The organism is Xenorhabdus sp. TS4, from assembly GCF_014467265.1.
GTDB lineage: Bacteria > Pseudomonadota > Gammaproteobacteria > Enterobacterales > Enterobacteriaceae > Xenorhabdus > Xenorhabdus ehlersii.
Genome location: NZ_NKHQ01000079.1, coordinates 1 through 57,671 on the forward strand (window position 1 = coordinate 1; position 57,671 = coordinate 57,671).

Here is a 57,671-nt window from a genome sequence, read left to right on the forward strand (position 1 = left end):
CGAATTGCTAGAAAACTTCTTTCTCACACGTTGGGTATTTTTGCCAATTTTAAACAAGGTAAAAGTCAACGCGACTGGCTTCAACAAGCCAACGTTATAAGATGTTAAAGTCGAGCATCGCGTTAAAATTATATATCCTTTATAGGATTAATTTTATTTAGGGGGAGCAGCATGAAATTAAAACTCCGTTGCATTGCGGTAGTATTATTGTTGTCAGGATGTGCAAGCCAACAAGTATATCAATCAGACAGTAATAGACAAACAACAGTAAAACGTATGCTTGACGGCAATAAGGCTGCTTTTGGTACCCGTAAATTGACAAATAGGTTTAAATCCACCCCATTTGATGGCTTGATTACGCAATCCGCAAAACGTTATGGTGTTGATGAAACGCTCATCAAAGCGATTATTCAGGTGGAATCAGGTTTTCGTCCAGAGGTTGTTAGTAAATCGAATGCAGTTGGGCTAATGCAGATTAAGGCGTCTACGGCTGGGCGAGATGCTTACAGAGTGAAAGGGAAATCAGGACAACCAACTATGCGTGAATTGAAAGATCCTGAAACTAACATCGACCTTGGTACTGCCTACATCAGCATTTTGAAAAAACAGCATCTGGAAGGTATCTCTAATCCAGAAACACTGTACTATGCAACGATAGTTGCTTATGTAAATGGTGCAGGGGCATTATTGCGAACGTTTGATGCAAACCGAGTTTTGGCAATTAATAAAATTAATCGAATGACTCCGAATGAGTTCTATCAATATGTTCAAAATAATCATCCTGCACCACAGGCTTCGCGTTATTTATGGAAAGTTAAAAATGCTTATCGTGCTTTAGGTGTAACTTATTAATTGCAATCGGTGAAATTTAATTAGGATCAAATAAACTTGATAGCCTGAGTTTTTTATCGGGCAAAACAGTTTTTTGTAAACTATAGATATTACAAATTTGCGATAAACATTTTACAAGCAGTATTGATTATTAATCTTTAATTAAAAGCATCCCTGATAATATATAGTTAAAATTATTTTTCTAATAAAATGGCCTATTCAATAAAAAATAATTATTAGCTGATAACAAAAAGTAATTTGAATTAATTTAATGGAAGGGGCATTTTATATGGAAACTTATATTTGCTTTTTTATCTAATATTAATAATGTTAATCTTAAACTATTCATCTTTAAAACTAATACATGCTATGACTATAAATGACAATAATATAAAATCACATGAAATTTATTTAAAGATATTAATGTTTGGCTTAAACTTTTGAATAAAAAAGTAAGGTAATGATTTTCATGAGTTTTATTGTCAATAAATAAAAAGTCAAGTGATTATGTCCTGAAATTATATATAAAAAACACTCAATTAAGGAGTAATTCATGAAAAGTTTAGAAGATATAATTCTCTCTCCACCTACATTTCCACAGGCACATGGAACCGATACCATTAACATACACGATTTGCGTATAATGAATACTGAATATATATTAATGGAAGTGCCAAGATATGATGATGCTAAGACTGGAGATGAAATAGATGGATATCTTTATTTAAGTAATGATAATAGTGTGGTTATAAAAAACAGACCATACTCTGTTAGCCCAAGTACATTACATACATCCCCATATACATTACTGTTTCCTGTGGATGAAATTTCTAAATATGGTGACTATCAAGCTAAGTATAAGATAATAAGTCATGGTAATGAACGCGAATCACCAACGGTGAATATAAAATTTATATTCTTTGATTCATCTAGATTATCTGATTATATTCCTAGTGTTCCAGAAGCTACAGGCAAACAAGGCACCTTGCTGACAAAAGATGATTATTATCGGTTAGATCAGTTGAAAGTTATTGTGCCAGTTTATGAGGGGATGGCTCCTGGGCATACTGTCAGGGTTTTATGGAAAGGACGTCGTAGTGATATTACATACGTATCACCTATTCAGACAGTGAATAATGTAATACCGATGACATTCTATATTCCTCGTATGGAGTTTATTGACACTATTGGTGATACTGCTACGTTGCATTTTTCAGTAACAAGAACACCTGGTGATGTTGTTGAGTACTCAGGAGATTTACAGCTTGAGATTGAAGGGCAAACACTTAATTTACCTGCACCCAATCTTGAATACAATGATGATTCTATTCAAGTCATAATACGTTATCCTGATATGAGATTAAATCAAACAGTAAACATCCGGTTGGTAGGTCAGACAATGTGGCAAACTAATTATCAAATACTTGATAATGTAGAACGGATAGCAATAGATATCCCTTATGATTGGGCACAAGAAAATAGCGGAAAACTGGTTCTGATTGACTACGCTGTAGGTGATATATATGGAAGCAGAGATAGTTTCTCCCATATATTAAGACGAGTCTTATAACATATTCATCGAAATATAAAATAGTTATTCTAATCTCTAACAAACCTCGTTTAACTTAACGAGGTTTGTTATTGTCTAGGTAAATATTTAACTCAAATCACCAGTGTCCAGATTGATTGTATTATTTAAAATAGTTATCGCGTGATAACTATTTTAAATAACACAAAAATAAAATATGCGACTAATATCATATTAGGAGTAGATTCGAGTCATTTTATGGGTAAGTATGAGTGTAACTAAAAATCTGAGTTAATATCATAACTTATAAGGTATTTGTATATGTTATCATATATTGGCAAAGGCACTGTCTTATTCTTTTTTCTTTATACATTAGTAGTACCCTATACGATAACGAGCTCCTTTGCAGATAGTCATCTAACATCTGAAAAAATATACACGCAAAAAACAGATGACAAAGATAATATAAGTGTTCGAGTTAATGAATCAAGTAAAAAAAATTTGAATTCAAATATCCATAAAAAAAATAGAGTTAAAAAAAATGATCACACTGCTGATTCTAATACACCAGGTGTTATTGCTAAAAACATCCAGATGGCAGGCAATATCCTGTCATCTTCACCTTCAGAACTGGCAGAGCAAGCCAAATCTTACGCGATAGGGCAGTTTAATAACACAGTATCTTCTGGCGCACAAAAATGGTTATCACAGTTTGGTACTGCCAGAATTAATTTTGGGCTGGATAAAAAGGGAACACTAAAAAACAATTCATTCGATCTGTTACTGCCGCTTTATGATAATAAAGCAGATTGGTTGTTCTTTTCCCAACTGGGTTATCGTAACAAAGATAGCCGGAATACCATGAATGTAGGATTAGGTGGGCGTTATTTTTCTCAAAACTGGATGTATGGACTGAATACTTTTTATGATTACGACCTGACGGGTAAAAATCAGCGTCTTGGTCTGGGCGGAGAAATAGGGGGAGACTACATTAAACTTTCCGCTAATACCTATTATCGTTTAACTAACTGGAAAGACTCACGGAATTTTGTCGGTTATTATGAACGCCCAGCCAACGGTTATGACATTAGTGGGGAGTTTTTCTTACCTGCTTACCCTCATCTGGGTGCCAAACTGACCTATGAGCAGTATTTTGGCGATAACGTAACTTTATTCAATCGTGATACGAAACAGAAAAACCCTAACTTGGCTAAATTGGGGCTGACTTACACCCCGGTTCCGCTATTTACTCTGGGTATGGATTATAAACAAGGGGGAAGCGGGCACAGCGAAACACAGTTTTTGGCGAATTTTAACTATAAACTGGGTGTTCCCCTGAGCGTGCAGTTATCGCCAGAAAATGTAGCGGCGGCGAGGACATTAGCGGGCAGCCGTTATGACCTGATAGAAAGAAATAATCATATTGTGCTTGAGCACCAGAAAAAGCCGATTGCGCAATTGTCGTTACCGGAAACCATCATTGGGTACAGTCAGGAGCAACACGATATTACAGTCAAGTTATCTTCTAATGACTTTGTTAAGCAGATTCATTGGACAACGAACAAAGATTTTGAACAGCACGGCGGGAAACTTTCTTCCCGCGTTGGCCACACCATAAAAATTACCCTGCCAAAATATTTATCCGGCGATAACCAAAATAACAATTATCCCATCTACGCTCTGGCTGAATTGGAAAATGATCAAAAATCAGCGCCTGTTGCGATGCGCGTGATTGTCAGGCCCTTTATGCTGAAAAAACAGGAAGGGGCCAACCATACTCCAACAGGGCCATTGCCAGCAACAGGGGATAAAAAAGACGGATATACGTTCAACCCTGTGATTACCTTTGATACGGTCAATGGTGCCCCTATAAAAAATACCATTATTAACCACGTTCTGTGGATAACTGATCCTAAAATCAGCCCGGATACGGGGTTGCAGTGGATTGATTGGGAATCCTCAGACTCTGCGGCACTTGATGAAAATGGACATTTCAAACACAAGCCGATTTTAATTAGTACCCGACCCCATAAAGATGTCAAAGTGTATCTGCAACTGGATAGCCAGCCTCCACAATTAGTAGGTGAGGTTAGTTTTGATGAAAACCCGGCTAGTTTCCACATTGATAATGTTAAGGTTTCACCGCCAGTACCGTCACGGATAGCCAATGATTCCCAGGCTTACACCTATAGCGCTGTGGTATTAGATAGTGATAACAATCCGGTGAGAAACCAAAAAATCGCCAATGTGAAGTGGAGCATTAAGCAGGGTAAAAATGATGTCAGTTCTAATCCAAATCTCACGTTTACGACCAGCGGGGATACAACAGGTACTCAGGGGGAATTAATTGCCTACCTGAAAAGTACGAAGGCAATACAAGATGTGCTGGTTTCACTTTCCATTGAAGGCCAAAATCCTGTTCCTGCACAACGCCCGGTTACCTTTACTGCGGATACGTCGAAGTATCGTATTAAAATGGTGAGTGTTGAGCAGCCAGGGACAGGCTCTTTGGTTGCGAACGGCAAGGATACTTATACCTATAAGGCTGCCATCATTGATGATCAGAATAATCTAGTGCCGAACCAGAAAATTACCGGCGTGACGTGGCGCGTTACGACAAAGGATGGTCATGATTTGAGTTCCGATCAGAATCTCAAGTTGACGAATGACGGGGATACCACGGGTAATCAGGGAGAATTAATTGCCTACCTGAAAAGTACGAAGGCAATACAAGATGTGCTGGTTTCACTTTCCATTGAAGGCCAAAATCCTGTTCCTGCACAACGCCCGGTTACCTTTACTGCGGATACGTCGAAGTATCGTATTAAAATGGTGAGTGTTGAGCAGCCAGGGACAGGCTCTTTGGTTGCGAACGGCAAGGATACTTATACCTATAAGGCTGCCATCATTGATGATCAGAATAATCTAGTGCCGAACCAGAAAATTACCGGCGTGACGTGGCGCGTTACGACAAAGGATGGTCATGATTTGAGTTCCGATCAGAATCTCAAGTTGACGAATGACGGGGATACCACGGGTAATCAGGGAGAATTAATTGCCTACCTGAAAAGTACGAAGGCAATACAAGATGTGCTGGTTTCACTTTCCATTGAAGGCCAAAATCCTGTTCCTGCGCAACGCCCTGTAACCTTTACTGAGGATACTCAGGATTATCAGGTTAAGGGGGATATTCAGGTCAGTCCGTCAGAGGCATTAACGGCAGATGGTGCCCAAAAATATACCTATACGGCGGCTATCGTAGGTATTGATGGAAAACCTGTTCAAGGAGGAGAAATCATTCATAATGCGACGTGGAAGATAGAGCATCCAGCTAACCCTAACGCTTATGGACTCATACTCGATCAATCAGATATGACAATAGATGGCAAGGGGCAATTAACGGCAACCTTAACCAGTATTAAAGCAGTCAATGGTGTTATCGTTTCACTCACGGTGGGAAAACAAAAGCCGATTCAGGCAAAGCCGCCAGTAGATTTCAAACCGGAACAAGTGTCAATAGCAGTGACACCACCAAGCCCAATATTGGTGGGTAAAAATTATACCCTGACCGTTAACGTTAAAGATGCGACGGGTAATAATTCGGAGCCTAATAAAAAAGTTAACTGGACCCTAAAAACGCCCAATCAGACAGGGGTAACACTGAATCCAACAATCAGTACAACTCAGGGGGATGGGAGTGCTTCCACAACATTGACCAGTACGCAGGCTCAAACAGTGACGGTAGAGGCTTCTGTCGAAGGCGTTGAAACAGTGAAGTCAGTGGGTGTGGAATTCAAATGGCCAACCATTCAGAAACCAACAGTTGCCGAAAAAACGGGAACAGTTCCTGCGGATGGAGACAAAAATCCGCAACATGCTTATCACTATACTGCGCATGTGTTTGGTGCTGATGGCACAACACCTTATACAGAGCAAGATATTAAGTTTAAGTGGCGGTTAAAATCTGAGAAGGGTGGTGCTCCGAAAAATACCGAGTTATCAGAACCAGGGGAAGTTACCGTTCAACCTGATGGTACATTAAAAGTTCAACTGCGGAGCAGTCAGAAAAACCCGGTAGTGACAGGTGCAATTGTGTGTCTTGTTGCTGTTAATGAAAAGTCTGCTGAGATCCCTGCAACAGAACAATGTGCTGAACCTGTGGATTTTGAAGCGGAAAATTTAAAGATAGTCAGCCTTGATGTTACGTTTAATCCTAATCAGCCCATAAAGGGGGGGAGTGGTGGACATTATACCTATACGGCGAAAGTGGTTAAGGCTGACGGTACAGCGCTATCTGATGGATATAAGGTAGGTGCTAGATGGGTTCTGGATCCAGCCCCTGAAACCTATAAAGGTCAGGATGAATGGAAAATTGAAAGTGACAATATAGTAAGCAATGGTCAAATTACGGCAACCCTAAGTAGCCAGGTTGGTATTGGCGATATTAATAATGGTCAAGTCACTGACGGCCTGACTGTAAAATTAGAAGTACCGGCAGGAAGGGAGAAAACGACTTTCAGTGCAGCAAATCAACAAGTTGCTTTTGACGTAGTATCGCAACCCGCTGGAGTTGCTGTCTATACCAAAGAAGCTGATAATGTAACAATTAAGAAGAGTAAAATATTTGAAGATCAACTCAGACCTAGTAATGTATTTGGAAATATGTATGCACAATTGTATGACTTGTCGATAAAGGAAAAGATTCTGGATAAAGGAGGAGAAATAATTTCTACCGAAGGCTTTGGTAGTGGTATTAATGACATTGGGTCCATAGATCTGACTACAGGAGAGATAACTCTGGGCACTTTTCATAAGGCTAAGGTGGATACATCTATAACGATTAAAAGAACTAATAAGGCTAAATATGCTTATAATTATTCTTTTTTTATTAAAAAATACATACAGCCTGACTCTAGGCACCCAGAAGTTATGAAACAGGATAGTAAGCAAGGGGATATTTCATGTCAGGATCCGATGTTACCAAATTCTCGTAATATTAATGAACGTGATGTAGGTATCAAAGAAACTGATCCTTATTCCTTACAAAATGAATTTCCAGACAGCTATTCTTGGGGGCTTCTTGATTATGTTACATCACCACCTCCAGTGACGCCAAACATCCTTGGGAAATATTCGAATAACAGTCTGAACGATAGTGGGAATTTTATCTATAATACCCAAGAAAACAAACAGGTGGTTAGTGCTAATGATTCTAAGGGTTATGTGCTTTGTGTTGGGAGTTATTTTCCTTATTAGTTTAAAAGTGCAGGAATTCGATATATTCGAAAAATATTTTCCATATTTGTGTCAGGGTATTCTCAGATAACGGTATTTTGAATTTTCTGTAAATATAGGTGACCGAAATTTGCAGTTGCGGCTTGGTTATCTTCCTTTTTAATTGTCTTTTTTTATTTTGTGCTATTAAAAATGCAATCCCTTCTTTTGTATCGGTTATAAATAATTTCATGAAGAGAAAACTTTTAATCTAAATATTTCTTGAGTAAATATGATTTAGTTATCAGGTGATAACTATTTTTCATTATCTAAATTTGGATTGATTGTTTAATCTGTTTTCGATTATTATTCTATTGTTAAGCATAAAACAATATACTTAATTAAAATCATTTGGCTGAACTAATTTTAGTTAATATTATCAGTTGTTTTAGTGCTTTATTGAAATAATAACAAAGTATAATAAATTTAATTAATGAGGTGCCAAAATGAAAATTGAAGAAGACCTTGTAGTAAAAACTCTTCCTCAGAATGATTATACTGTTACTGCAACAATACCTGACCAATCTGATATTATTTTGGGGCAAACTAGTTATATATCAATAATTGCATCAGGAGTACCAAACAAAATAAGAAACATTAAAAATGTAACAATAGAACTTGATCGGGATATAGTTAATTTAGTTAAATGGAAGACTGAGAGATCATGGTTGTCAGCAGGTAATGTTGGGTATGTAATGATCCGTTTGACGGTTGATAATAATCTAAATGAACAACAGCATAAGACGATTAGTTATACTGTTAATCTTTGGGCTGACGAGAATGGGACTCAAGCAGTATCGAATTACACACCGCAGAAATTCACATATAATGTAAAGAAAATTAATCCTAAAGTTGTTATTACATTAAATTCTGATAATGAATATATCCAACCTCCGACAGGAGATAATCCGGTAGGAACAGGAAATGAATATATTATATATTCTGGTTCTCTTGTTGATAATATAGGCGGTGTTCTTAAGAACACCCAAGTTGTAGTCGCATCTTCATTATTGGATCAAATATATTCTGACAATGCGGATAATGCTCTTGTTAATATAGGAACAGTGCCAGCTTCTGGTAGCAGCAGTATACAGATACCAACGACTAGAAATAATGATATAGACTATTTTGTTATTAATAGTGATGGCAGCGGTAATATAAAATTTAGAGTGTATCCCAAAAAAAACATATCAGCTAGGATCGATTTCAAGACGGGAATATTAGGCGTAACATCTATTAATTATGCTGCATCTGTATATATCTTTAGTAACACGAATATGAGTGATGATCCTTTTGGCCCATTATCACCAAATATATATAATGTAGATCAACTTGGAAAACTTCAAAAAATTCCAGGATCCAATGCTATGCAGGTCGGAATTGCTCCGTATGTTGGACATCAAAAGACGGATGCTTTGATATTCTTTATTAAAGGGTATGAAAAGAACGATGAACCAATTCAACTAAAACCTATATATAAACTTGAAAATATAGACAGTCTGGATGGAAACCTTTTTAATTTTACGTATGACCAGCTACCACTTAATAAGCTTATGCAGCTTTATTACCTGATAGCTCCTGCTAGCCAGGATTCGCTCTATTCTATGACATCAAATTTTATGTATGTTGGTGAGCTATCCGATGGTGATAATAATGGTGATGATGGGATTTATACACCCGTTGAGGTATACTCCAGTTATTCACCATCACCGCTTGACCTCAAAAATACACATGATAATGATCGTATGTATGACAATCGTCTGGTCACTCTAGATACGATAAATCAATATGTAAAAGAAGGCAGTACTATAACAAAAACGGATCCAATTGGTTTGTATGTCGTGATAAAAATAGCTAAAAATATGACTGAGCAGGTGAAGGGACTTCCTCCGTTAAATTCTATTTGCACTTTAACAATTAATATCGATTCTGCCACAAGACAGGAGAATAAATCCTATCCATCAGTCAAACTGACAGATAATACTAATTACTATCAAGTTGTGAAGATTCCATATTGTGATTTAACTCGGGCTCGGGGATGGGAAGATGGTATATTGGCAAAACTATCGTTTGTCTACTCAATCACATACGAAGGAGCAACAAGGAAAAGCAAAGAATGGAAAGCTACAATAGGCACGGCAAATACGGGTTATGATATAAATGATGATGGTTGCCCCTGCAACGATAAGAGCAATTAAAAAGTTAATTATTCCAATATATACTGATCAAAAATATTAATTTAATAGAGATATCTACATTATCCATTCATATAGATGATGTAGATATTATCTTTATTTAATATATAGGATGGATAATAATGAGTATAATAAATAATACAGAATTAATAGATAATACATGTGCATTTGGTGAACTCTGTGTATCTATACCGAACAGAGCTGATGTTATTATTGGACAAACTTGTTACTTGACCGTATCACTTACTGCTGATTCAAATTTAATTTCTAGTATTGATAGTATTTCAATAGAGGCCGACAAAAATTATCTAACTGTAGAGAATAGGAATAATTGGGCAGTATCAGAAAATAAAAATTTTGGCAGTGCTGTAGTTTTATTGCATATAAATAATAACCTGCCATCAGATACATTAATTAAATATACAGTTCATGCAATGTCAAGTACTGGTTATATTAATGGAATTAAATCATTAGAAATAGAGTATACGACTAAGAAAGTGGATCCGACAAGCTTTATTGCATTAACTGCTAATAATGAATACATTGAACCACCGACAAAAGATAACCCTGTTGGCACTGGTAGTTCATATGTTACATATTCTGGAATATTGTTGGATTATAATAATAATCCACTAAGAAATATACAAGTTTTGGTATCATCCGAACATCCGGGTAAAATTTTTTCTCATGATCAAAGTAAGACACTTGTGAATATAGGTACAGAACCAGAAGATGGAAAACTGTCCCAAAAAATCATGACACACAGCCAGAGTAGTTTTGACTTTTTTGCTATTAATAGTGATACTCATGGAAATATAAAATTTCGCGTTTATCCAGTACGGGATACTTCTGTCAGGATTGACTTTGATACTCAAATATTGAATGTAACTTCTGTTAATTACTCAGCATCTATATATGTTTTTAATGCTATACGTAGTTCATCATTTGGTCCAACTGCCCCAAAAATATCAGGAATACAAAATGGTAAGGTTGAAAAAATACCAGGCGCTAAAGGAATAGAGGTGCATGTATCTTCTTATCCTGGTGGTAAAGATACAGATTCTTTAATATTTTTTATGCAAGGATTTAATCAAAAAGATAAACCAATTCAACTTAAACCTATATATAGGCTTGATAACATAACCAGTCTGGATACAATTCCTTTGTACTTTACATATGACCAGTTACCACTCAATAAACCTATGAAGTTTTATTATTTGGTTGCTCCTGAAAATCAAGAATACAGCTATTCTATGACCGAAATGTTCACATATATTGGTGAACAAAATGACTCATCGAACGAAGATGTCTACGATAAAGTCAAAGTATATACCAGCCGTGCAACACTTCCCATTGATGTATATAGTGAAGAAAATGAAACTTTTGAATGGCATGGCATCATCCTGAGTATGATAAATAGTAATAAAAAACCTGGGAAAAATGCTAAGGGTGTGACAGGGTTATACGTGGTGATTATGGGAACTAATGATCAAAATAATAAAAATCTACCACAACTCGGTAGCAAGGGATATTTGAATGTCTATATCAAAACACCAACATCCAGAAATACTCATAAAAGTTATCAGTTTTCGTTATCTACTGCTGATTCGGGAAAACAAACAGGCCATGTTATAGTTAATATCCCATACTGTGACATTAACCGAGCTGGGCCTTCATTCTCCAAAGGGTTAGGGACACTTTCTTTTGATTACTATATTGAAAATAGTGATGGCTCTAAAACGTATAGCAAAAAATGGACTGCCAAAATTAATACCGTATTACCAAACCAGGCTCATGATAATAATGATGGATGTGATCCTTTATAAAAAAATGTCAACTATTGTATTTTGATATAATAAAAATACTTGAGATAAGGAAACGATATGAAAAATAATCTATCAATCGATGAAAGATCCATATCAATATATTTTGAAAAAGAATTCTTGCAAATATTGGATTATGATAGCACTCCACCTAATGGTGATTGTATTAAGGCAATTGCATTAGTCAGAAATAAAGAAGGAAAACCATTGCCGAATGTTTCCGTTGATATCCTTGAGAAAGAAAATTCTTATTTTGGACTGGTTAGTATTTATCATTCCGATAAAGAAAAACTTGTCGAAATTAAAAACATTTCTTCTGGGCAGAAATATTTTCCTATCACTTCAGATAAAAATGGAGAGTTGATTTTTTATATTTATCCTAAAAAATCAACATCAGTGATATTTCAAGTTGATTCTATGGTATTGGATATAACAGATCGTATATCTTCAAAAAACAAAGTGTATATTGTAGATAACAATAAAGAAGACTTGAATCTTCCTCCACTTGTCATAAGCGAGGATAATAGCAGTTTGTTGGTAGATCCTAATTCGAATGTCTTTAACGTTTTAATCCAAAACTATCCTGGTGCTAAGAGAAATGACACAATACTATTTTTTATTAACAAGCAATATGCGCAAAAATTATTTTTTGTTCAAGAGGTTAATAAATTAGGCAATGATAGCTATGTGATATTCCCTTATAATATGTTTAAGGTGAATGAACTTGCTAACTTTTCTTATACTGTTGTGGACAAGTTGAGAACAGTACGATCTTCATATCCACAAGGCATAATATATCCTGGAGGAGGGTATAATCAGCCAATTGATAATTTAACAAGAATATATGATAGTTGTATAGTTTACAATAGTTATGGTTATCATGATGATAAAAACATTATTTATGATACAATTCATGAAAAAGATGTAGATAATAAATGTAATAATTCACATCATGAAGCGTTATTCGTTAAGATAATTGGAACAAGTGATTATAAAGATAAAACAAAAGTTCCACTTGGTGCTGAGGTGACATTAAACTTATATGTTAATAATTATCCTAATACCATTTACCAATCTAAAGTAAAGATAATGCCAACTCAACCAGATAGTGATAATAGCAATACAGCAACATTATTGTTTGGTATTCCTTTTAGTTATGTTAGCCATATAGGAAATGGAGATATTTATCTTGATTTTCAAGTTAATTATTATGGAGATATTTCTTACGGCAAGATTTGGCAAGCCAATGTTTATACAGTACGGCCGGGAGGAGAAGTTACCGGGGATGCTTGCCCTGACGGTAAAACTTGGTCTGGTATATGCTAACTTCATCAATAAAGAATTATAAAAGAGGTGAAATATGTTGGAAAGTGATAAAGATCTGATTTTGTCAGATGATGATTTAAATTTATCTGTTAAAAATGGTGCTGACATTATTATTGGTCAAAAATTTTACCTTGACATAGAAATACCAAAAGGAAAAATGCCTCAATCCCTTAATATAGGAGTAAAGGATTCTAAGGGTTTTGAAAGTATAAAGATAATTAAAACAATGAATACCCAACAAGATAGTAAATCATATAATGTGGTTATTTCATGTGCTGTTAAAGGAAGCGATTCAATAACAGCGGGAGAAGAAATACATTTTATACTCACAGGTATTGATAAGGTAATAAAATATTATGCAAGGGATTTGGTTAAAAGTTCAATTCAATTGAAGAAAAATAAAAATATTTGTGCAACACCAAATAACAACGATATAGATGATAATGAGGAACATTATATAAGTTATGATACGACATTATTTGATACTAATGGTCAATTACTGAAAAATACTCCCGTCAATATTTACTCTGAGATTAATGAGGATATAGAAAGAAACATCATAATTACTTCTGAACCTGATGGAGTAGGTCAAAAACACCAAATTATCAAACCAACGAAATATGAGGGTAAAACTCAAATAATTATTAATAGTGATAAGGATGGAAAAGTAAATTTCCGTGTTTATCCAGTTATGGATACACCTGCTATTATGGATTTAATCAGTCAAGTTGAAGGAGTTGCTGAATATCATTCTGGTAGCATATATATGATTTCTGTTGTCCCACCCAGTAATGAGGACTCACTTAATCCACCAGATATCCCTGAACTAGAAGGAGATTCATTAGAAGGCGATGGACGTCAATTTTTTGAAGCAGAGATTGATTCCTATCCTAATGCATCCAGGACAGATAATATTCTATTTTTCAACAAAAAAAAGAAAGATGGTTCTTTTGATCCAGAAGGATTAATATTTCCAGTCCAAAAAATTTCCGATGTTTTGGGGGATATGGATTCAGAAGATTATAATTATACATTTTTGATACGAAGAGATGTTTTCCCATATGGGAAAGACTCAATGCTTTATTATATAATAGCACCAGATTTTGGTAATAGCATGTATTCAGATGTTAGAGATGTTACATATATAGGAGGTGAACTCACCACGCCTAATGATAGTGTCAAAAGAACATATAATATGCCTATGATTTTCTCAAGTTTTGCTGATATAAAGCAAGATGCTAAACTTGAACACTCTGATGAAGAAAAACCAAACCATGAGGATATTACTCAAAGAGATGTATCTAATTATGCTGTAAGTGGGTATCAATTATATGTAAAAATTTTATGTACTAATGATGAAGATGATCTCTCTTATCCTCTCTGGGGTAAAGAAATATATTTAAGAATGTATGTTGAATCAGCGAATCAGAATTTTAATAAGATATTTCCAGTTGTTGCTCCTCATACTCCAGATAAACCAGGAGGAAAATTATCGACGGTCATTGTTAAAATTGATTCACCAGAACTTAATGATGTGAAAGGATATGTGACTGGAGGGGCAGGAAATATCTACTTTGAATATTATATCATTGATTCAGTTACTCATGAAAAAACATATAGTAATTATTGGGAAAATGAAATCATGACAACTGATTAACATCCACAATTATAATTAGTCTGTTTCTATATTAAAAACATTTAGCATAATATATAGATACAGCCTTTTTATTAATTATTGCAGTTTCCAATTTACGTTAAGGAATATATTTACATGGAGGTAGTTTAAATATATTCCCACAGAGCTATTTTAACACCTACTCTGTGTGCTAGTATGTCGGGCGAGTTAGGGCAAATGTACCAGATGCATTTCGAAAATGTGACCTTAAATCTGTACACATCTTGCGGAGTGAAGCAAGGGTTTGTTTCTAACGTATTGATTAATAATAAATTTTGTTTAATACACGTGATCTTTCGTGTGGGTCACCACTGTACATAAGGATTTTAAATGCCTGTAATTACTCTTCCTGACGGTAGTCAACGTCAATTTGAGCATGCTGTTTCCGTAATGGATGTGGCTCGTGATATCGGTGCTGGTTTGGCAAAAGCGTGTATTGCTGGCCGCATTAATGGTGAATTGGTTGATGCTTGTGAATTAATCGAGGCCGATGCCAATCTTGCTATTATCACCAGCAAGAATGAAGAAGGTTTGGAAATTATCCGTCATTCATGTGCACATTTGTTGGGCCATGCAATCAAACAGTTGTGGCCTGATACGAAAATGGCTATCGGTCCTGTTATTGACAATGGTTTCTACTATGACGTTGATTTAGACCGCTCTTTGACGCAGGAAGATATCGAGCTGCTTGAAAAACGTATGCTGGAACTTGCTAAAAAAGACTACGATGTCATCAAGAAAAGGGTTGGCTGGCAGGAAGCGCGTGACACATTTGCGGCTCGTGGTGAAGAGTATAAGATCCAGATTTTGGATGAAAATATTAGTCGTGATGATCGCCCAGGTCTGTATCACCATGAAGAATACGTTGATATGTGCCGTGGGCCGCATGTTCCTAACATGCGTTTCTGTCATCACTTTAAACTGCAAAAAGTTGCAGGGGCATATTGGCGCGGTAACAGTGATAACAAAATGTTGCAGCGTATTTATGGTACTGCATGGGCTGATAAGAAACAGCTTAATGCCTATTTACAGCGTTTGGAAGAAGCTGCAAAACGTGATCACCGTAAGATTGGTAAGCAGCTTGACCTGTATCATATGCAGGAAGAGGTACCAGGCATGGCGTTTTGGCACAATGATGGTTGGACAATTTTCCGTGAATTAGAAACTTTCGTGCGCACAAAGCTCAAAGAGTACCAATACCAGGAAGTAAAAGGCCCATTCATGATGGACCGTATTCTGTGGGAAAAAACAGGGCACTGGGAAAACTATAAAGAAAATATGTTCACAACTTCATCGGAAAACCGCGAATATTGCGTAAAACCGATGAACTGCCCAGGCCATGTTCAGATTTTCAACCAAGGGTTGAAATCTTATCGTGACTTACCGTTGCGTATGGCTGAATTTGGTAGCTGTCATCGTAACGAACCATCTGGCGCTTTACATGGTTTGATGCGTGTACGCGGTTTTACTCAAGATGATGCGCATATTTTCTGTACTGGAGATCAGATCCTTCAAGAAGTCAGTAGCTGTATCAACATGATTTATGATGTGTACGGTACATTTGGCTTTGAGAAGATTGTTGTTAAATTATCAACTCGCCCGGAAAAACGTATTGGTACGGAAAAACAGTGGGATGAAGCAGAAGCGGATCTTGCTGAAGCATTAACCCGAAACGGCATTGAATTTGAATACCAGCCGGGTGAAGGGGCATTTTATGGCCCTAAAATTGAATTTACTCTATATGATTGTTTGGATCGTGCGTGGCAATGTGGTACTGTGCAACTCGATTTTTCACTGCCAGCACGCCTGAGCGCGTCATATGTAGGTGAAAATAACGAACGCAAGGTTCCTGTGATGATTCACCGTGCGGTTCTGGGATCACTGGAACGGTTTATTGGTATCCTGACAGAAGAGTATGCTGGGTTTTTCCCAACATGGTTGGCACCTCAGCAGGTTGTCGTTATGAATATTACTGATGGCCAGTCAGATTATGTACAGGAATTGGTAAAAAAACTTCAAGATGCAGGCATTCGTGCAAAAGCAGACTTGAGAAACGAGAAGATTGGTTTTAAAATCCGTGAACACACTCTGCGTCGTGTGCCTTATATGCTTGTATGTGGTGATAAAGAAGTCGAATCAGGAAAAGTATCTGTTCGTACTCGCCGCGGCAAAGATTTAGGTAGCATTGAGGTCAATGAGTTTACAGATAAACTGCTGACAGAAATACGCAGTCGTAATCTTCACCAATTGGAGGAATAAGGTATTAAAGGCGGAAAAAGAATTCAACCGGCGCGTCCAAATCGCATTAATGAAGAGATTCGCGCCTCTGAAGTTCGTTTAACTGGATTAGATGGCGAACAGATTGGTATTGTCAGTCTGAGAGAAGCTCTCGAAAAAGCTGAGGAAGCTGGTGTTGATTTAGTTGAAATCAGCCCAAATGCCGAACCGCCGGTTTGTCGTATTATGGATTACGGCAAGTTCCTCTATGAAAAGAGTAAGTCAGTCAAAGAACAGAAAAAGAAGCAAAAGGTTATTCAGGTTAAGGAAATTAAATTCCGTCCTGGTACAGATGAAGGCGACTATCAGGTCAAACTACGCAACCTGATTCGTTTTCTGGAAGATGGCGATAAAGCCAAAATCACCCTGCGTTTCCGTGGGCGTGAAATGGCACACCAGCAGATTGGTATTGAGATGCTTAACCGTATCCGTGACGATCTGAGTGAACTGGCAGTGGTCGAATCTTTCCCAACGAAGGTTGAAGGCCGCCAGATGATCATGGTGCTCGCTCCTAAGAAGAAATAGTCAGGCAAACAAGTAATGGACTCCAGTTAATTCTGGCTGGAGTCTATTCGCCTTACTAGTTCGTTGTAATTAACAATGCGAAGTGGAAATTAAAATGCCAAAGATTAAAACAGTACGCGGCGCAGCTAAACGCTTCAAAAAAACCGCAAGAGGCGGTTTCAAGCGTAAGCACGCTAACCTTCGTCACATTCTGACTAAAAAATCAACTAAGCGTAAACGTCATTTACGTCCAAAAGGCATGGTCTCCAAAGGTGATCTGGGCCTGGTTGTTGCTTGTCTGCCATACGCATAAGCAATTTTTTAGATTAGAACTCAGAGACGATAGGAGAAGTATATGGCTCGCGTAAAACGTGGTGTTATTGCCCGTGCACGTCACAAAAAAATTCTGAAACAAGCGAAAGGTTACTACGGTGCTCGTTCGCGCGTTTACCGTGTTGCTTTCCAGGCTGTTATCAAAGCTGGTCAGTACGCTTACCGTGACCGCCGTCAGCGTAAACGTCAATTCCGTCAATTGTGGATTGCACGTATCAACGCTGCTGCACGTCAGAACGGCATGTCTTACAGCCGTTTCATCAATGGCCTGAAAAAGGCTTCGATTGAAATCGACCGTAAGATTCTGGCTGACATCGCTGTATTCGACAAAGTAGCATTCGCTGCTCTGGTTGAAAAAGCGAAGGGCGCTCTGGCATAAGTCAGGTTAAAAGAGGGAGCTTGCTCCCTCTTTTACTTTTTTCCAAAAGATTAGATAATATCTGCGATCAGATAGTATTGTGATTCAGATTGCGATTGGTGAATGCAAGAAGGGTACAGGAGAAAGAACGCAAATGATAAAGTTAGCCTTTTTTCGTTTCTTTTTTTACTTTAGCACCTGAGATCAGGGGGCTTCGCGCGTAAGAAAAGAAACGAAAAATAGCGCTTGAGCCTCCAGTGTGGAGGCTTTTTTATTTTTATGGCCTCATTAGTCGATATCATGAGGACATAGTCGATAACAACTAAAGGGCCATCAGGCCAAAGGAAGAGGAAAACGATGTCACATCTTACTGAGCTGGTTGCAAAGGCAAAAACAGCCGTGGAAGAAGCCCAGGATGTTGCCGCGTTGGATTTGGTGCGAGTTGAATACCTGGGAAAAAAAGGCCATTTAACCCTCCAGATGTCATCGCTGCGTGACTTACCAGCCGAGGAACGTCCAGCGGCAGGGGCTGTTATTAATCAGGCGAAACAAGAAGTTCAAGAAGCTTTGAATGCGCGTAAGGCAAAGCTGGAAGCTGACATTCTGAATGCGCGTTTGTCAGCAGAAAAAATTGATGTTTCATTGCCTGGTCGTCGTATGGAAAATGGTGGCTTGCACCCTGTTACCCGCACGATTGAACGTATTGAAACTTTCTTTGGTGAGTTGGGCTTTTCTGTTGAATCAGGTCCGGAAATCGAAGATGACTATCATAACTTTGATGCTCTGAACATTCCTGCACACCATCCTGCGCGTGCTGATCACGATACTTTCTGGTTTGATGCGACGCGTTTGCTGCGTACCCAGACTTCTGGGGTACAGATCCGTACTATGAAAGAGCGTCAGCCCCCAATCCGTATTATTGCGCCAGGACGTGTATACCGTAATGATTACGATCAGACACATACCCCAATGTTCCATCAGGTAGAAGGGCTTATCGTTGATAAAAATATCAGCTTTACCAACCTGAAAGGTACACTGCATGACTTTTTGAATAACTTCTTTGAAGAAGATATGCAGATACGTTTCCGTCCTTCTTATTTTCCATTTACAGAACCTTCCGCAGAAGTTGATGTGATGGGCAAAAATGGGAAATGGTTAGAAGTTTTGGGTTGCGGTATGGTGCATCCTAACGTGTTACGCAATGTTGGTATTGATCCTGAAATCTATTCTGGTTTTGCTTTTGGCATGGGAATGGAGCGTCTGACCATGCTGCGTTATGGTGTTACAGATTTGCGTGCATTCTTCGAAAATGATTTACGTTTCCTCAAACAATTTAAATAAGGCGGGTATATCTCATGAAATTCAGTGAACTCTGGTTACGCGAGTGGGCAAACCCAGCCATTAATAGTGAAGCATTGTCTGATCAAATCACCATGGCTGGTTTGGAAGTTGATGGTGTCGAAAAAGTGGCAGGTCAATTCCACGGTGTATTTGTTGGTGAAGTTGTTGAATGTGGACAGCATCCAAATGCAGATAAGTTACGTGTCACAAAAGTTAATGTCGGCGGCGAACGCCTGTTGGATATTGTCTGTGGTGCACCTAATTGCCGTCAAGGGCTACGTGTCGCTGTTGCTACAGTCGGTGCTGTGCTGCCAGGTGATTTCAAAATTAAGCCAGCGAAATTGCGTGGTGAGCCGTCAGAAGGCATGCTGTGTTCATTTGCTGAACTAGGTATTGCTGACGATCAGGATGGCATTATTGAACTGCCAGCAGATGCTCCGATTGGTGTTGATCTGCGTGATTACATGAAATTGGACGATAATGCGATTGAAATCAGTATTACACCAAACCGTGCTGATTGCCTGAGCATCATGGGGGTTGCCCGTGACGTTGCGGTTATCAATAAATTGTCCATGACAGAGCCGAAAATCGAAGCGGTTAAACCAACTACAGATGCAACATTCCCTATTCGTGTTGATGCTCCTGAAGCTTGTCCGCGCTATTTGGGGCGTGTGATCAAGAATGTGAACGTCAAGGCAATCACCCCATTGTGGATGCGCGAAAAACTGCGTCGTGGTGGTGTTCGTTCCATTGATCCGGTTGTTGATATTACCAACTATGTTTTGCTCGAATTGGGTCAACCATTACACGCATTCGATTTGGAACGTTTGAGTGGTTCAATTATTGTTCGTTTGGCTGAGCAAGGTGAAAAACTCACTCTGCTAGATGGTAATGAAGCCGAACTTTCTGCTGAAACACTCATTATTTCTGATGAAAAACAACCGGTTGCCATGGCAGGGATTTTCGGTGGGGAATATTCTGGTGTTAATGCAGAAACGCAGCATATTATGCTAGAATGTGCATTCTTTGCACCACTGGCAATTACTGGTCGTGCTCGCCGTTATGGTTTGCACACCGATGCTTCTCACCGTTTTGAACGTGGTGTTGATCCACATCTTCAGCATAAAGCGATGGAATATGCCACTCAATTGTTGATCGACATTTGTGGGGGAGAAGCAGGCGAACTCGTTGATGTTACCAGCGAATCTCACTTACCAAAACCAGCAACGATTACGCTTAATCGCAATAAACTGGATCGCTTGATTGGTCATCATATTGCTGATGAACAAGTAACAGATATCCTGATGCGTTTAGGTTGTCAGGTCACTGTCCAGAATGATAGCTGGCAAGCTGTTGCGCCTAGCTGGCGTTTTGATATGCAAATCGAGGAAGATCTTGTTGAAGAGGTCGCCCGTATTTACGGTTATAACAACATCCCTGACGTACCTGTGCGTGCAGATCTGATTATGACTTCACATCGTGAAGCTGATTTGCCACTGAAACGGGTTAAAACCATGTTGGTGGACAGAGGTTATCAAGAAGCGATTACTTACAGCTTCGTTGATCCTAAGGTTCAGAAATATCTTCACCCGCAGGAAGAAGCGTTAATTTTGCCTAATCCAATTTCGGCGGATATGTCTGCAATGCGTTTGTCCTTGTTGACAGGATTATTGACTACTGTCGCCTATAACCAGAACCGTCAGCAAAACCGTGTCCGTTTATTCGAAACAGGGTTGCGTTTTGTGCCGGATGAAAATGCGGAGCATGGAATTCGTCAGGAATTAATGCTTGGTGGCGTTATTGCAGGAAACCGTTTCGAAGAGCATTGGTCGATTGAAAAACAAGCAGTTGATTTCTTTGATTTGAAGGGTGATTTAGAATCTGTTTTAGAACTGACAGGTAAACTGTCTAACATTTCCTTTAAAGCAGAAGAACATCCTGCTTTACATCCTGGACAAAGCGCTGGGATTTATCTGGAAAATAATTACATTGGTTATATCGGTGTTGTTCATCCAGAACTGGAGCGTAAACTTGACTTAAACGGCCGTACCGTGGTATTCGAGTTATTATGGACTGGTCTGGTAGACCGCGCGATCCCTGAGATGAAGGAAGTTTCTCGCTTCCCATCTAACCGCCGCGATATCGCCATCGTTGTGCCTGCAAACGTAGCCGCAGAAGATGTTCTGGCTGAATGTAAGAAAGTTGGCGTAAATCATATAGTTGGCATAAACTTATTTGACGTGTATTGTGGTAAAGGTGTCGCGGAAGGCTACAAGAGCCTTGCTATTAGCTTAATCTTGCAGGATACCATGCGTACACTGGAAGAAGAAGAAATTGCTGCGACCGTCAACAAATGCGTTGCTGCACTAGAACAGCGATTCCAAGCATCCTTGAGGGACTGAACTTATGGCGCTTACTAAAGCTGAAATGTCAGAAAATCTGTTTGAGAAACTGGATATTAGCAAGCGTGACGCTAAAGATCTGGTAGAAATGTTCTTTGAAGAAGTTCGTCGTTCTTTGGAGAATGGGGAGCAAGTGAAATTATCTGGATTTGGCAACTTTGATTTGCGAGATAAAAATCAACGTCCAGGCCGTAATCCAAAAACAGGTGAAGATATTCCGATTACGGCTCGCCGTGTTGTCACTTTTCGCCCTGGTCAAAAATTGAAAAACAGAGTGGAAAAAGCGTTACCCAAAGAATAAATACATAAAAAGGCCGCATCTTGCGGTCTTTTTCTTATCTTCTCTTTCCATTGCACTCAATGGAAAGAGCGCTTATTTTCTAAATGGCCTCACACATGCGTTCTGTTTATGAGTTGATTACCTATCAGAGAAAACGTAACCATCGAGTGATGGCGGCTTTGTCTGTTTTATTCGTTATTCTGTTTATTTTGTCATTATGTGCCGGTGAAATCTGGTTTTGGCCTGATCAATGGTTATCGGAGCCTGCCCAGTTGTTTATTTGGCAGTTGAGATTGCCCAGGGCGATTGCCGTTATGGTGGTTGGTGCGAGCTTAGCCCTGTCAGGAGCAATTATGCAGGCTCTGTTCGAAAACCCGTTGGCGGAGCCTGGATTACTTGGGATCAGTAATGGTGCTGGTGTTGTAGTGGTATGTTTAATACTTATCTTTCATGGCATTGCGCCATTGTGGTTATTAAGTATTGGAGCGGTATTTGGGGCATTTTTCATGACCGCTATTTTGCTGGGGTTTTCCAGAAAACATCAAGTGACCAATACCCGCCTGTTATTGATTGGCGTTGCTTTCGGGGTGATCTTTGGCGCCTTGATGACATGGATGGTCTATTTCAGTACCAGTTTAGATCTCCGGCAATTGATGTATTGGATGATGGGAAGTTTCAGTGGCGTTGATTGGCGTCAAAAATGGCTGATTGTTGCATTGCTTCCCGCCATCTTATGGTTAAGCAGCAAAGGTAACATTTTGAATTATCTTTCTCTTGGGGAGTTACAGGCTCGGCAACTGGGTGTGTCTCACCATAAATGGCGTAATGTATTTGTATCGGTAATCGGGTTATTAGTTGGTTTGAGTGTTGCCCTTGCGGGAGCAATCAGTTTTATCGGTTTGGTTATTCCCCATATCTTGAGATTGATTGGTTTGACTGATCATAAGGCATTACTTCCGGCCAGTGCATTGGCGGGAGGCAGTGGTTTACTGCTGGCAGATTTAGTTTCCCGTCTGTCATTATCTCACGCAGAAGTGCCGATAGGCGTTGTCACCGTAACTTTAGGCTCCCCCATTTTTATATGCCTGTTAATGCAAGATAAGGAGATGAGGGGAACAACATGATCGGTCAGCCGATTTTGGAGCTGGATAATGTTACTGTTAACAACAGATTGAGTTCATTGTCTGGGGCTGTTGCAGCAGGAAAACAAATTCATCTGGTAGGACTAAATGGCTCAGGAAAGAGCACACTACTTTCAGTGATCGCAGGAGTTTTATCCTATAGCGGCACTATTTGTTTGCATGGCCGAAACTTGCAGGATTACCGCCAACATGAGTTGGCAAAGCACCGGGCCTGGTTCTCTCAATCTTCTTCTGTTCCTATCATGCCGGTTTTTCAGTATTTAGATATGTTCCGCCCTGAATGTGCACCCCTGGCACAAAGTGAACATGTGTTGTATGAACTTTGCCAGCAAATGAAACTCCTGCCATTGCTTTCTTCATCGATTGGTCAACTTTCCGGCGGGGAGTGGCAGCGTGTCAGATTGGCGGGCACGTTTTTTCAGATATGGCCGGATCTGAATCCTGATGGGAGTTTACTCTTACTTGATGAGCCGACAAATAATCTTGATATCACTCAACAAGCCATTTTAGATAAGTTAACAAAAAGATTTTGTGCATTGGGGGGAACAGTATTATTGAGTAGCCATGATCTTAATCACACATATGAACAAGCGACAGAAGTATGGCTGCTCTCGCATGGAAAATTGTTAGCATCAGGCATACCACAGAATGTAATGACAGAACGAAATTTATCAGAAATTTTTGAGGTAAATATTGGACATATCAGAAATGCCAGCTATAAATTATGGAGGATCAGCCACGTGTAATTCCTGTAAGTGAAGTCCACCATAATCATTGTTTGCTATCTGTTTTTGGTGCTTGGTTGACCACAATTTGTTTTTCGTTGATGTTTCGTTAAAAAATCATCATCTAGAATCGATTAATTATAAAACAATTTGGGATAGACAAGGCACAAGGCGGTTATGGATAGTTTTTTGCCATTTTCTCGTCCTGCAATTGGCAGCGAAGAGATAGAAGCGATAGAGAAAGTTTTACACTCAGGTTGGATTACTACAGGGCCACAAAACCATCAGTTAGAGCAAGATTTTTCTCTCATGTTTGGATGCAAACATGCTATTGCTCTATGTTCCGCGACTGCGGGAATGCATTTGGCTTTGTTGGCTCTAGGCATAGGCCCAGGTGATGAAGTCATTACTCCTTCCCAAACTTGGGTTTCTACTATCAATATGATTTGTTTGTTGGGTGCTGAGCCTGTCATGGTGGATGTTGACCGTGATACATTGATGGTCAGCGCAGAAACAATCAAAAAAGCGATCACTCCCAAAACCAAAGCAATTATTCCCGTCCATTATGCAGGAGCGCCTTGTGACCTTGACGCTCTGCGCGCTATAGCTCAAAAAGCTAAAATTCCCCTGATTGAAGATGCAGCCCATGCTGTCGGCACCCGTTATAAAAATGAATGGGTCGGAGAGCGGGGTACTGCAATCTTTTCTTTTCACGCGATTAAAAACATGACCTGCGCCGAAGGTGGCATGTTCGTTACAGATGATGATGAACTTGCCCAACGGATCCGTTGTTTAAAATTTCATGGCTTAGCGGTGGATGCTTTTGATAGACAAATTCAGGGCAGGAAACCTCAAGCGGAAGTAATTGAGCCGGGTTTTAAATACAACCTATCGGATATTCATGCGGCGATGGCAGTTGTGCAACTAGGCAAACTGGCATCGATGAATGCACGTCGTCGGCAATTGGTGGCTCGCTATTCTGCTGCTCTTATTAATTCACCGTTGCAAATGCTGAGAGCTCCCGAATATGCGCATTTGCATTCCCATCATCTTTTCATGGTACGAGTTGACAAAAGTATCTGTGGTATTGACCGCGATACTTTTATGGCTCGACTAAAGAATAGAAATATTGGCACGGGTTTACATTTCAGAGCCGCGCATACACAAAAATATTATCGTGAGCGTTATCCACAACTCTCCCTGCCTGTATCTGAGTGGAATTCGTCAACACTTTGTTCATTACCTCTTTTTCCAGATATGAGCAATGACGATGTAGATCGTGTCGTGAATGTGATAACTGAAATTCTTTCGGAGCATAAGTAAGTGACATTTGAGAAGATCAAAAAAGTTTCAGTCGTTATTCCTGTTTACAACGAGGAAGAAAGTTTACCCCAGTTACTGGAAAGAACTCTTACAGCGTGCCAAAAATTAAAACAGAAATACGAATTAATCTTGGTCGATGATGGCAGCTATGATAGTTCTGCCGAGATCTTAACTCAGGCGGCTGAATCTCCAGAAAATCATGTGATTGCGATTTTGCTTAACCGTAATTACGGGCAACATTCAGCAATTATGGCCGGTTTCCATCAAGCTGACGGTGATCTGGTTATTACACTTGATGCTGATTTGCAAAATCCGCCAGAAGAAATTCCTCGTTTAGTTAAAACGGCGGAAGAGGGATATGACGTTGTGGGTACACGTCGTATCCATCGGCAGGATTCTTGGTTCCGTAAAATCGCTTCTAAAATAATCAATGCAATGATAACCAAGGCGACGGGGCGTTCAATGGGGGATTATGGTTGCATGTTGCGCGCCTATCGACGTCACATTATACACGCGATGCTTCAATGTCATGAACGCAGTACATTTATTCCCATCCTTGCCAATACCTTTGCACGCAGAACAATAGAAATTGACGTAGCCCATGCAGAGCGTGAGTTTGGGGATTCTAAGTACAGTTTTATGAAACTGATCAATTTGATGTATGACCTTCTGACGTGCTTAACAACTGCACCATTGCGGTTACTAAGTGTCGCGGGAAGTATCATTGCCATAACAGGTTTCTTGTTGGCGGTGTTATTGATTGTTCTACGCCTTATATTTGGCTCAATGTGGGCTGCTGAAGGGGTGTTTACCCTGTTTGCTATTCTTTTCATGTTCATTGGAGCACAGTTCGTTGCCATGGGACTATTGGGTGAATACATTGGTCGAATATATAACGATGTTCGTGCTCGCCCGCGCTATTTTATTCAAAAAGTGGTCGGAGTTAAGAAGACTAACGACAATCAGGAAGAAAGCTAATGAAAGCAGTTATTTTTGCCTATCACGATATTGGTTGTGTCGGACTTAATGCATTAGTCAAAGCTGGTTTTGAAGTTCAGGCTGTATTCACTCACACTGATGATCCAAATGAAAATCACTTTTTCTCTTCTGTTGCACGTATCGGCGCTGATTTGGGTTTACCCGTGTTTGCGCCAGAAAATGTGAATCACCCGCTTTGGGTTGAACGCATTCGTGAGATGAAACCAGATGTTATTTTCTCTTTTTACTATCGAAACATGCTTGGCCAAGAAATTCTGTCACTGGCTGAAAAAGGCTCATTTAACCTTCATGGCTCCTTGTTGCCGAAATATCGTGGCCGTGCTCCAGTTAACTGGGCAGTACTCCATGGAGAAACCGAAACCGGTGTAACATTACATAAAATGCTGGAGAAGCCGGATGCGGGAGATATTATCGCGCAACAGGTTGTACAGATTGATGAAAATGATACTTCGCTGATAATACATGGAAAAATACGCGAAGCGACAGTTGAATTATTGGATCGCATTCTGCCTCAAATAAAATCAGGTCATTATCCATCAATTCCACAGGATGAAAGCCAGGCAACTTATTTTGGCCGCCGCACCGCTGAAGATGGTGAAATAGTATGGAATAAGTCTGCCAAAGAGATTAATAACTTAGTTAGGGCAGTGACAGAACCATACCCAGGGGCATTTACTTTTCTCGGTGAACGTAAGATTACGATTTGGCGTTCACGGCCACTTAATCAGTCCCACGGAAAACGCCCGGGAATCGTAATCTCGACTGATCCATTTGTGATTGCTTGTGGTGATGGTGCGCTGGAAATTATTAGCGGCCAAGGGGAGTCAGGGCTTTATGTTCAAGGTAATCGATTAGCTCTTGAGATGGGCATTGTCGCAGGGGTTTATGTTGGTCCTAAAGCAACAGCCCAAGTCAGTCGTCGTAAGCGTGTTCTTATTTTGGGCGTCAATGGATTCATTGGTAACCATCTGACTGAACGATTGTTGAGTGATGGCAATTATGACATTTACGGGATGGATATTGGTTCTTCTGCGATTGAACGATTTATTGGTAATCCTCGCTTTCACTTTATTGAAGGTGATATCAGCATTCATACTGAATGGATTGAATATCACATCAAAAAATGTGATGTCATTCTGCCATTGGTGGCAATTGCAACTCCGATTGAATATACCCGTAATCCTTTGCGAGTCTTTGAACTGGATTTTGAAGAGAACCTTAAAATTGTTCGTTATTGTGTTAAATACAATAAACGGATTATTTTCCCATCAACATCCGAAGTTTATGGTATGTGTGATGATAAAGAATTTGATGAAGATACTTCGCGTCTGATTGTTGGACCTATTAATAAACAGCGTTGGATCTATTCAGTTTCAAAACAATTACTTGATCGAGTTATTTGGGCATATGGTACACAAGAGGGCTTGAAATTTACCTTATTCCGTCCATTTAACTGGATGGGGCCAAGGCTGGATAACCTAAATTCAGCGCGTATTGGTAGTTCAAGGGCCATTACCCAATTGATTTTGAACCTGGTGGAAGGTTCTCCAATTAAACTGGTGGATGGAGGAGAGCAAAAACGTTGTTTTACGGATATCCATGATGGTATTGAAGCATTGTTCAGGATCATCGAAAACCGGGATGGGCTATGCGATAGCCAAATAATCAACATCGGTAATCCAACAAATGAAGCGAGCATTCGCCAACTGGCCGAAATGTTATTAGATAGCTTTGAGCAACATGAGTTGCGAGGGCACTTTCCCCCATTTGCTGGATTCAAGAAGATCGAAAGCAGCAGTTATTATGGGCAAGGCTATCAGGATGTTGCACACCGTAAACCCAGTATTAAAAATGCAGAGTGTCTGTTAGGTTGGAAACCCACTATTGATATGAAGCAAACCATTGATGAAACATTGGATTTCTTTCTGCGTGGAGCAGTTGAAGAATCTAAAGGGAAAAACTAAAAAGCTAATTGGAAAACGAGGAAGAGAGTGGGAATAACGTAATGAAAAAAGTTGGTTTGAGAATTGATGTGGACACTTATCAAGGCACTAAGGAAGGTGTACCACGGTTGCTTGAAGTTTTACACAAGCACCATATTCAAGCCAGCTTTTTTTTCAGTGTTGGTCCGGACAATATGGGGCGTCATTTATGGCGCCTGTTGCGTCCGAAGTTTCTCTGGAAGATGCTGAGATCAAATGCGGTGTCTCTTTATGGCCTGGATATTTTATTGGCTGGTACAGCCTGGCCGGGAAAAAAAATCGCAAAAGATTTAGGGCATTTGATGAAGCAAACAATGGATGCAGGCCATGAAGTGGGTTTACATGCATGGGATCATCAAGGTTGGCAGGCAAAAGTAGGGTGTTGGTCGGAGAAGGAATTAACAGAACAAGTGAAGTTAGGTGTTGATGCTTTGGAAAAGGCAACAGGAAAAGCCGTTACATGCTCAGCCGTTGCGGGTTGGCGAGCTGATGAGCGTGTGCTGGCGGTTAAACAACATTTTGGTTTTGATTACAACAGTGATTGCCGCGGAACACATCCATTCAGGCCACTCTTGCCCGATGGACAAGTGGGAACTGTACAAATTCCTGTCACATTACCTACCTATGATGAAGTTGTTGGAACACAAGTCAGCGATGCAGATTTTAATCACTTTATCCTTGAAGCGATTAAAAATGATCATGGGGTTTCTGTTTATACGATCCATACCGAAGTCGAAGGTATGGCGAAATCTTCACAATTTGAGACATTGCTGGACATGCTTCATCAACAAGATATTCAGTTCTGTAAATTAAGCCATTTTTTACCAGAAAATAGGGATACGCTCCCTGTTGGGAAAATTGTTCGTTCGGATTTTCCTGGTCGTGAAGGCTGGTTAGGTTGCCAACAAGAGGTATAACACAGATGTTGAACACCCGAACGAGTAAAGCAGGAGCCGTTCTGATGGCTCTTTTTTTTGTTCTTACTTACTTATTGCCTCTGGATAGTCGTTTATTATGGCAGCCGGATGAAACTCGGTATGCTGAAATTAGCCGGGAAATGCTGCAACGTGGGGATTGGATCGTACCTTACTTCTTGGACATTCGCTATTTTGAAAAACCAGTAGCAGGATATTGGATCAACAACATTAGCCAGTGGATTTTTGGTGACAATAATTTTGCTGTCCGTTTTGGTTCCGTGCTTAGTATCCTAATCAGCGTACTTCTTCTTTATCGTTTAGCAATGATGATGTGGCAATGCCGCCAGACTGCTTTCGTTTCCAGCCTGATCTACATTTCCATGTTTATTGTTTTTTCCATTGGAACCTACAGTGTCCTTGATCCTATGTTTTCTTTATGGATTACAGCGGGGATCGTGAGCTGTTATTGGGCGCTTAAGGCGGTGGCGATCCGAGAACGAATTTTGGCATGGTCTGTTCTGGGGCTGACCTGTGGGATGGCTTTTATGACAAAAGGATTTCTGGCATTGGCGTTACCCGTGATTGCCATGCTACCCATTACGATATACCAGAAACGCTTTTGGGAAATGGTTCGTTTTGGGCCTCTTGCCGTGATTTTTGCTATTTTGATCAGCCTACCGTGGGTGATTGCAATTGCTACGCGTGAGCCGGATTACTGGCATTATTTCTTTTGGGTAGAGCATATACAGCGTTTTGCTTCTGAGAAAGCTCAGCATATTGCACCTATTTGGTATTATTTACCCATATTGATCTTAGGCGTGATCCCGTGGTTAGGATTACTACCAGGTGCTTTAATCAAAAGCTGGAAAGAGAAAAAAAGTCACCCAGAAATGTTTTTCTTGTTTTGCTGGTTTGTTGTTCCATTTGTATTTTTCAGCATCGCAAAAGGAAAACTGCCAACTTACGTTTTACCCTTTATCGGCCCCTTAGCAATGATGATGGCAAAGTATGGTGTTGATTGTGTCAAAAATGGCAACATGAACGTATTGAAAATAAACGGATTGGTGAATGTCTTCATTGGATTGCTTGCCATTTTGGTACTTTTTATTCTGGAAACCTTAAAAGATCCCCCACTTTATCAACCCGACGAATGGCTAAAATGGATTGTGGGAATTATTTCCTTTGGGGTTTGGGGTGGGATTGGTTATTTTTGTTTTATTCGCGAGGGTAAATATTGGCTATGGGCTGCCACTTGTTCAATTATGCTCAACTTATCTATAGGTAGTGCTTTGCCCGATAAGACGATAAATTCGAAACTTCCCCAGCATTTCATTCAGCAAAACGAAAAAGAGTTGGCTGACAGTAAATATATCTTGTCTCAATCTGTTGGAGTGGGGGCAGCGATTGCGTGGGAATTGAAACGCAGTGATATTTATCTGTTTGATCGTCCTGGGGAGTTAGAATATGGCCTTGCTTACCCTGATAGCCAATATCGATATATCACGGAGCAAGAATTTCCTGCGTGGCTAGCGAAAGCACGTAAAAAAGGTCAAGTCGCTATTGTTTTTCTATTACCCTCAGAAGGTGAATTGTCTGAATTACCGGAACCGGATTTTGTGCGTCGTAATCATAGATTCGTGCTTATGATTTATAAGAAACAGCCATGAGCAGCAATATAATATTATTGATTTTGGTTATCTTGCTTACTTGTGCGGGGCAATTATGCCAGAAGCAGGCAGTTATTTGTTGGCAGAAAAAAGATACCCCGCATAAAGTGGTATTGATGGTGATATGGCTATCCAGTGCTATTCTTCTGTTGGGTATAGGAATGATATTTTGGTTACGATTATTGCAATTTTTTCCACTGAGCATTGCTTACCCTATGCTTAGTATAAATTTTGTCATAGTGACTTTGATTGGGCAATTTTTGTATCAGGAAAAGGTGGGGTTAAAGCACTGGATGGGGGTTTTTGCCATTATGTTCGGGATCTTATTGATGAGCTTGAGTCAATGAAAGGTTATCTTTGGGGGATGGCGAGTGTCTTGTTGATCACTGTAGCACAATTGTTATTGAAGTGGGGAGTTGCTCATCTGCCGGAACTTTCGTTATCAATGCATTGGCTGGATATCAACTGGCTTTGGGCAAATCACAATTCTTTGCTGATGATTGTGGCAGGATTGGCGGGGGATATAATATCCATGTTATGTTGGTTTTTCACATTGAAATATCTGCCATTGAATAAAGCGTACCCTATTATTAGCTTGAGTTATGCCTTTGTTTATTTAATGGTGGCTTTATTACCTTGGTTTAGTGAAACTATCTCACTGTTAAAAACGTTGGGCGTTTTTTTCATCTTATTGGGCGTTTGGTTAATCAGTAGACTGGAAACAAAATAGTTAAAGTTTGTCGTTTCTATGTGGTAATTGAGGAAAAATGATGATTGAGGGAAATCGGATAGTAATAAGAATAAGGCATTTATGCTTGTTATTGAGTTTCTTTCTTATTGGTTGCACCAACCCTGTTTCCAAGCCTAATTCGTTTCCGCTGAAGACCGCTCTCTCTGATCCGATAATGGTCATTGCTCAGTTAAAAGATCAACTTGAGCAATGGCAGAATACGCCGTATCGCTATGGTGGCATGGATAGGCATGGTATTGACTGTTCTGGCTTTGTATACCGGACTTTTTCTGATCGTTTTAATATCCAGCTTCCCCGGACAACAAGTGAACAAACCCAAATAGGCACACGGATAAGCCAAGATGATCTGATGCCTGGTGATCTGGTTTTTTTCAAAACCGGCAGTGGAAAAAGTGGGTTGCATGTAGGTATTTACGATACTAACAATGCGTTTATTCATGCATCCACAAGTAAAGGCGTAATACGTTCTTCTCTTGATAATGTGTATTGGCGTCGTGTTTTTTGGCAAGCTCGTAGGATTTAACATCACTTCTATCTCGTTGTTCCGGCAGTGCTTTATGATATCTTAAAGCACTATTATTTTTGCTGGAGTCAAAAATGTCCTCATTACGTCTGTTGTTTTCAGATTCTCATGATCCCTGGTTTAACCTTGCTGTTGAAGAATGTATTTTTCGACAAATGCCTCCAAATCAGCGCGTTTTGTTTTTATGGCGTAATGCCGATACTGTTGTGGTGGGACGGGCGCAGAATCCATGGAAAGAGTGTAACACTCGAAAAATGGAACAAGATGGAATCAAACTGGCTCGGCGTAGCAGTGGAGGTGGCGCGGTTTTTCATGATCTGGGTAATACCTGTTTTACTTTTATGGCAGGTAAACCAGAATATAACAAAATGGTTTCCACACAAATCATCCTGGAAGGTTTGAAAAAAGCAGGAATTCATGCAACCGCTTCTGGTCGCAATGATTTGGTTCTATCTTCCCCGGAAGGGGAACGTAAAATTTCTGGCTCCGCATATAAGGAAACAAAAGACAGAGGTTTTCATCACGGAACGTTGTTGATTAATACAGACCTAAATCGGCTTGCTGATTATCTTAATCCGGATCCTAAAAAGTTACAGACGAAGGGTATCACTTCAGTTCGTTCCAGGGTTATGAATTTGGCTGAGTTATTGCCTGATATCACGCATGAAAGAGTTTGTCAGGGGATTATTGATGCATTTTTTGCATATTTCGGTGAGACAGTCAAAACGGAAGTGATTTCCCCTCAGGTTTTGCCTGATTTACCCGGTTTTAGTGATATTTTTGCTAAACAAAGTAGTTGGGAATGGAATTTTGGTCAGGCTCCTGCATTTAGCCATGTATTGGATACTCGATTCCGTTGGGGAGGAATTGAATTACATGTTGATGTTGAACATGGTGTGATTAGCCGTTGTCAAGTGTTCACTGACAGTTTGGAACCCGCTCCGCTTGAATTATTGTCTGAAAAATTGATTGGAGTACTGTATCAACCAAAAGCGGTTGGGCAAGTGATCCTGCAAATTAGTGAGCAATATTCCCCTCTGGACAGCGAATTGCAGCAATTATACCACTGGTTGGTTAATGAACTGAAGTAATTGAATAACGTTCGATAAAATGTAAAAAATGGCCAACGACAAGGAGATTGACCATAAAGGGTAATACTTAATACCAATATAATTTTGAAGTATAGGCAGACTATTTTTTATTTCGTACTTATTCTTTGCAGTATTTATACTTCGGGATATATTCCTCACAATACAAAAATGTTTTGAACTCAGGCAGATGTCCATTTTCCCGGAATTTAGCGGGCGTAGTATTAAAATGTTTTTTAAATATTCGGGTAAATGTAGCTTGGGAGCTAAAGCCGTATTGAAGAGCAATGTCAAGAATGGGCAAATTACCTTCACGCAAAGATCTGGCTGCTTCATGGAGGCGACGGAGACGCACATATTGACCTAATGTACAGCCTTTCAACTCCTTAAAAATTCGTTGTAAGTGCCATTTTGAATAACCACTTTTATGGGCTATAGCATCTATTTTGATACCTTCAGTTTGTTGAAGTTGGCTTTCTAACCATCTTACAATATCGTTGATAACATTTTCTAACATGTTTACCTTCCACATGGGTGGGGTTTTGCTAAAAATATACTGATAAATAATTAGTTATTATTATGTGAGCCATTTTAAGAATTTCTTTTTTATCGTATACGCAAAATGTGCGGTTTCAGGTTACTAACTGTTACCTATGATTTATTTTTTTCTCTTATAAAATAAACCAGCGCACCAGATGTTCATCAGATTTTAGTGTAAGTGGTATTATGCCCCGCGTTATTAATTATAAACGAGGATATAATGCAATCGGATATTATCTATTTAATCAGAAAACTGGTTTTTTTTATTTTTTACGCATTAGTGATAGCGGGAGTCACTGGTTTACTCTTTTTGGATGTTAATTACCTGAAAAACGGTGTACAGGAAGACTCACTGACTGAGATTTTTCAGGAGTTAACTTTGCTGATTATTGCTGCTTTACTGTTTTATGAAGTAAAGAAAAATGTAAATCTGCGCCCTGCATTGGTATTAATGGCTGGTTTTTTCAGTTGTCTTCTGATTAGAGAATTAGATATCTATTTTGATAATCTCTTCTTTCATGGTGCGTGGTCATGGTTTGCCATTCCACTCGCTTTAGTCTGTATTGGGTATGCCTGCAAAAATGGGTGGCAAACTCTCTCTGGACTCGTCTATTTCACACGTCACCAAAGTTATTCCATGATGGTTTGTGGCCTGTTGTGTGTACTGGTGTTTTCCCGTTTATTTGGCATGGGGGCGCTATGGCAGGGATTGATGGATGAACATTTTAACCGGACGGTTAAAAATATGGTGGAAGAAGGCTGTGAAATGTTGGGTTATGCTCTATGTTTTATTGCCACACTTTGGTATTTGCCTTCAGCCCGCAAACAGCGTATTTATAAAAATATTAATTAATTTCAATCTGTTATGAACTTAATTTTTACTTATTTGAGGCAAATTTCGCCGATCACGGCAAAATTTGCCCTTTTATCTGCATCTCATTAATTAAAAGGGAATAAACGCTAGCCTTTTATTGTCGGAGATAGATCTGTGGCTGATGAGTTTCAGGATGCTGCATAACGCCCAAATCGGCTTGATACCATTGCTTAAGAATATCGTCACGCAGTACATCTTGTGGAGTGCCGGAGGCTACTAGTCGGCCTTTGTGCAACAAGATAATCTTATCGGCATAAAGTGACGCCAGATTCAAATCATGCAGTACACAACAGACAGCGATGGGATGCTTTCGTGTCAGGCGGTGAACCAATCGCAATGTATGTTGCTGGTGATAAAGATCCAATGCTGATGTGGGTTCATCCAAAAACAGACAAGATTCGGTAGGTTTAGGATGCCAAAGTTGAGCTAAAACTCTTGCCAGTTGAACCCGTTGTTGTTCCCCTCCAGATAATTGCTGATAATTTCTGTTTCTCAGCGCTTCACACTCGGTCAATGTAATCGCTTCATCAATAGCGGTTCTGTTGTGGGCACTTTCATGGGGAACACGTCCCATAGCAATAACTTCCTCTACACTAAATGGAAAGGAGAGGGCGCTATATTGCCGCATGACTGCACGAATGCGAGCCAGTTGCTGAGTTGGCCATCGGGAAATGGGAATTCCTTTTAACAGACAATCTCCTGAACTGGGTAAGATATAGCCGGTCAATAGACGTAACAGTGTTGATTTCCCCGCCCCGTTTGGGCCAATAATTGCTACAATTTCCCCTTGACGCAGGGAAAGGGAAACATCCTTGATTATCTGACGCTGCCCGATGAAATAATTTAAATTTTGTGCTTCAAGTAAATTATTTGACATGCTGGGTTCCATTATGAACGATTTCTTGATGGCTTAAGGATAAGCCATAAAAAATAGGGGGCTCCGATCAAACCAGTGATAAGGCCTACTGGCATTTCAGCAGGAGAGACTAATGTTCTGGCTAATGTGTCGGCTTTTAACAGAAGACAGGCACCACCCAGGGCAGATATCGGTAGTAGCCAAGTATGATCCCCCCCAAATCGCTGCCTGGCAAGGTGTGGGATAACTAACCCAATGAAACCAATGACACCAGTCAAAGCAACGGCACATCCGACTAACAAGGCACTTAACAATAATAATTGATATTTGGTGCGTTGGACATTAATGCCTAAATAGTGCGCTTCTTCATCACCCAGTTGCAGCAAATTGAGTTTACGTGACTGACTGATTGTCAGTATACAAACAGGAATAATGAGTGATGCAGCAATAGCGAGTGTTGGCCATTCTATTTGACTGAGTGAACCCATCATCCAAATGGAAAATTGGCGTAATTGTTGGTCGTTACTGATATAGCTCAATACACCAATAAATGACGAACATAGTGCATTAATGGCGATGCCTGCAAGGAGTAGTTTTGACAGGTTGCCGTGGTTATATTTGTTGAGAATGAATATCAGGGACGATACCAATAAACTGCCGATAAACGCTGCAATAATATGTCCGTACAACGCAATGCTGGCAGGTAAGGCGAAAGGCAACACAATAAACATTGCGACGGTCAGTGCTGAACCACTACTGATCCCTAATAATCCGGGATCGGCCAGAGGGTTACGAAATAACCCTTGCATTACGGCCCCAGATATAGCCAGCGCTCCTCCAACGAGGATCGCCAGCAAAATACGTGGTAACCGAATATTTAACCAGATTTGCCACTGTGGATCATCCAAAGAGGATTCCCACAGTGTTTTAAAGGAAAGTGGCAATGCCCCCATATTTGCTGAACTAATTGCCAGCAGGAATAACAATAAGCTCAGTACGATCACACCGAGACTGGGGGAGCGGGAATGACTCATTGCACTTTCTCCGCAGCATCACGGACTTGCTTCATCACAGCAGGCGTTTGCAGACCAAACCCAAGTAGACCCATTTCATCAACAACCACGACCTGTTTTTTCTCTCCTGCCGGTGTGAAATTTAACCCAGGAAGTTGCCAAATTTTATCCATCCCACCCAACGTCTTTAGCCCTTCGGTACTGATTAGCAGTAAGTCCGGCTTGCTGGCAATAACACCTTCTTGTGATAAAGGACGATATCCTTGGAAGCCTTGCATCGCATTTTTTGCACCAATGGCACGAATAATTTGATCGGCTGCGGTTTTCTGACCTGCCGCCATTGGCATGATACCCCCATGACTCATGACAAAGACGATTTTGGTGGAAATATCTGACGTGGTGATATCTGCGAGTTGCTGCCGATATTGGGCAATCAATGCTTCGCCACGTTTTTCCTGGTTGACCGCCTTGGCGACGGTCATGATTTTTGCAGGAACGGCTTCTAACGAGGTTTCGCTGGTCACTTTAATGACTTTTACACCGGAATCTTCGACTTGCTTGAGTGCCAGGGAAGGTTGAGCCGACTCACTTGCAATCACCAGTGATGGGCGCATGGATAGAATCCCTTCTGAATTCAATACTCTCATATACCCGATATCGGGTAAGGAAAGCAGTTCCTTGGGATTTTGGCTGGTACTGTCCCTTGCGACAACGTGCTGTCCTTCGCCAAGTGCAAAAACGATTTCAGACACATCGCCACCAATGGTAACAATGCGTTCAGCAGAGAACACATTGAAAGAGATGGCAAGCATAAATGTTAGAAGCCATTTTTTCATGCTACACAAGTTTCCTGTTCTGGTTGCAGTTTAGGTAAAGCAGCAATTTGTTCACGCCATTGAGCTTGTTCAGGAGTACCTTCAGTGCGTTGGCCGTATAACTGTGCGATTTGGTTGCCATTGGCATCAAACAACTCAAGGCTGGTGACGAAGCCACAATCGGTTGGTTTACGGGTAACCCAGCTTTCTGCAATGGCACTTTCAATCAGGTGCAGAGTGAAATTACGGTTGAAAATGTTGAGCCATTTCTGGGCGGAATTTTCTGCCTGATAAGGCATCAGGCGTTCCAATTTACCCGTGAAAATCTGGACACAACCACGGTTTCCAACAAAGATCATGATTTCATTTTGATCTTTATAGGCAACTTCCACAATTTGAGTGAGTGCTGAATTATCCACACGATAAGCCAAATCATCTTTAACTGCATTGAAAATCTGCTGGCGGCTAAGATTATGACGTTTCATCATGATGAAGAATTGATGAACGTCAGTCATGGCACGCCATTCTTCATCTAGCTGCGCTTTCAGTTGTTCCGTAACTTCTGCATATTCAGGCACTTCTTCCGGTTGAATTTCCAGCGTTGGATTTTCACTAGTCTGATATTTTTCGATCAGTGCATCCCATACAGCCATATCAGTGTTGCTGGTGGCATAGACTTTATGCAACGCATCGCCTTGGCGGTCAAAGAATTGAATGCTGTGACGCACACCATTTTTGGCGGGTTCAACCAAAGAGAAAACGCTGCTCCAGTGGTCGAAGAATAGACGCAAGTCAAGCTCACGCGGATTAAGGATCAAACCAACATGTGGGCTAAATTTGGTATTTTCGTAGCGTCCAATATGCTCATGAACGGCGAAGTCATTACGGGTAATCGCCTTGGTTTCGCCAACTGCTGCCAGTTCCTGAAGCAGGGTAGGAGCGTCAATATTCAAACGTTTTGCGTCGATACCGACACGGCTATGCAATAATTCTCCTTCGCTGACGTTAAGGTAAGCAGCCAGATCGCGTGCATATTTAGCTTTGTTTTCTGCCTTGGCTTGTAGGTAACGTTCATAAAGTGACTGATTCACAGTTGCTAGCTCCTTAAAAAACGGTGTTTAAAAACAATTTTGTTCTAAAATCGAGAGAATAGTCTATTTGTTCTTTTACCACTGGTAGCTTACAAACAGTTTGGCATTACGACCATGCTGTGGCGCTCCCAGTGATGAGTAATAGGCTTTATCGAAAGCGTTACCCAGTACAACGGAGGTAGTTAGCCCTTTTAATGTTCCAGTGCCATGATAGCTAACGTAGAAGTCATTGACGCCATAACCTGCGTATTGAGAAACCTTCCGACCGTATTCATCCCTATTGGTGCCATATACCCCTTTAACTTGGGTATGCTGGGTAAATTTACCGACCCATCCAATAGAAAAATCGGTGTCAGATAATGGAATATCCAATGTGCTGGTTAGGGTATCAGGGGTCAGTGCTCCAATAGATGCCCCAGTTTCTTCGTTCTTACCCGTAGTTCGATTGTAAGCAAGGTTCCAGGAGAACCAATCGGAATCATACGTCATAGAAACATCCCAACCCCAAATTTTGGCTTTTGGAATATTGAAAGATGTCGTAAACCTCATATCAGGTGTTATAGTGAGAGATATGTAATCTTTCGCTTGAGTATCAAAATAACTGGCTTTAAATTTCAGGCCATCGTTGTTGGCAAACAGGTCATCGAAACGCAGCCCGAAACCGTATTCCTGAGTTTCATTGCTTTCAGGGCGTAAATTTGGATTTGGTTTCCAATAATTTGTAATTCCAGGGCCGCCTTTGCCTTTCTTTGGAGGCATATAGAAATGTTCTGAATCGTTATACATTTCACCCATGGTCGGGGAACGGAATGCCTGGGAATAGGAGGCAAATAGCATTGACCAATCTGTGGGGGTAATACTAATAGCGCCTTTTGATGACCACTTATCGGCACTGATGTCGTCATATTTGCTATTTGTGGCTTTGTAATTGTCGTAACGTGTACCCACAATAAATGAAACAGGTAAATCACGCAGGGTCATTTCATCTTGAACCCAGCCAGATGCAAAACGGATATCGGCGTTGGGAAAACCCTTTACAATACTGCTACTTGGCTTTTGTTTTTGTTTATAAGCTTCACCACCATAGGTAAATTGGTGGGCAGCAAAGGCAGTACTTCCCAAATGGGCGCGGTTTTCAAGTTTTATACCATAAGTTTCTTGTTTACGGCCTTCAAAGACCTTGTCTTTGCTTCTGTTATTAATATTTATATCGGAATAATAAATATCTGCTTTGGCGTTTAACCAGCTATATTCTGCAGGATTTAATTGATAAGACAATTTAGCATCACGTTGTGCTGTGGTGCGATCTACCCGTTGACTGTCATCTTTGTCTGGAAGTTGTGGATTTTTCGGTTCATGTGCTTCATTACGGTAATAACGCAAGTTGCCGCTGAGTTTTTGGTTGTCGTCTATTTTCCAAGAGCCTTTTACCAACGCGTTACCAATGGTTTCGTCATTATGATCTTTTACGCCATTACCGAAGCGGATATTGCCCACATCACGGGTGCCAAATGCAACTAATCCATCAAGCTGTTCTGTTTTACCGAATGCAGCTCCCCCAAATCCCAGACTGTGGTCACCGCTCCCTGCGCGGCTAAAGACACGAAAACCAGTATTTTTGCCTTCTTCCAATAAATCTGCGGCATCGACTGTTTGATAGGCAATAACACCACCCAAGGCACCACTGCCATATAGTAGTGCTGATGGGCCACGGACAACTTCCACCTGCTTAATCAAAGCGGGATCGAGGAATACACCATTGAGGTGCCCGGTGTCAGTTCCTTGCCGAATACCATCAACAAGAGTCAAAACCCCTTTTTGGGTATAACCTCGAATGCTGATATCTTGTCCATTGGCACGGCCAATACCAGCGACATCAACGCCCGGAATATTGTGCAGTAAATCATTTGCGTTGCCAGCAACCTGATTGCTGGCTGAATTGCCTTCAATGACTGTCACCATCATAGGGGTTTCAAAGCTGTCACGTTGGTTGCCAGTGGCATAGACAGTTACAGTGTCTTTGGAAGATTTCTCTTTCTTGGAATGTACTGTTTCCGAAGGTACTGTTGTGGCATACGCAGAAGATAAACTCGCGAAGATGAGTGCACTTAATGTAGACAGTTTCAAGTTTGGTGATTTAATTAAAGTCATGCAAGTCAATTTCCATGGTGAAATAGCGTGTTCTTATGAACTCAATTAACTGATATATCACTGTTATTCAGCAGTGAATTTGTTAGATTTTTTATTGCGTCAGAGTTAACAATCAATGTAGTTTATTTTATTGAACAATAATTATTCTGATATTGAGAATAATTATCGTTTCAATGGTGGTTAACTTCAAGTTATTTTTTCTATACCTGAAATTTTGAATTAATATTTTGATTTTAAGGTGTTTTTTTTCTGATTATTGGCTCCCGATAGTCGGTAGGAGCCAAAACAAAGAAAGGATTCAGGAACGATTTCTCATCGCTTCGTCAAGAATATTGATAAATTCTTCCGTATCCTGCCAACCAAGGCATGGATCGGTAATAGATTGACCGTATGTCAAAGATCCTCCCTTGATAACTTTTTGGGTTCCTTCGACTAAAAAGCTTTCAGCCATAACACCAGCAATCGCTGTTGAGCCAGATTGGATCTGTTCACCAATATTTCTTGCTATATCCAATTGACGACGATGAATTTTCTGGCAATTAGCATGGCTGCAATCCACAATCAAACGTTCAGGTAAGTGAAATTCACGTAATTTATGGCAGGTTGCTGCAATATCTTCAGCACTGTAATTCGGTTTTTTCCCACCACGCATAATAATATGTCCATAGGGATTGCCACTGGTTTGATAAATAGTCATCTGACCGTTTTTATCTGGGGACAAAAACATATGCTTGGCTCGTACCGCACGTATTGCATCAATAGCGATAAGCGTATTGCCATCTGTCCCGTTTTTAAAACCAACTGGGCATGACAAGGCAGAGGCCATTTCCCGGTGAATTTGGCTCTCTGTTGTTCTGGCGCCAATCGCTCCCCAACTGATTAAATCGGCAATGTATTGACCAGTGACCATATCCAGAAATTCTGTAGCGGTCGGGACGCCTAATTCATTGATATCAATTAACAGCTTACGGGCAAGGGAGATCCCTTTATTAACCTGGCAAGAGCCGTCTAACATGGGATCTGAAATCAAGCCTTTCCAACCAATAACGGTTCTCGGTTTTTCGAAGTAAGTACGCATCACGATTTCTAGATTTTGCTGGTATTTTTTGCGCAGGGTGCGTAAGCGAGAAGCATAATCAAGGGTTGCATCAGTATCATGAATGGAGCAGGGACCAATAATGACCAATAGACGTTGATCCTCGCCTGTTAGGATGGATTCAATACGCTTTCGTGACAATGTCACATTTTGTAAGATTTTGTCTGATATAGGATATTGTTCTGCAAGCGCTTTAGGTGTGATCAGGCTATCAATGCGGTAGGTTCTTAACTCATCTGTTTTGTACATATACTTTCTTTCTCGGATTCTACTTCATATTGTGACAGAGTCTGGAATAACTGGGGGATCACAATAACTCAACCCCCAGTAAATTCAACAGACAATCATGATATTTGCGCGAGAAAGTGTCGTGAATAAATATTGTTAAACATGTTATGTTTTGAAATCAGAACATACGGCGTTTTAATCCCATACTGTCAATAATTTTGGCCGAAATTTCTTCGACAGAATAATTAGTGGTATTCAGGTAATTGATCTTATTTTTTCGGAATAAAGCCTCAACTTCAGCAATTTCAACCCGACATTGTCGTAATGAAGCATAACGGCTATTTTCATGCCGTTCTTCACGGATAGCTGCAAGCCTTTCTGGGCTAATTGTCAGGCCAAATAATTTATGCTGAAAGGATTTTAAAGCGGCGGGTAACTGCAAATTATCCATATCATCTGCGGTAAAAGGATAGTTTGCAGCCTGAATACCAAATTGCATGGCAAGATAGAGGCTGGTTGGTGTTTTTCCACACCGAGATACGCCAAGAATAATGACTTGAGCCTGATCAAGATTACGTAATGAAATACCATCATCATGGGAGAGAGTGTAATCAATGGCAGCAATGCGTGCATCATATTGCCCCAGATTTTTTTTCGATAAGCCGTGAGTTCGGTGTAATTCTGGTTTGGGTTTCAGGCCAATTTCTTGCTGTAATGGTGCAACTAATGTTTGAACAATATCCTGACAAAATCCGTTACTACGGGTAATAATGCTTTTAACTTCATCCGAAATAATGGAATAGAAAACTAATGGCTTGATTTGGGTTTGCTGATATATCGCGTTTATTTGATCTCTGACTTCCTCTGCTCTGGTTTTGCTCGTCACAAAAGGTAAGGTATAGGAAGTAATAGTAATTGGAAATTGGGATAACACGGCATGACCTAATACTTCTGCGGTGATTGCCGTTCCATCAGAAATAAAAAATACGCTGCGTTCCAGTATTTCATTTTCAGCTGTTTGGGAAGAATGGATTTCTATCATTGTCTCTCTTCTTTTATCGTTATGCCCTTAGAATTTTTTCCAGATTATACCCGTAAAAAATAATATTGTTGGGTTGATCGATTCACCTTTCTATATCTGGCAAGACAATGTGCTAGGCTATTTCCTGCTGTGAAGAGCAGCTTTAATTTTCCGATTTGTACCTCCGAATGTAAAAAGGATAGTTTCTAATGTCCAATAGTGGCCTCACCTCAAGCAATGTGCTCTGGTATAACCAATTAGGTATGAACGACGTTAATCGGGTTGGTGGTAAAAACGCCTCGCTTGGCGAGATGATCACCAATCTGGCTGAACTTGGTGTGTCTGTTCCCAATGGTTTTGCCACAACTGCGCAGGCATTTAATGATTTTCTGGAACAAAGTGGTGTGAACCAGCGTATTTATCAATTGCTGGATGAAACCAATGTTGATGATGTCAATCAGTTGGCTAAAACTGGCGCGCAAATCCGTCAGTGGGTGATTGATACGCCATTTACGGCTCAACTTGAAAAAGATATTCGTGATGCCTATCTGCAATTGTCTGAAGGCGAGTCTGATGCTTCTTTCGCCGTGCGCTCTTCTGCAACCGCGGAAGATATGCCGGATGCTTCTTTTGCTGGACAGCAAGAAACTTTCTTGAATGTGCAAGGCATTGATGCGGTGATGGTGGCTATCAAGCATGTCTTTGCATCACTTTTTAATGATCGTGCCATTTCTTATCGTGTCCATCAGGGTTATGACCACCGCGGTGTTGCACTTTCTGCCGGTATACAGCGTATGGTGCGTTCTGATTTGGCTTCGTCTGGGGTGATGTTCACAATTGATACTGAATCAGGTTTTGATCAGGTTGTGTTCATTACATCAGCTTATGGTCTGGGGGAGATGGTTGTGCAGGGAGCAGTAAACCCTGATGAATTTTATGTCCACAAACCGACGTTGAAGAATAATCGCCCTGCAATAGTGCGCCGTAATCTTGGCTCTAAAAAAATACGTATGGTTTATGCAGATAGCAAAGAGCATGGAAAGCAAGTGCGTACGGAATCTGTATCAGAGGAATTGCGCAATCGTTTCTCTTTGGCTGATAGTGAAGTGGAAGCGTTGGCCAGACAGGCTTTGCTGATTGAGAAGCATTATGGTCGTCCGATGGATATCGAGTGGGCGAAAGATGGGCATAATGGTAAGTTATATATTGTTCAAGCCCGTCCTGAAACTGTCCGATCAAATCAGCAGGTCATGGAACGTTACCAACTCAATGAGCAAGGCAATGTATTGGTGGAAGGTCGAGCAATTGGGCATCGTATCGGCATTGGAACAGTCAAGGTTATCCACAATCTTAGTGAGATGGATCGCATTCAGGTGGGGGATGTACTGGTCACCGACATGACTGATCCAGATTGGGAACCGATCATGAAAAGAGCAGCCGCTATTGTCACTAATCGTGGTGGACGTACCTGCCATGCCGCCATTATTGCTCGTGAGCTAGGTATTCCTGCCGTTGTTGGTTGTGGCGATGCGACTGAACGTTTACAAGAAGGTCAACAAGTAACGGTTTCTTGTTCGGAAGGTGATACGGGGTACGTTTATCAGCATAAACTAGATTTCAGTGTTCAGAGTTCCCAAATTGATAAACTGCCGGAGTTGGATGTGAAGATCATGATGAATGTAGGCAATCCTGATCGTGCATTTGATTTTGCCTGTTTACCAAATGAAGGGGTTGGTCTGGCTCGACTGGAGTTTATTATTAACCGAATGATCGGTGTGCATCCTCGTGCTTTGCTTGAATATTCCAAACAGTCTCCTGAGCTGCAAGAGCAAATTAAATCGTTGATGGTTGGTTATGATGATCCTATTGAGTTTTATGTAGGGAAATTGACGGAAGGGATTGCAACGTTAGCGGCAGCATTCTGGCCCAAACGTGTGATCGTTCGTTTATCAGATTTTAAATCCAATGAATATGCGAACTTGGTGGGTGGAGGCATGTATGAGCCACAGGAAGAAAACCCAATGTTGGGTTTCCGTGGGGCAGGGCGCTACGTTTCTGACAGCTTCCGTCAATGTTTTGCTTTGGAGTGCGAGGCGATCAAGCGGGTACGTAATGTGATGGGATTAACTAACGTTGAGGTGATGATCCCATTTGTGCGTACTGTTGCTCAAGCGGAAGCAGTGATAGCGGAATTGGCATCTCAGGATTTGAAACGCGGTGAGAATGGTTTGAAAGTCATCATGATGTGTGAAATTCCATCGAATGCGTTGTTAGCAGATCAGTTCCTTGAATATTTTGACGGTTTCTCAATTGGTTCAAATGATATGACGCAATTAGCTTTGGGATTAGATCGCGATTCTGGTGTAGTATCCGAATTATTCGATGAGCGTAATGAAGCGGTGAAACAATTGCTTTCTATGGCAATTCAAGCGGCTAAACGGCAAGGAAAATATGTTGGCATCTGTGGACAAGGGCCTTCGGATCATGAAGATTTTGCTCAGTGGTTAATGAAGGAAGGAATTGACAGTTTATCATTGAATCCTGATACAGTTGTGAAAACGTGGATTGCTTTAGCTGAAAATAATTAACTGGAAATAACTAATAGCATTTAATTCAAATATAAAAGCCTGTTAAGATACTTTCAGGCTTTTATATTCTGTGTTACATGATTTTTTGGAATGCCCTCCAAAAAAAAAGCCTATCATGGGCTGACAGGCAAAGACTACACACAGCAATATATATACTTCATTGAACCCAGCCTATGGCGTTATAAGCTGAGGTGGCAATACTCTGGGAAAAATTTGTTTCGATGGAGTGAATACTAATTTAATAGGTGAGTTTATTCATTAAGAATCCTCTTAATAAATAGAGATTAGAAAAGAAAATTTATAAAAATAACTTTTTTGCAACAATTTTCTTGGTGGGTTTTATTTTTTACGAAAAATAACTTTATATTTTAGATGCGGTTTTGATGATATATTCACCATTTTTATAATTGCGCGAAAATACTATTTTTTTCGCGCAATGATTTAATTATTTGACGTGCTTTTTCCCGAAATGTTTTTCCATATCTGTCATTTTTCCTTCGGGTTTAGGAACTTCATTCATCCATGCCAATAGTAAACTGTAAGAAACAGCCAATACAACAGGCCCAATAAATAGCCCAATGACACCTAATGAAAGGATCCCGCCGATGACACCAGTAAGAATTAATACCATCGGCAAGTCAGCACCAAGACGGATCAGGAAAGGGCGTAGGACACCATCCATGGTGGTTAATACCAGGCTCCAGATAATTAAAATAGTTCCCCAGGTTGTTTCTCCCGTCCAATAAAGCCATGCAATAGATGGAACGAGAACAAGCAGAGGACCAAGCTGGGCAACACAGCATACAAACATCAGTACTGTCAATATCATTGGATACGGAATGCCGGCAATTGCCAACCCAATTCCGCCTGCAATGGCTTGAACCAATGCCGTTACCACCACGCCAAGAGCGACGGCTCGGATGGATCGGGCAGCCAGCAACACTACGGCATCACCTCGTTTATCTGCCAGCCGGATAGCAAAATGGCGGATGCTCAGCATAACCTGATCACCCTTCCAATAAAGTAATACGCTGAACATGACCATCAGTGCCAGATGGAAAAGAAAGCGTCCTGCATTAGCGGCTTGGGTAAAAAACCATGTTGCTGCTTTACCGATGTAAGGGGGAATTTTGTTGAGAAGCATGTTACTGCCGTCAGCAATCAAATCCTGCCATTTAAGATATAAATCTTTGCCAATGACAGGTACTCGATGGAGCCATTCCAGTTGTGGAAGTTGGAAAGAGGAAGGAGATTTTGCCCATTCAATCAATGGCGCACTGTTTTCTACCAGGCTGTTGACAAGTAACGCAATAGGGATAACAAATAATAAAACTAACAGTAACGTCATGATAGAAACCGCAATCCAGCGTTTTCCCCATAATCGTTGTTGTAATTTTTCCAATAATGGCCAAGTTGCGATAACCACCATTCCTGACCAAATAAATCCTAAAATAAAGGGACTTAAGACCCAAAAGCTGGTGGTAATGAGTAATAAAATGAAGAGTAGAGCGAATAACAACTTAGGTAAATCTTGGTATGATTGTGATTTTTCCATGAAATCATTTCTCAGGTAATTAAATAGTGTTGGCAGTAACAACGGTAATTAAATATAACGTTATTTCATTGGTTGCTCAAAATCGATAAATATTGTGATATGGTTGAAAGCCTGTCTGCTCAGAAACCAGAAAATTGTCTGAGTTACGTTATCCAAGATAGTATATAGATAAAGCAATGTGGATATTTATTAGAATAAGGGGCAATTAGCCAATGATCCCACGTATATCACAAGCCCCCTATGTCAGTGAACTGGCACAGAACTATTTGACTGCACTGAAAGAAGCGGGTTTTACTGGAGACACCGCCAGTAGCTATGCTGATAGGCTGACTATGGCGACAGATAATAGTATTTATCAACTGTTACCACAAGCTGTTGTATTTCCCCGTTCCAGCGCCGATGTTGTGCTGCTGACAAGAATAGCAGAAGAGGGGCGTTTTAAGGCGCTGACATTTACCCCACGCGGCGGGGGAACTGGTACGAATGGGCAATCACTTAACAAGGGTATTGTGGTGGACATGTCCCGTTATATGAACCGCATTCTGGAAATCAACACAGAGCAAGGGTGGGTAAGGGTAGAAGCCGGTGTTATCAAAGATCAGCTTAATCAATATCTAAAACCTTTCGGTTATTTTTTCTCTCCAGAACTTTCAACCAGTAATCGTGCTACGTTAGGCGGCATGATCAATACGGATGCTTCCGGTCAGGGATCGCTGGTTTATGGCAAAACCTCGGATCATGTACTGGGTGTACGTGCTGTTTTATTGGGAGGGGAAATGTTAGATACCCGTCCTATGAGCACAGCATTGGCGGAATCGATTGCCCAAGAAGAGAGTATCGTTGGTTGTGTTTATAAAACGGTATTGGAACGTTGCCGTGAACAACGGAAATTAATCATTGAGAAATTCCCTAAACTCAATCGATTCCTGACGGGATATGATTTGCGCCATGTATTCAGCGACGATATGCAGTCTTTTGATCTCACCCGTATTTTGACGGGTTCTGAAGGTACTCTGGCCTTCATTACTGAGGCGACACTGGATATCACGCCGTTACCTAAAGTCAGACGACTGGTGAATGTCAAATATAATTCCTTTGATTCTGCCCTACGTAATGCCCCCTTTATGGTAGAAGCCAAAGCGCTCTCAGTTGAGACGGTAGACTCTAAGGTACTCAATCTGGCGCGTGAAGATATCATCTGGCACTCAGTGAAAGAATTGATTACTGATGTGCCTGATAAAGATATGCAAGGCCTGAATATTGTCGAATTCAGTGGTAATGATGAACAGAGAATTGATCAGCAGTTGCAGGCGCTTTGCTTACGCCTTGATGAATTGATGGAAAAAAATCAGGCGGGCATTATTGGCTATCAGATATGCCATGATTTGAGGGATATTGAGCGCATTTATGCCATGCGGAAAAAATCCGTCGGACTGTTAGGCAACAGTAAAGGTCCAGCTAAACCCATTCCATTTGTCGAAGATACCTGTGTTCCTCCTCAACATCTTGCCGATTATATTGCTGAATTTCGCCAGCTTTTGGATAATCACAAACTGAATTACGGTATGTTTGGACATGTAGATGCCGGTGTTTTGCACGTGCGTCCTGCGTTGGATATGTGTGATCCTCAGCAAGAAATCTTGATGAAACAGATTTCTGATGAAGTTGTTCATTTGACGGCCAAATATGGCGGTTTGTTATGGGGAGAACATGGAAAGGGTTTTCGGGCAGAATATAGCCCTGCCTTTTTTGGTGAGGTCTTGTATAACGAACTGCGCCGAATAAAAGCGGCGTTTGATCCTCTCAATCGGCTAAATCCGGGGAAAATCTGTCCACCAATTGAAGTCGATGCCCCAATGATGAAAGTTGATGCAGCCAAGCGTGGGACTTACGACCGCATCATTCCTGTCAATGTCAGGAATGCATTCCGCGGAGCGATGGAATGTAATGGTAATGGGTTATGCTTCAATTTCGATGTCAGAAGCCCAATGTGTCCATCAATAAAAATCAGCCAGCATCGCATACATTCCCCTAAAGGCAGGGCGACCTTGGTGAGAGAGTGGTTGCGGCTTTTGACAGAGCAGGGGGTTGAACCCAAATTGTTGGAGCATGGACTGGAGCAAACGCGCCCCAGTTTGCGGGGATTGATTGAAAAAACCCGTCATAGTTGGCGGGCGTGGCGAGGTGAATATGATTTTTCACATGAAGTTAAAGAAGCTATGTCAGGTTGTTTAGCCTGTAAAGCCTGTTCAACACAATGTCCGATCAAGATCGACGTTCCTTCGTTTCGTTCACGCTTCTTAGCGTTGTATCACAGCCGCTACTTGCGCCCATTGCGTGATCATATTGTTGCTAATGTTGAACACAGTACGCCATTGATGGCAAAAGCACCGCGAGTATTTAATTTTTTCCTGAAACAACCGTGGGTACAAAGAATCAGCCAGCATACCATTGGCATGGCTGATCTGCCGTTACTCTCCTACCCGACATTGCAGCAGCAACTTGCTGGTCATTATGCAGCAAGGACAACGCTGGAACAGTTGGAAGGCTTATCATTACTACAGCGTGACCAACATGTGCTTATTGTCCAAGACCCTTTTACAAGTTATTACGATGCGAAAGTGGTCACTGATTTTGTCTTGCTGGCAGAAAAGCTGGGGTATAAACCGGTCTTATTGCCATTTTCGCCTAATGGAAAAGCACAGCATGTCAAAGGGTTCTTGAATCGATTTGCTAAAACCGCGGGAAAAACGGCTGACTTCCTTAATCGGATAGCGCGCCTGAATATTCCTATGGTAGGTGTCGATCCTGCTTTAGTTCTGTGCTACCGAGATGAATACAACGCTATTCTTGGTGAACGGAGGGGGAATTTTAAAGTTCAGTTGGTACATGAATGGCTAACCAGCATTCTGCCGGAAAAAATGTCACAAGAGAAAAACTATAATTCAATATCCAGACATAACTGGTATCTACTTGGCCATTGTACCGAAGTGACAGCATTGCCTAATAGCGGTAAACAATGGGCTGATATCTTCTGCTATTTTGGTCATCAATTGAATCATGTCAGTGTCGGCTGTTGTGGCATGGCGGGTACATATGGTCATGAAAAGAAAAATCTGGAGAGATCCATTGGCATCTACAAGCTTTCATGGGCTCCGGCACTGAAAAATCTATCCTTAGAACATTGCCTGAGTACAGGGTATTCGTGTCGCAGTCAGGTGAAGCGCATAGAAGGAAAATTACTTAAACATCCATTACAAGCCTTATTGGAGATAATGCCGTGATTTGGAAACGTAATATAGATGTAAATACACTTAATCAATTTAATGGTGAGTGTATGGTAAAACATGTAGGGATCGAATTTACCCAACTTGGCGATGATTTTATCGAAGGAACAATGCCAGTCGATCAACGAACTAAACAGCCGTTCGGGATCTTGCATGGCGGAGCATCTGTGGTATTGGCTGAAACACTTGGCTCGATTGCAGGTTATCTCTGTTCGGAAGGTGAACAGAAAGTGGTGGGAGTAGAGATTAATGCTAACCACCTTAAATCTGTTCGTGAAGGTATGGTTAAAGGGGTTTGTAAACCTGTCCATCTTGGCCGTTCACACCAGGTCTGGCAGATTGATATCTACAATGATCAGCAACAATTATGTTGCACATCTCGTCTGACAACAGCCATTTTATCTTAGCTATCCTACCTGTTTTGTTGTTTTTTGTTCCTGTCAGTATTATAGCTGGCGGGAACAGCCGGATAATATAACCCTCTCTTTGATTACTACGAATGAGATAGAATAGTTTTGCAAAGTAGGCTATTAATTAACCACAAACATTCAAGTATCATTTTCAGGAAGCACGTATGAAGCGATTTTTAACTGTTATCGGCATGTTCTTGATTGGCATGTTGTCGTTAAGTGGATTGACTAATATCGCCCATGCTATCGAGTATCCATTGCCTCCTGCTAATAGCCGTCTGATTGGCAAAAATTCTACCTATATTGTGCCCGATGACGGGCGCCCGTTAGAATCCATTGCAGCCAAATACCAAATAGGATTACTGGCGATGTTGGAAGCAAATCCTGGTGTTGACCCTTATTTACCTAAATCTGGCACGGAGTTAATTATTCCATCACAGATGCTGCTTCCAGACACTGTTCGTCAAGGAATTATTATCAATCTGGCCGAACTTAGGCTCTATTATTACCCTGAGGGGAAAAATTATGTTGTTGTGTACCCTATTGGAATAGGTCAACTTGGGCGCAACACGCCGACTATGACAACGTCAGTCAGCCAATTGATTAAGAACCCGACATGGACACCAACCGTTAATATTCGTAAGGATTATGCTAGTCGGGGAATTATTTTGCCTGCCGTAATACCCGCAGGTCCAGATAATCCAATGGGGGATTTTGCCCTACGTTTGGCCGCTGGGCGTGGCGAATATTTAATCCATGGTACAAATGCAAATTTTGGCATTGGTATGCGTGTCAGTTCAGGATGTATTCGTTTGCGACCTGATGATATCGAAGCTCTGTTTCAGACTGTTCCACGAGGAACGCGTGTCCAAGTCATTAATGAGCCGGTGAAATATGCCACAGAGCCAGATGGTAAGCGCTATGTGGAAGTTCATCAGCCGCTTTCTAATAAAGAGACAGATGATCCACAAACAATGCCTATCCCACGTTCTGAAGGCTTAGTGAAGTTCATTAATAATCGTGAAACAGATGAATTCCGTGTTGATCAAGGCATTATTCGTCGTTCAGGAATGCCAGTACAGGTGAATACAGGGCTGGCTACCAATAGCCAAGCGGAAAAGGCGATGTTAAGGCCAATTGAAGATAGGGAAGAAACGGCCGACCCCGAAATTAAACCAGCTAAGATACCGCCATTACATCAACCTGGGCCAATTTATCAACCTGAAACCTAAGAAATTGAGAAATATAGGGTGGTAAGCAAAAATAGAAATGGCGTACCACTGTACGCCATTTGTTATCAACAATTTTACCTACTATAAAGATTATTTCTTGTATGAACGAACTTGGTTATCAAGGCGCTGATTCGCGCGAGCAGCTTCGTCTCTGGCTGATTGTACATCAGAACGAATAGAACTGAGATCACTGCTCAACTGGTCAACTTTAGAACCGAGTGTTTGAACCTGAGAGGCGAGTTGTTCAACTTTAGTTGCGCTTGAGCAACCCGCTAACAGAGTAGAAGCCAGAATTACTGCACCAAATACAACTTTAGTACGATTCATCACATTACCCTCTAGATTAAGTTAATCTCCAAGTAGCCATCTAAGTATTACACAAACTATTTTAGAAAGAGAATAAATTTTTGCTACGAAAAAAATTCAGCATAAACAAAGTGTGACTTATTTGTTTAATTATTTTGATAATAAAAGGATAATTGAATCAATATTGTTAAATCAACATGAATTATTGTTATATAAGAGATCAGCAGATATAAACATAATTGAGTGAAAATAGTAAAATATTCTTGTATTGAACAGCATTTTGAAAGAAGAATATTAATTTGTAAAGTTCACTATGATGATGGTGTGCTATAGAAATATAAAAAGCCCAATCTGCATAATACAAATATGGGCTTCTTTATGATCCTGGTACTGCCCAAGTTTAGACAGCGCTGTTGTTTAGCTTATTAAGCTTATAGCACGTGAACAGAGGAAGTGTTTGTGGTGCCACTTGGCACTAATGCACCGGAAACCATGACAACGATATCCCCTTTGTGTGCCATACCACTTGCCAATGCAGCTTCTTTACCAATACGATAAAAATCATCGGTAGAGGCGATTTCTTTGACAATCTGAGTGGAAACACCTTTGACCAACAGCAATTGACGAGCAGTGATTTCATTCGTTGTCAACGCAAGGATTGAGGCATTAGGGAAATATTTGCGGATAGATCTTGCAGACTTACCACCATATGTTGCCACGACAATTAATGGCGCTTCCAATTTTTCTGCAATTTCAACCGCACCACGGCACACTGCTTCGGTAACACGCAGCTTCTGAGTTCTGGTATGCTCAATTTTGCTGCCCATAACGCGATCTGTACGTTCACAGATTGTTGCCATGATGGAAACAGCTTCAACAGGGTATTTTCCTTTCGCACTTTCACCAGAAAGCATTACCGCATCGGTACCATCTAAAATAGCGTTAGCAACGTCGCCGGCTTCAGCGCGGGTAGGGCGTGGGTTTTTGATCATTGAATCCAGCATCTGGGTGGCAGTGATAACAACCTTACGAGCTGCATTACATTTTTCGATCATCATTTTTTGCGCGAAGATAACTTCTTCTACCGGGATTTCAACACCCAGATCGCCACGAGCAACCATGATGCCGTCAGACGCTTCGAGAATTTCATCGAAGTTATTCAAGCCTTCCTGATTTTCGATTTTGGAAATGATTTGGATGTGTTCGCCACCATGAGCTTTCAGGTGCTCACGGATCTCCAGTACATCTGAACGTTTACGGATAAAAGATGCTGCAACGAAATCCACGCCTTGCTCACAACCGAAGATCAAATCCTGTTTATCTTTTTCTGCCAGTGCAGGCAAGTTGATAGAAACATTTGGCAGGTTAACGCCTTTGTTTTCACCCAAATCACCGTTATTCAATACCTTACAGATGACTTCAGTCGCGGTAGTTTCTTTAACTGTCATGGCGATCAAACCATCATCAACCAATATAGTGTTTCCTGGTTTCAGATCTTCTGGCAGACCGACATAAGTCACAGCGACACACTCTCGATTGCCAATAACAGATTTATCTGTTGTAAAGGTGAAGGTTTGACCCGCTGTAAGGGAGACGTCATTGCCATCTTCCAGCTTCATGGTACGGATTTCAGGACCCTTAGTATCCAATAAGATGGCGGCTTTTTTGCCAGTTTTTGCTACGACCGCGCGAATGTTTTTAATGCGTTGGCCATGCTCTTCGTAGTCACCGTGAGAAAAGTTCAGGCGCATCACATTCATACCAGCATTAAGCAGTTCGGTCAATTTCTCTTCGGATTCTGTTTTTGGCCCGATAGTACAAACAATTTTGGTTTTTTTCATGACAATCTATCTACTGATTTTAATGGATTAAAAGAGAGAATCGCTGGCCATTCACATTTATGCCCGCATCATCAGGTGTTTTGAGTTGCGCAACATAGTGAAAAACGGATAGCAATAGAAAGTGAATAGTAGTAAGAGTCAAATGGTTTTTCAGCGTGAAGTTCGGTATGTGCAGATATACGGATTTAGTTCGACTAATCATCTGTAATTTTTTCTGGATTCGGTAAATTAATTAGCTGAAACCATTCAACTTATGACATAGGCGTATTATAGAGACTAATTTCTGTGAAATGAATCAAAAAATAGCTTTTGAAAGGATTTCCATACAGAAAAGAGGAGATAGCCATGGTTCATAATGAAAGAAATCAGAGAGTTGTTGCGCAAATAAAATAAAATTGAGTTTTTAATACACAAGTAGATTGGACAACAATCTAGTTCATGAGTACAAGAGGATATTGGAATGAAAAAATTGGGAAAAGGTAACTAGTATAAGAAAGGTGTGAAGTGATGAATTAGATATGGTGCGTCCGAGTGGACTCGAACCACCGACCCCCACCATGTCAAGGTGGTGCTCTAACCAACTGAGCTACGGACGCACATCAAGATTCTATTTTCTGTCAACCGGATATTTGGTGCGTCCGAGTGGACTCGAACCACCGACCCCCACCATGTCAAGGTGGTGCTCTAACCAACTGAGCTACGGACGCAATCTAAATTTCTGTGGCTGACAACGGGGACGAATATTAACGAGCACTGAGCCTTCTGGCAAGGGGAAAAATGCAAATTCTTGTTCAACTGCTCGCATTTACATCTTTTAGCATGAATTCGCAGCTTTTTCCCCTTGTGTTGGTAACTTAATATACTGAATTAACGAGTAGAACGTTTCAGAACATAATGGGCTGGCTGTTTTTGTGTCCATAAAATACGGTAACCCATCATGAATGCTGATGCGGTTAAACCGATAATAAACCCAATCCAGAAACCCTGTGGTCCCATCGGCTTAGTTACATAATCAGTCAATGCCAGAATATAGCCACTAGGTAGTCCTAAGAGCCAATAAGCAATAAAAGTGATAAAGAAAATAGAACGTGTATCCTTGTACCCGCGCAATACTCCTGATCCAATGACCTGAATTGCATCAGAAAGTTGGTAAATAGCAGCAAACAGCATTAAGTGGGAGGCAAGAATAACGACCTCAGGGTTATCGTTGTACATAAACGCAATGTGTTTGCTAAACAGTATCGTGAAGGTCGCTGTCATACAGGCAATAATTAAGCCAACAATAATACTCGTATATGCGGATACCTTAGCACCTTCTGTTGATTGTTGGCCCAGGTTATAGCCAACGCGAATGGTGGCCGCTATCCCCAATGACAGTGGAAACATAAACATCATGGAGCTGAAGTTGAGTGATATCTGGTGCCCTGCAACGGCCACGACACCGAGTGGAGAGACCAACAACGAGACGACAGCAAACAGAGTAACCTCAAAAAACATCGCTAAAGCGATAGGCAGGCCAAGCAGTGCAATACGTTTTTGCGTATGCCATTCAGGTCCCACAAATTTGTTGAATGTTTGGATATCTTTTTGAGAAGGAGAGTGCTTCACATAGGCAAATAGCAACAGGAACATAACCCAGTAAACGGTTGCCGTTGCAACACCACAACCGATACCACCTAATGCAGGCGCACCAAATTTACCGTAAATAAAAATATAGTTAACGGGAATATTGACCAGTAGTCCGGCAAGGCCTATGACCATTGCTGGTTTGGTTTTCGATAACCCTTCACATTGACCACGTAAAACTTGATAAAACAAATAACCTGGCGCTCCCCACATGATGGCATGGATAAATTCCGTGGCTTTTTGTGCCAATACAGGATCGACGTTATGTTGTGCTTCTATAACAAATCGGCTGTTATACAGTATTGCGATGGTCAAGATAGAGAGGAAAGTTGCAAGCCAAAATCCTTGCTGAATTTGGCCTGCAACATTTTTTCTCTGACCAGATCCATTCATGTGTGCCACGATTGGTGTCAAGGCGAGCAATAAACCTTGGCCAAACAGAATGGTTGGCAGCCAGATTGATGTACCAACAGCAACCGCTGACATTTCAATAGCACCAGCTTTACCAGCCATGACGGTATCGACGAAACCCATCGCAGTTTGTGAAAACTGTGCGATGACGACAGGGATCCCTAAAGCGAGCAAACTACGCGCTTCATTTAAATATTTCTGCACGTACTACACCTTTTTTGATTGAAAATTAACGAGAAAAACAAGAAATATTTTTGCGAGCAAACGATGTTAATGGAAAATATATCGCTTATAAGCTGTCATATTGTATAGGACTCATTTTATTAATCCAATCATTGCACGATGTTTATACTCAACATGATTGAAGCAACACTCAACTGAAACTAAACTCAACCAAAATAATGTATTAAACAAAATGGTATTTAAGTAATGTTTAAAAGTGGTGAGTGGGTTAAACTAATCCGCTAGATGAAATTATTAAAGAGGTTCCCATGTTTACAGGTATTGTTCAGGGAAAAGCACCGATAGTTGCTATTGATGAAAAAATGCATTTTCGGACCCATGTTGTTAAATTTCCGGCTGAATTATTACGCGGAATTGAAACGGGGGCTTCTGTTTCCCACAACGGTTGTTGTCTGACTGTAACTAAGATCGACGGTGATTTAATCAGTTTTGATTTAATGAAAGAAACATTGCGTCTGACCAACCTTGGCGAACTTAGGGTAGGTGATTTAGTTAATTTGGAAAGGGCTGCTAAATTTGGTGATGAAATTGGTGGGCATTTGATGTCCGGTCATGTTATTACAACAGCAGAAATTGCCAAGATCTTCACTTCTGAAAATAACCATGAAATATGGTTTCGAATTCACGATAAACAGTTAATGAAATATATCCTGCATAAAGGATTTGTTGGTATTGACGGAATTAGCCTAACAATTGGAGATGTAGTCAATAATCGCTTCTGTGTTCATTTAATTCCAGAAACATTGGAACGTACAACTTTGGGCAAAAAACGTCTCGGTGAAAAGGTTAATATTGAAATTGATCCACAAACCCAAGCGATTGTAGATACCGTTGAACGGATTCTGTCTCAGAAAGAACAAGAAAAATTATTGTCACAGACTGAAGAGCAATAAAAAATCTTTCTAGATTCGATAAAACACGAAAGCTACAGAAATACGATTTCTGTAGCTTCAAGCATTCCGTTATGGGGAGCTATCTAGGTACTCTCAATCCTTTTTCAATGCCTCGCGGACTAAAGACTATCTGCCATAACTGTATATCTCTTGCACGGAATGCACCTGCACAGGCGTTCAGGTAATAACTGAACATCCGTTTGAAGCGTGGGCTATAGTTATGCTCTATTTCATGCCAACTGGCGATAAATCGCTCATACCATGCCATCAATGTCCGGTCATAATCAGCCCCAAAATTGTGCCAATCTTCCATGACAAACTTTCCGGTAG

Annotated in this window: 45 protein-coding genes, 2 tRNA genes and 1 other annotated feature (1 of these 48 running past the window's edge); of the genes, 32 read left to right on the forward strand and 15 right to left on the reverse strand. The window is 40.6% G+C overall.

All coding sequences use genetic code 11. The features are described from left to right. Nucleotides 1-171 precede the first annotated feature (171 nt). The 26 genes from Xets_RS16120 to Xets_RS16245 all read left to right on the forward strand — a co-directional run bounded on the left by Xets_RS16120 (nucleotide 172) and on the right by Xets_RS16245 (nucleotide 33,267). Entirely contained in the window at nucleotides 172-852 is a 681-nt protein-coding gene (locus Xets_RS16120) for a transglycosylase SLT domain-containing protein (protein ID WP_099132820.1), read from the forward strand. A 532-nt stretch (nucleotides 853-1,384) separates the two neighbouring features. After that, the gene (locus tag Xets_RS16125) at nucleotides 1,385-2,401 is read left to right on the forward strand and encodes a hypothetical protein (protein WP_099132821.1); all 1,017 of its coding nucleotides are present in this window, start codon (nucleotides 1,385-1,387) and stop codon (nucleotides 2,399-2,401) included. 552 nt (nucleotides 2,402-2,953) lie between these two features. Further along, nucleotides 2,954-7,615, forward strand: a complete 4,662-nt coding sequence (locus Xets_RS16130) for an inverse autotransporter beta domain-containing protein (protein WP_187652116.1) — start codon at nucleotides 2,954-2,956, stop codon at nucleotides 7,613-7,615. A 464-nt stretch (nucleotides 7,616-8,079) separates the two neighbouring features. After that, nucleotides 8,080-9,831: a hypothetical protein gene (locus Xets_RS16135; RefSeq protein WP_187652117.1), complete on the forward strand. Its 1,752-nt coding sequence runs from the start codon at nucleotides 8,080-8,082 to the stop codon at nucleotides 9,829-9,831. A gap of 119 nt (nucleotides 9,832-9,950) precedes the next feature. Beyond that, nucleotides 9,951-11,654: a hypothetical protein gene (locus Xets_RS16140; RefSeq protein WP_099132825.1), complete on the forward strand. Its 1,704-nt coding sequence runs from the start codon at nucleotides 9,951-9,953 to the stop codon at nucleotides 11,652-11,654. Nucleotides 11,655-11,711: 57 nt separating this feature from the next. Next, a complete protein-coding gene (locus Xets_RS16145; RefSeq protein ID WP_187652118.1) occupies nucleotides 11,712-12,977 on the forward strand; it encodes a hypothetical protein in 1,266 nt (421 codons plus the stop codon). A gap of 34 nt (nucleotides 12,978-13,011) precedes the next feature. After that, nucleotides 13,012-14,634 carry a hypothetical protein gene (locus tag Xets_RS16150; protein ID WP_187652119.1) on the forward strand — a complete coding sequence of 541 codons (1,623 nt, stop codon included), beginning with the start codon at nucleotides 13,012-13,014 and terminating at the stop codon, nucleotides 14,632-14,634. 348 nt (nucleotides 14,635-14,982) lie between these two features. Continuing rightward, complete coding sequence (gene thrS, locus Xets_RS16155; protein ID WP_187652120.1) at nucleotides 14,983-16,911, forward strand: threonine--tRNA ligase; 1,929 nt, start codon at nucleotides 14,983-14,985, stop codon at nucleotides 16,909-16,911. Between the two features lie 3 nt (nucleotides 16,912-16,914). Next, complete coding sequence (gene infC, locus Xets_RS16160) at nucleotides 16,915-17,454, forward strand: translation initiation factor IF-3 (RefSeq protein ID WP_074019479.1); 540 nt, start codon at nucleotides 16,915-16,917, stop codon at nucleotides 17,452-17,454. Nucleotides 17,455-17,548: 94 nt separating this feature from the next. Continuing rightward, nucleotides 17,549-17,746: a 50S ribosomal protein L35 gene (rpmI, locus tag Xets_RS16165; protein ID WP_187652121.1), complete on the forward strand. Its 198-nt coding sequence runs from the start codon at nucleotides 17,549-17,551 to the stop codon at nucleotides 17,744-17,746. 42 nt (nucleotides 17,747-17,788) lie between these two features. After that, on the forward strand, nucleotides 17,789-18,145 hold the full coding sequence (rplT, locus tag Xets_RS16170; protein WP_010847342.1) for a 50S ribosomal protein L20: 357 nt from the start codon (nucleotides 17,789-17,791) through the stop codon (nucleotides 18,143-18,145). Nucleotides 18,146-18,277: 132 nt separating this feature from the next. After that, nucleotides 18,278-18,400 (forward strand) — a sequence feature (Phe leader region). Next, nucleotides 18,279-18,326, forward strand: a complete 48-nt coding sequence (gene pheM, locus Xets_RS28740) for a pheST operon leader peptide PheM (protein WP_152669842.1) — start codon at nucleotides 18,279-18,281, stop codon at nucleotides 18,324-18,326. It overlaps the preceding feature by 48 nt. Before the next feature lie 81 nt (nucleotides 18,401-18,481). Then, the gene (gene pheS / locus Xets_RS16180) at nucleotides 18,482-19,465 is read left to right on the forward strand and encodes a phenylalanine--tRNA ligase subunit alpha (RefSeq protein WP_187652122.1); all 984 of its coding nucleotides are present in this window, start codon (nucleotides 18,482-18,484) and stop codon (nucleotides 19,463-19,465) included. Nucleotides 19,466-19,479: 14 nt separating this feature from the next. After that, nucleotides 19,480-21,867 (forward strand): phenylalanine--tRNA ligase subunit beta, encoded by a 2,388-nt coding sequence (gene pheT / locus Xets_RS16185; RefSeq protein WP_187652123.1) that lies wholly within the window; start codon nucleotides 19,480-19,482, stop codon nucleotides 21,865-21,867. Nucleotides 21,868-21,871: 4 nt separating this feature from the next. After that, nucleotides 21,872-22,168, forward strand: a complete 297-nt coding sequence (ihfA, locus tag Xets_RS16190; RefSeq protein WP_099132831.1) for an integration host factor subunit alpha — start codon at nucleotides 21,872-21,874, stop codon at nucleotides 22,166-22,168. 95 nt (nucleotides 22,169-22,263) lie between these two features. After that, the gene (gene btuC, locus Xets_RS16195; RefSeq protein ID WP_099132887.1) at nucleotides 22,264-23,271 is read left to right on the forward strand and encodes a vitamin B12 ABC transporter permease BtuC; all 1,008 of its coding nucleotides are present in this window, start codon (nucleotides 22,264-22,266) and stop codon (nucleotides 23,269-23,271) included. Next, a complete protein-coding gene (gene btuD / locus Xets_RS16200; RefSeq protein WP_187652124.1) occupies nucleotides 23,268-24,035 on the forward strand; it encodes a vitamin B12 ABC transporter ATP-binding protein BtuD in 768 nt (255 codons plus the stop codon). Before btuC ends, btuD begins: the two co-directional genes overlap by 4 nt. A gap of 156 nt (nucleotides 24,036-24,191) precedes the next feature. Beyond that, nucleotides 24,192-25,337, forward strand: coding sequence for a UDP-4-amino-4-deoxy-L-arabinose aminotransferase (gene arnB, locus Xets_RS16205; RefSeq protein ID WP_187652125.1), 1,146 nt, complete (start codon nucleotides 24,192-24,194; stop codon nucleotides 25,335-25,337). Next, on the forward strand, nucleotides 25,338-26,315 hold the full coding sequence (gene arnC, locus Xets_RS16210; protein WP_099132834.1) for an undecaprenyl-phosphate 4-deoxy-4-formamido-L-arabinose transferase: 978 nt from the start codon (nucleotides 25,338-25,340) through the stop codon (nucleotides 26,313-26,315). Continuing rightward, complete coding sequence (gene arnA / locus Xets_RS16215) at nucleotides 26,315-28,300, forward strand: bifunctional UDP-4-amino-4-deoxy-L-arabinose formyltransferase/UDP-glucuronic acid oxidase ArnA (protein ID WP_187652126.1); 1,986 nt, start codon at nucleotides 26,315-26,317, stop codon at nucleotides 28,298-28,300. The genes arnC and arnA overlap by 1 nt, the downstream gene beginning before the upstream one ends. Nucleotides 28,301-28,341: 41 nt before the next feature. Then, nucleotides 28,342-29,235 (forward strand): 4-deoxy-4-formamido-L-arabinose-phosphoundecaprenol deformylase, encoded by an 894-nt coding sequence (gene arnD / locus Xets_RS16220; RefSeq protein WP_099132836.1) that lies wholly within the window; start codon nucleotides 28,342-28,344, stop codon nucleotides 29,233-29,235. Nucleotides 29,236-29,240: 5 nt separating this feature from the next. After that, the gene (gene arnT / locus Xets_RS16225; protein ID WP_099132837.1) at nucleotides 29,241-30,902 is read left to right on the forward strand and encodes a lipid IV(A) 4-amino-4-deoxy-L-arabinosyltransferase; all 1,662 of its coding nucleotides are present in this window, start codon (nucleotides 29,241-29,243) and stop codon (nucleotides 30,900-30,902) included. After that, nucleotides 30,899-31,249, forward strand: coding sequence for a 4-amino-4-deoxy-L-arabinose-phosphoundecaprenol flippase subunit ArnE (gene arnE / locus Xets_RS16230; RefSeq protein WP_187652127.1), 351 nt, complete (start codon nucleotides 30,899-30,901; stop codon nucleotides 31,247-31,249). The genes arnT and arnE overlap by 4 nt, the downstream gene beginning before the upstream one ends. After that, nucleotides 31,246-31,632, forward strand: coding sequence for a 4-amino-4-deoxy-L-arabinose-phosphoundecaprenol flippase subunit ArnF (gene arnF / locus Xets_RS16235; RefSeq protein WP_187652128.1), 387 nt, complete (start codon nucleotides 31,246-31,248; stop codon nucleotides 31,630-31,632). Before arnE ends, arnF begins: the two co-directional genes overlap by 4 nt. A gap of 40 nt (nucleotides 31,633-31,672) precedes the next feature. Next, on the forward strand, nucleotides 31,673-32,176 hold the full coding sequence (locus Xets_RS16240) for a C40 family peptidase (RefSeq protein WP_370588255.1): 504 nt from the start codon (nucleotides 31,673-31,675) through the stop codon (nucleotides 32,174-32,176). A 74-nt stretch (nucleotides 32,177-32,250) separates the two neighbouring features. Continuing rightward, a complete protein-coding gene (locus Xets_RS16245) occupies nucleotides 32,251-33,267 on the forward strand; it encodes a lipoate--protein ligase A (protein WP_187652130.1) in 1,017 nt (338 codons plus the stop codon). A gap of 118 nt (nucleotides 33,268-33,385) precedes the next feature. Here Xets_RS16245 and Xets_RS16250 read toward each other — a convergent pair whose 3' ends face one another. Beyond that, complete coding sequence (locus Xets_RS16250; protein ID WP_187652131.1) at nucleotides 33,386-33,781, reverse strand: helix-turn-helix domain-containing protein; 396 nt, start codon at nucleotides 33,779-33,781, stop codon at nucleotides 33,386-33,388. 243 nt (nucleotides 33,782-34,024) lie between these two features. On the opposite strand from Xets_RS16250, the gene Xets_RS16255 reads away from it, so the two are divergent. Beyond that, a complete protein-coding gene (locus Xets_RS16255) occupies nucleotides 34,025-34,657 on the forward strand; it encodes a hypothetical protein (RefSeq protein WP_099132842.1) in 633 nt (210 codons plus the stop codon). Between the two features lie 115 nt (nucleotides 34,658-34,772). Here the strand turns inward: Xets_RS16255 and Xets_RS16260 are convergent, their stop codons facing one another. The 7 genes from Xets_RS16260 to Xets_RS16290 form a co-directional block, all read right to left on the reverse strand. Then, a complete protein-coding gene (locus Xets_RS16260; RefSeq protein ID WP_099132843.1) occupies nucleotides 34,773-35,567 on the reverse strand; it encodes a heme ABC transporter ATP-binding protein in 795 nt (264 codons plus the stop codon). Next, nucleotides 35,567-36,568, reverse strand: a complete 1,002-nt coding sequence (locus Xets_RS16265) for an iron ABC transporter permease (protein ID WP_099132844.1) — start codon at nucleotides 36,566-36,568, stop codon at nucleotides 35,567-35,569. Before Xets_RS16265 ends, Xets_RS16260 begins: the two co-directional genes overlap by 1 nt. Further along, nucleotides 36,565-37,383 (reverse strand): hemin ABC transporter substrate-binding protein, encoded by an 819-nt coding sequence (locus tag Xets_RS16270; RefSeq protein ID WP_187652133.1) that lies wholly within the window; start codon nucleotides 37,381-37,383, stop codon nucleotides 36,565-36,567. Before Xets_RS16270 ends, Xets_RS16265 begins: the two co-directional genes overlap by 4 nt. Then, nucleotides 37,380-38,453 (reverse strand): hemin-degrading factor, encoded by a 1,074-nt coding sequence (locus Xets_RS16275; RefSeq protein ID WP_099132846.1) that lies wholly within the window; start codon nucleotides 38,451-38,453, stop codon nucleotides 37,380-37,382. The genes Xets_RS16270 and Xets_RS16275 overlap by 4 nt, the downstream gene beginning before the upstream one ends. 75 nt (nucleotides 38,454-38,528) lie before the next feature. Beyond that, nucleotides 38,529-40,604, reverse strand: a complete 2,076-nt coding sequence (locus Xets_RS16280; protein ID WP_187652134.1) for a TonB-dependent hemoglobin/transferrin/lactoferrin family receptor — start codon at nucleotides 40,602-40,604, stop codon at nucleotides 38,529-38,531. A gap of 298 nt (nucleotides 40,605-40,902) precedes the next feature. Beyond that, nucleotides 40,903-41,949: a 3-deoxy-7-phosphoheptulonate synthase gene (locus Xets_RS16285; RefSeq protein ID WP_099132848.1), complete on the reverse strand. Its 1,047-nt coding sequence runs from the start codon at nucleotides 41,947-41,949 to the stop codon at nucleotides 40,903-40,905. 157 nt (nucleotides 41,950-42,106) lie between these two features. Continuing rightward, the gene (locus Xets_RS16290) at nucleotides 42,107-42,970 is read right to left on the reverse strand and encodes a pyruvate, water dikinase regulatory protein (RefSeq protein WP_099132849.1); all 864 of its coding nucleotides are present in this window, start codon (nucleotides 42,968-42,970) and stop codon (nucleotides 42,107-42,109) included. Nucleotides 42,971-43,158: 188 nt separating this feature from the next. Between Xets_RS16290 and ppsA the strand changes: the two genes are divergently transcribed. Beyond that, nucleotides 43,159-45,537: a phosphoenolpyruvate synthase gene (gene ppsA, locus Xets_RS16295; protein WP_099132850.1), complete on the forward strand. Its 2,379-nt coding sequence runs from the start codon at nucleotides 43,159-43,161 to the stop codon at nucleotides 45,535-45,537. Between the two features lie 445 nt (nucleotides 45,538-45,982). Here the strand turns inward: ppsA and ydiK are convergent, their stop codons facing one another. Further along, complete coding sequence (gene ydiK, locus Xets_RS16300) at nucleotides 45,983-47,092, reverse strand: AI-2E family transporter YdiK (RefSeq protein ID WP_099132851.1); 1,110 nt, start codon at nucleotides 47,090-47,092, stop codon at nucleotides 45,983-45,985. Nucleotides 47,093-47,304: 212 nt separating this feature from the next. Here ydiK and Xets_RS16305 point away from each other — a divergent pair, with 212 nt between their 5' ends. The 3 genes from Xets_RS16305 (at nucleotide 47,305) to Xets_RS16315 (ending at nucleotide 52,021) form a co-directional block, all read left to right on the forward strand. Further along, nucleotides 47,305-50,376: an FAD-binding and (Fe-S)-binding domain-containing protein gene (locus Xets_RS16305; protein WP_187652135.1), complete on the forward strand. Its 3,072-nt coding sequence runs from the start codon at nucleotides 47,305-47,307 to the stop codon at nucleotides 50,374-50,376. Further along, complete coding sequence (locus Xets_RS16310) at nucleotides 50,373-50,786, forward strand: hotdog fold thioesterase (protein ID WP_099132853.1); 414 nt, start codon at nucleotides 50,373-50,375, stop codon at nucleotides 50,784-50,786. The genes Xets_RS16305 and Xets_RS16310 overlap by 4 nt, the downstream gene beginning before the upstream one ends. A gap of 167 nt (nucleotides 50,787-50,953) precedes the next feature. Further along, nucleotides 50,954-52,021, forward strand: coding sequence for a L,D-transpeptidase family protein (locus Xets_RS16315; protein WP_099132854.1), 1,068 nt, complete (start codon nucleotides 50,954-50,956; stop codon nucleotides 52,019-52,021). 90 nt (nucleotides 52,022-52,111) lie between these two features. Here the strand turns inward: Xets_RS16315 and Xets_RS16320 are convergent, their stop codons facing one another. From Xets_RS16320 to Xets_RS16340, 5 genes are all read right to left on the reverse strand, one after another. Next, on the reverse strand, nucleotides 52,112-52,348 hold the full coding sequence (locus Xets_RS16320; RefSeq protein ID WP_047770169.1) for a major outer membrane lipoprotein: 237 nt from the start codon (nucleotides 52,346-52,348) through the stop codon (nucleotides 52,112-52,114). A gap of 410 nt (nucleotides 52,349-52,758) precedes the next feature. After that, entirely contained in the window at nucleotides 52,759-54,168 is a 1,410-nt protein-coding gene (pykF, locus tag Xets_RS16325; RefSeq protein WP_099132855.1) for a pyruvate kinase PykF, read from the reverse strand. Nucleotides 54,169-54,687: 519 nt separating this feature from the next. Next, a tRNA-Val gene (locus tag Xets_RS16330) sits at nucleotides 54,688-54,764 on the reverse strand. 34 nt (nucleotides 54,765-54,798) lie between these two features. Continuing rightward, nucleotides 54,799-54,875, reverse strand: a tRNA-Val gene (locus tag Xets_RS16335). A gap of 160 nt (nucleotides 54,876-55,035) precedes the next feature. Next, nucleotides 55,036-56,409 carry an MATE family efflux transporter gene (locus Xets_RS16340; RefSeq protein WP_099132856.1) on the reverse strand — a complete coding sequence of 458 codons (1,374 nt, stop codon included), beginning with the start codon at nucleotides 56,407-56,409 and terminating at the stop codon, nucleotides 55,036-55,038. A 287-nt stretch (nucleotides 56,410-56,696) separates the two neighbouring features. On the opposite strand from Xets_RS16340, the gene Xets_RS16345 reads away from it, so the two are divergent. Beyond that, nucleotides 56,697-57,341, forward strand: coding sequence for a riboflavin synthase subunit alpha (locus Xets_RS16345; RefSeq protein ID WP_099132857.1), 645 nt, complete (start codon nucleotides 56,697-56,699; stop codon nucleotides 57,339-57,341). Between the two features lie 79 nt (nucleotides 57,342-57,420). On the opposite strand, the gene cfa is transcribed toward Xets_RS16345, so the two are convergent. Next, nucleotides 57,421-57,671: the final stretch of a cyclopropane fatty acyl phospholipid synthase gene (gene cfa / locus Xets_RS16350; RefSeq protein ID WP_099132858.1), read on the reverse strand. The gene runs 901 nt beyond the window's last position; the window shows 251 of its 1,152 coding nt (coding positions 902-1,152); its start codon lies beyond the right edge, outside the window — the gene reads right to left on this strand; the stop codon is at nucleotides 57,421-57,423.

Coding starts and splice junctions, on each gene's coding strand:
- Xets_RS16120 (WP_099132820.1), top strand. CDS start 172: ATGAAATTAAAACTCCGTTGCATTGCGGTAGTATTATTGTTGTCAGGA.
- Xets_RS16125 (WP_099132821.1), top strand. CDS start 1,385: ATGAAAAGTTTAGAAGATATAATTCTCTCTCCACCTACATTTCCACAG.
- Xets_RS16130 (WP_187652116.1), top strand. CDS start 2,954: ATGGCAGGCAATATCCTGTCATCTTCACCTTCAGAACTGGCAGAGCAA.
- Xets_RS16135 (WP_187652117.1), top strand. CDS start 8,080: ATGAAAATTGAAGAAGACCTTGTAGTAAAAACTCTTCCTCAGAATGAT.
- Xets_RS16140 (WP_099132825.1), top strand. CDS start 9,951: ATGAGTATAATAAATAATACAGAATTAATAGATAATACATGTGCATTT.
- Xets_RS16145 (WP_187652118.1), top strand. CDS start 11,712: ATGAAAAATAATCTATCAATCGATGAAAGATCCATATCAATATATTTT.
- Xets_RS16150 (WP_187652119.1), top strand. CDS start 13,012: ATGTTGGAAAGTGATAAAGATCTGATTTTGTCAGATGATGATTTAAAT.
- thrS (WP_187652120.1), top strand. CDS start 14,983: ATGCCTGTAATTACTCTTCCTGACGGTAGTCAACGTCAATTTGAGCAT.
- rpmI (WP_187652121.1), top strand. CDS start 17,549: ATGCCAAAGATTAAAACAGTACGCGGCGCAGCTAAACGCTTCAAAAAA.
- rplT (WP_010847342.1), top strand. CDS start 17,789: ATGGCTCGCGTAAAACGTGGTGTTATTGCCCGTGCACGTCACAAAAAA.
- pheS (WP_187652122.1), top strand. CDS start 18,482: ATGTCACATCTTACTGAGCTGGTTGCAAAGGCAAAAACAGCCGTGGAA.
- pheT (WP_187652123.1), top strand. CDS start 19,480: ATGAAATTCAGTGAACTCTGGTTACGCGAGTGGGCAAACCCAGCCATT.
- ihfA (WP_099132831.1), top strand. CDS start 21,872: ATGGCGCTTACTAAAGCTGAAATGTCAGAAAATCTGTTTGAGAAACTG.
- btuC (WP_099132887.1), top strand. CDS start 22,264: ATGCGTTCTGTTTATGAGTTGATTACCTATCAGAGAAAACGTAACCAT.
- btuD (WP_187652124.1), top strand. CDS start 23,268: ATGATCGGTCAGCCGATTTTGGAGCTGGATAATGTTACTGTTAACAAC.
- arnB (WP_187652125.1), top strand. CDS start 24,192: ATGGATAGTTTTTTGCCATTTTCTCGTCCTGCAATTGGCAGCGAAGAG.
- arnA (WP_187652126.1), top strand. CDS start 26,315: ATGAAAGCAGTTATTTTTGCCTATCACGATATTGGTTGTGTCGGACTT.
- arnD (WP_099132836.1), top strand. CDS start 28,342: ATGAAAAAAGTTGGTTTGAGAATTGATGTGGACACTTATCAAGGCACT.
- arnT (WP_099132837.1), top strand. CDS start 29,241: ATGTTGAACACCCGAACGAGTAAAGCAGGAGCCGTTCTGATGGCTCTT.
- arnE (WP_187652127.1), top strand. CDS start 30,899: ATGAGCAGCAATATAATATTATTGATTTTGGTTATCTTGCTTACTTGT.
- arnF (WP_187652128.1), top strand. CDS start 31,246: ATGAAAGGTTATCTTTGGGGGATGGCGAGTGTCTTGTTGATCACTGTA.
- Xets_RS16240 (WP_370588255.1), top strand. CDS start 31,673: ATGATTGAGGGAAATCGGATAGTAATAAGAATAAGGCATTTATGCTTG.
- Xets_RS16245 (WP_187652130.1), top strand. CDS start 32,251: ATGTCCTCATTACGTCTGTTGTTTTCAGATTCTCATGATCCCTGGTTT.
- Xets_RS16250 (WP_187652131.1), bottom strand. CDS start 33,781: ATGTTAGAAAATGTTATCAACGATATTGTAAGATGGTTAGAAAGCCAA.
- Xets_RS16255 (WP_099132842.1), top strand. CDS start 34,025: ATGCAATCGGATATTATCTATTTAATCAGAAAACTGGTTTTTTTTATT.
- Xets_RS16260 (WP_099132843.1), bottom strand. CDS start 35,567: ATGGAACCCAGCATGTCAAATAATTTACTTGAAGCACAAAATTTAAAT.
- Xets_RS16265 (WP_099132844.1), bottom strand. CDS start 36,568: ATGAGTCATTCCCGCTCCCCCAGTCTCGGTGTGATCGTACTGAGCTTA.
- Xets_RS16270 (WP_187652133.1), bottom strand. CDS start 37,383: ATGAAAAAATGGCTTCTAACATTTATGCTTGCCATCTCTTTCAATGTG.
- Xets_RS16280 (WP_187652134.1), bottom strand. CDS start 40,604: ATGACTTTAATTAAATCACCAAACTTGAAACTGTCTACATTAAGTGCA.
- Xets_RS16285 (WP_099132848.1), bottom strand. CDS start 41,949: ATGTACAAAACAGATGAGTTAAGAACCTACCGCATTGATAGCCTGATC.
- Xets_RS16290 (WP_099132849.1), bottom strand. CDS start 42,970: ATGATAGAAATCCATTCTTCCCAAACAGCTGAAAATGAAATACTGGAA.
- ppsA (WP_099132850.1), top strand. CDS start 43,159: ATGTCCAATAGTGGCCTCACCTCAAGCAATGTGCTCTGGTATAACCAA.
- ydiK (WP_099132851.1), bottom strand. CDS start 47,092: ATGGAAAAATCACAATCATACCAAGATTTACCTAAGTTGTTATTCGCT.
- Xets_RS16305 (WP_187652135.1), top strand. CDS start 47,305: ATGATCCCACGTATATCACAAGCCCCCTATGTCAGTGAACTGGCACAG.
- Xets_RS16315 (WP_099132854.1), top strand. CDS start 50,954: ATGAAGCGATTTTTAACTGTTATCGGCATGTTCTTGATTGGCATGTTG.
- Xets_RS16320 (WP_047770169.1), bottom strand. CDS start 52,348: ATGAATCGTACTAAAGTTGTATTTGGTGCAGTAATTCTGGCTTCTACT.
- pykF (WP_099132855.1), bottom strand. CDS start 54,168: ATGAAAAAAACCAAAATTGTTTGTACTATCGGGCCAAAAACAGAATCC.
- Xets_RS16345 (WP_099132857.1), top strand. CDS start 56,697: ATGTTTACAGGTATTGTTCAGGGAAAAGCACCGATAGTTGCTATTGAT.